The following is a 56111-nucleotide window of genomic DNA, read 5'->3' as shown; positions in this document are numbered from 1 at the left end:
TATATCTTATGCCTATTATCCTGACCGATTTGATCCTTTTGAATGGCAGAATAACTCGACGATTAGCAAGGCTTTTAGGCCAGGCAGCCGAAGGAATAGTAGATTTGATTTTTAGGTTGATCGGCACTGCTTTCCGAAGCTTAGGCATTGGAATCTGGAGAGGACTCAGAGGAACTAGAAAAAATCAAAATCGGCGCAGACAATAAGTTAAATAACATCACAATTATCATCTTGCTGATGGATGATGTCAAATCAATACTAGTTAGAGGCGAAAAATCGCCTCTCTTTTTTTGCTAAACTTTATTTTTTATGTTAAAATTCTATTAACAAAAGGGGCTAAATTGCGCTTTAATTTTTAAATTATTATGGCTAAAAACAAAACAAAAGACAGTGAATTTAGAAGGTTTAAAAAAGGGGTTTTAAAGACTGAAATCCATCCTGAAACCAAAAGATGGGTGGTGATTATTTTTATGTTTGCCCTGGCCTTTATCAGCCTGCTCGGCTTATTTAATTTAGCTGGCCGGGCCGGAGTATTTATTGATTCAGCTTTATCCTTATTTTTAGGCTGGGGAAAATATATTTTTCCGATCGTTTTGATTATTTGGGCGTATGCTTTGTTAAATAAAAATTATAAGATTAAACCAATAAATTATTTCGGCTTATTTTTATTTATTTTAAGTTTTACCGGCCTCTTACATTTATTTGTTCCGGTTAGCGAAGCAATTTTAGCAGTTGATCAGGGTCGCGGCGGCGGTTATATCGGCTTATTCTTAAGTTATTTTGCTTTAAATATTATGGGATTTTGGGCCAGCTTAATTGCGATTCTGGCAATTTTTATAATTTCAATTTTATTAATTTTGAATACTTCAATTGAAGATTTAAAAGAATCACGCTCAATTTTGGGCAGGATAATTGTTAAACTGCAGATCTGGTATTATAATCTGAAACTTAGATCAGCAAAAAATGACGAAGATGTTTATGAGGAAGATATTACGCCTCAAGCAGAACTTTCTCAAGCTGAAGCTTCAGAACATGAAGACAAGGAAATAACTTTTGCCAGTAAAAAAATTGAATCTAAAGAAAATGGGAAAAATGAACAGGAGGAATATAAGCTGGATGAACCAAAAACAAGAAAGGTTTTTCATAAAATTGATATGCCCTTAGATTTATTGGATGGCAAGGTCGGCAAGCCAACTTCAGGCAATATTGCTCAAAATAAATTAATAATCCAAAAAACTTTAGAAAGTTTTGGCATTCCCGTTGAAATGGGTGAAGTTGCAGTCGGACCGACAGTAACTCAATATACCTTAAAGCCATCAGAGGGTATTAAACTTTCCCGAATAACAGCCTTAAATGATGATCTAGCTTTGTCTTTAGCTGCCCATCCTCTACGTATTGAAGCGCCTATCCCTGGTAAATCTTTGGTTGGGATTGAAGTGCCAAATCAGTCAGTGGCGATTGTGCGTTTGCGCGAGCTTTTAGAAAGCCAGGAATTTAAACAGCGCAAGACTAATTTAACCTTGGCTATTGGCCGTGATGTCTCAGGCAAAACCTGGGTGGCGGATTTAGGCAAAATGCCCCATTTATTAGTGGCTGGCCAAACAGGTTCAGGCAAATCAGTGGCTTTGCATTCTGTCATTGTCAGTTTGCTTTATCAAAATGGGCCAGATACTTTAAAACTAATCATGGTTGATCCTAAGCGCGTGGAAATGCCTGCGTACAATAATATTCCCCATCTTTTAACGCCCGTGATTACTGATGTTAAAAAAACAGTTAATGCCTTGAAATGGACAATCGCTGAAATGGATAAGCGTTACATGCTTTTAGAAAAGATGGGTAAGCGCAATATTGATGATTTTAATAAAATTTCACAAGAAAAATTGCCCTATATTATTTTTGTAGTTGATGAAATGGCTGATTTAATGTCCAGCATGGGCCATGAAGTTGAGGGCTTAATTATTAGATTAGCGCAGATGGCGCGCGCTGTTGGCATTCATTTAATTTTAGCGACCCAAAGGCCGTCTGTTGAAGTTATTACTGGTTTAATCAAAGCCAATGTGCCGGCGCGTATTGCTTTTGCCGTAGCTTCTATTACAGACTCCCGCACAATCTTGGATTATTCCGGCGCTGAAAAATTAATTGGACGAGGCGATATGCTTTATACTTGCGCTGAACTTTCCAAGCCAAAACGTTTGCAAGGCGCTTTTGTTTCTGAGGCTGAAGTCACTCGAGTTGTGGAACATTTAAAACAAAGCGGAGAAAAGCCTGATTATGATACTGCGGTAATTGAAAAACAAAGCAAGCTTAATGGCGATGGTGAAATTGATTTTTCAGATCCAGACCAGGGTGATGAACTATTTGATGAAGCTAAAGAAATAATTTTGCAGGCTGGCAAGGCTTCAACTTCATACTTGCAAAGACGCTTAAAAGTCGGTTATGCGCGAGCCGCGCGTTTAATGGATTTATTGGAAGAAGCTGGAATTGTCGGCCCAGGCGAAGGCGCAAAACCAAGAGAAATTTTAGTGACTGAAAAAGAAGTTGATGAACCATCTTTTGATTCTGATGAAGCCGAAGAAGACGAAGAAGTAGTAAAAAAGGAAGATATTCTTGAAGAAGATAAAGACGAAGTTGATGATGAAGAAGCAGCAGAAGAAATTGATAAAAATAATGAATTTTAATTAAGCCATTGGCCATTAGCTATTAGGCATCAGAAAAAGGAAATTAAAATTTATGAAAGAGGAAACATTGGGTCGGGTTTTTAAAAGATATAGAGAAGCTGAAAATATTAAAATTGAACAGATAGAGAAGGCAACAAAAATAAGCAGGCGCATGATTTTAGCGATTGAAGAAGATAATTATAAAAATTTGCCGGATGATTTGTATACGAGAAATATTATCAAAACTTATGCCAAATATTTAGCCTTGGATTTTAACAAATTATTAAATTTGTACGAGGCAGGCAGAAAAATTTTTTCAGGCCAAAAAATTGAACAGCAAAAAATTGAAAAAATGAAGATTTATTTAACACCCCAGAGAGCTAGAAATATTGTAATTGTCTTAATTATTTTAGCTCTAGTCGGTTATTTAGCCTTGCAGGTAAAACAAATTTACCAACCGCCGCAATTGGAAATTTTTCAGCCGACAAAAAATTTAATTACTTCACAGAAATTTATTGAAGTTACAGGTAAAACAGAAAAAGAAGCGCGGGTTTATATTAATGAAAAAGAAGTATTTTTAGATTCCCAGGGAGGCTTTAAAGCAACCTTGGATTTGCAAAAAGGACTAAATGTTATTAAAATAAGTGCAGTGAAAAAGCAGGGCAAAGCTAATACGGTTTATAGGCAGATACTGGTGCAGTGATTGGGAATAGGAAATATGTAATAGGTAATAAGGATTGGTATTTTTATTTATTTATAATTAATATTCCTTTCCGTATTACATATTACATGTTACTTATTACTTATTACAAAATTTTATGGTAAAACAACAAGACCAGGGGGAAAGTCAAGAAAAACAAAAAGCAGCAGACATTGCCATCGCTCAGATAAAAGAAAGGTTTGGCGAAGGTGCGATCATGAAATTTGGCGAAGCCAAAACAATGCAAGTAGAGGCAATTACAACCGGCTGTTTGTCTTTAGATATTGCCCTGGGCGTTGGCGGAGTGCCGCGCGGCAGGATAATTGAGATTTTCGGGCCAGAAGCTTCGGGCAAAACAACATTGGCTCAGCACATTGTATCCGAAGTGCAAAAAGCCGGAGGAATCGCGGCTTTTGTTGATGCTGAGCATGCCTTAGATCCTGATTATGCGCGAAAAATCGGGGTTAATGTTGATAGTCTTTTAATTTCCCAGCCAGATACTGGGGAACAGGCTCTTGATATTGTGGAAACATTGGTGCGTTCTAATGCTGTTGATGTGATTGTGGTTGATTCTGTGGCAGCGTTAACACCAAAAGCAGAAATTGAAGGTGAAATGGGAGACCATCACATGGCTTTGCAGGCGCGTTTGATGAGCCAAGCTTTGAGAAAGTTAGCTGGTATAATTTCTAAATCTAGAACAATTTTAATTTTTATAAACCAGACTCGTCAAAAAATTGGCGTCTTTTTTGGCAATCCAGAAACAACAACAGGCGGTATGGCCTTAAAATTTTATGCTTCCATTAGAATTGAAGTGCGCCGCGCCGCTCAGATTAAGCAGGGTGATAAATTTATTGGCAACCGGGTTAAAGCCAAAATTGTGAAAAATAAAGTGGCGGCTCCGTTTCGTTCTTGCGAATTTGATATTATGTACAACGAAGGTATTTCAGTCAGTGGTGATACCTTGGATCTTGGCGTGGAAAAGGGTGTAGTTAAAAAATCCGGCAATTCTTATGTTTATGAAGACAAAAAAGACGGCGATATCAAATTAGGCGTAGGTCGGGAAAATGCTAAGGAATTTTTAAAAGATAACCCCAAAATTTTAAAAGCTATAAAAAAAGAGATTTGGGATAAGGTGGAAGAAGGTGAAGCTTTGGAAGAATAAGATTGGAAATAAGAAATATGTCCGGCTTCGGCTCTGTAACTTTTAGATAAATTAACACGGAAGGAAAACTTAGCCGAGACGAGAAATAAGTATTAGGGATAGGAAAAATAATATAAAAAAATCTCCGTTTTCGCGGGGATTTTTTTTGTGTGCTATCGCCGATTTTGGCTTGACATAATTAAAATTTTATGATAATCTATTTAATACTTTGAAAACAATTTGCACTTTGCAAATTCAAGAATAAAACCCTAAAAATAATGGCATATGGTGCCGAGGCACAAAGTGCCAAAGGAGGGAAAAATGTTATTGGCTTTTACCTTAATTTTGTGTGGTTACTTTGGGATTGCCGCAATACGAAGTCTTATCGTAGCAACAAGGGGTGATGAATGTGATGATTCAGAATTAATAGCCTGGGCAAAGAAACATCCTTACCATTTCCTTTTTAAAGGATGGGCGATAAGATATGACAAGGAGGCTGCTTTGTGGGCGCTTTTCGGCATTCCTCTTGCGCTTGCCTCATGGATTGCTCCATTTGGTATATTGTTACAAGGCAATCTTAGATATTTTGCCTTATGGCCTTTTTGTATCGGAGGTATGGGGCTGTATTTTTCGGTGGCAATGGGATATTGGCTTTATCCAAGAGGAACTTTTAGTAGGATTTGGCAAAAGGCAAAAAATTGGTGGCAGTCGCGTGTACCGGCAGAACTGGCTGAAGCGCAGAAATACCAAAAAGCGCTCAAAGCTATCATTAAAGACAAAAAGCGACAGAAGCAGCTTCAGCCAATCTTGAAAAAGATTGACAAGCTGGTCAAGGCAGAACTGCCAAGACTGCTAAATTTAAACATTGAGCTTGGCGTTGAGGTCATTGACGCACAAAAAACCATTAATCGACAAAAAGATAATGGGATTTGCGACGGCGAAGAAGCTCTAATGGCTGAATCTGAAAAAGGGCTGGAAATTCTGCTGCAACGTCAGGAAAATGTTAAAAAGCGAATAGCTTATATTCTATCTTCACTTGACCATATGAGTGTTCGTTTTGACCTAATAATGAGTGCAGAATCAACTGATCAAGGCCAGAAAGAGATCAGCGAAGTCCTTGAAGACTTGGACATTATGCTCAAGGCCAAACAGGACGTGGATGGCCTTTTCCATGAGCTTGCCATGAATGGCGTGCCAGAGCTTGAACCTCTCTCTCAATCAGTGACTGCATCAAAGCAAAAAAATTTAGTTATATCATAAAAAAAAACAACCAAGGCGTCGGAAATCCGGCGCCTTTCAAATTTGGTAAATAAAAAATCGGTTTTGATGGTTCGACTATGCTCACCATGACAAAACCGATTTTTTACGCTCGGCCGACGTATTCTTCGGTATCAGTATTTACCAAAATCATTTCCCCTTCTTTGACAAATAATGGGGCATTAATAACAGCGCCGGTTTCCAGAGTGATTTGCTTGGAAACATTTGAGGAGCTGTCGCCTTTAACGCCTGGAGGAGAGGAAGTCACTTTTAAAGTCATTTTAATTGGCACGTTTACATTAATTGGTTTACTGTCAAAATATGAGACTTCGCAATCAGTCCCGTCTTTTAAAAATTTGATCTTGTTGCCGATTTGGTCAAGCGGAATGGAAAATTGTTCAAAGGATTTATTATCCATAAAATAAGCAGCTGTATCGTCTTTATAAAGATAATTAGCTTTGCCTTTTTCCATATCAGCCTCCTCAACTCTTTCACCTGGCTTAAATGAGTATTCTAAAATTTTGCCAGTAATTAAATTTTTAAGCTTTGTTTGCATTACAGGTTTTCTTTGCTGCATGCGCACAAATTTGGCCTCCATTACAATGTAAGGATCGCCATTATAGATAATATTGAGTCCCTTTTTAATGTCGTTTAAGGTAGAAATTGTTGCCATATTTTTTATAGGTTTAAAAGGTTTTAGAGGTTATAAAGGCTTTTAGGTATAAATGTGAAAAAGATCATGAGATAAAAGGATTTTTTAAAAAACATTTTTACCTATTTTCTTATAAAACCTATAAAACCATTTTTAAATTTTATTTTGGAAGATAAGGAAGAATCGCCATATATCTGGCTCGTTTGATGGCATTTGATAATTTGCGTTGATGTTTGGTGCAGACGCCGCTTCTTCTGCGTGGAACAATTTTGGAATATGAAGAAATAAAACGACGTAAAAGCTGTCCATCTTTATAGTCAATATCTCTAATGCTATTAACACAAAAATAGCAATATCTTGGTTTTTCTAAGGGGTTGGTTTCTTTAGGCATAGTGTGGAATTATGAATTATGAGTGATGTCAGCCAGAGGCTGATCCGCCTTTGGCAGAAATTATGAAATATAAAATTTGAAAGCCATTAGGCCATAGTGCCATTTGGCATTAGTGCTAAGAATTTTTTAATACCTATAGCAAATACCTCATGGCTAGTGGCTTTTTGGCTTTAAAAAGGAATATCTTCCAGCTTAATTTCATCGCTGTCAGATTCTGATTCAATTTTTGGGGCCGGAGCCGGTTCTTCAATGGTTGGTAAATCAGAATGCGCGCTGGATGCCTGGAAGCTAGAGCCAGAGCCAGCGCCTTTGCTGTCCAACATAATCATATTATCAGCAATAATTTCAGTCCTGTATCTTTTTATTCCATCCTGGCCGGTCCAGTCGCGTGTCTGCATTCTGCCCTCAATATAGACCTTGCTCCCCTTTTTTAAATACTGGCCGATAATATCAGCTAATTTTCGCCAGGCAACAATGTTATGGAATTCTGCTTTTTCTTGTTTCTGGCCATTAGCGTCTTTCCAGACAAAATTTGTGGCCACGCCAAAGCTGGCGACTGAAACTCCGCTGGGAGTTGTTCTGACTTCCGGATCTCTGGTTAAATTGCCAATGATCATGGCTTTGTTTAGGTTCATAGTTGTAAAATTATGAATTATGAAATATGAATTATGAAATTATTTAGGAATGTTGTTAAGTTGTAAGGTTGTTAAGTTGTAAAGTCGTTTAGTTTTATAGTTTATTTGTGTCAAGGATCTCATCAAGCTTTTTATCCAGGTCTTCAAGGCTGATTTTTTCTTTGCCGGTTTCTTTCTTTGGTTTTTCTTTAACCTCTTCTTTGGCAGCTTTCATTTTTTCTATTTCTTTTTCTTTTCTCTTAGCTAATCTTTCCTGAGATTCTTTTTCTTTGATAATTTCCGCTTCTGTTTTGATTTTTTTCTTAACAATAATAAATCTCAAAACTTCGTTGCTCAGACTAAGCGCGCGGTTAAGTTTTTGTAAGTTTGCTTTAGGCAAATCAAATTCATAAAGCAGATAATAAGCATGGCTATTGTGTTTTATGGTGTAAGATAATTTTTGCTTGCCTAAATCGTCATCTTTGGTAATGGTGCCTTCATTTTCTTTGATCAAGGAGGCGACTTTTTCTACAATCGGCTTTAATTCCTCAGCCGTGTAAGACATGGGGAGAATGTAAAGCAATTCATAATGATCTAGTCTTGGTGAAAGTTTTTCGTCTTGTTGTTCGTCGGTCATAAGTTGGTTTGTTAGGTTATGTTAAGTTATATTAAGTTTTATGAGGTTGTATAAGGTTGCAGTGAGTCAGTTCCAATTTATCCGTGTAATCCGTGAGCAAAAATCCGTGGTTAAAAAAAATCCCGACGGCGGGACTTCATAAATAATAGCAAGAGCTACTAGAAATCGCACCGTTGAAACCTCGGAATCGGGTTTCATTACCCTTTAACAAATAAAGTCAAGGGCATGGCCCTCCTCCGCATAAAGCTACGGAGGGCGTAGGAAGGGTGTTTTAAATTGTAAATACATCTTAGCAAAGACTTTAAAATGCGTCAAGTTCTTCTTGACAAAACTATATAAAAGTGCAAAGATTATAGCAAATCTGAATTTATAAGGAGGTAAATAATGAAAACGCTTATAATTGTAAGACATGGAGACTATTATGGTCCTCATCTCAGCGATTGTGGTCGTAATCAAATGAAAGCGCTCGGTGAGAAATTACAGGCAATTATAAATGGATCGTCCGTGCTTCTTTTCACCTCAATCGCTGGGCGCGCCAAAGAGAGCGCAGAAGTTCTTGGTACAGTTCTCGGCATTGGTTTTGAAGAGCACGAGATTCTGTGGTCTGAATGCGACCATCGGGAAGACTTGCCTGGCACGCTCAAGCTTGTTCGTTCTCGCAAAGACGAGGCTGATGTGCTTATTCTAGTTACTCACTACGAATATGTTGACGAGTTCCCATCATATTTTGCCATTCAGGAATTGGGAGTTCAACTGCGTTCTAAACTGATCGGCAAAGGCGAGGCGTGCGTACTTGACTGTCAACAAAAAACGCTGGAACATGTCTGCTAAACACAATCTTATTTACGCAGTTTTGGCATTTTTCTTCCCAAAAATCTCAAGTTGCTTATTGATATATTAGTAAAGGCAGATAATCGAAATCAGAAAGGAGTGAGAGCAATGGATGAAACAGACCCAAAAAAAAGAAAAAGTGAAGAGTTCAAGAAAAGGCAAGAATTTCGAATCAAAGCAAAGGATGCCCTTTGGAAATCCAGAAGCGGCACCAGTGCCGACTATGATGTTTTCAAAAAAATCGTCACCGAGAATCTTGATGACGAGGGGAAGGGCCAGTTGATAGGCATAATGGCTTTTCATCTTGGAGGTTTCAACTTCATCATGGAGCAAGCCAAGGACAAGAAATTTACGGCGTTTGTCGCATACCACTGGACAATGGATTGCGACAGGGACTTCATGAAACTCGTTCGTCTCGGTCAGGTTCTGACGGATTCGTCAGAAGAAAAGGAAAAGTTTCAAGAGATCAAAGAGTTTTTCGAAAAGTTTGAGAGGGAAAATGTTAAATAACACAACTGCTGGGAAAAGTATAAATGAAACAGTCCTACGTTCACGATCCAAGACCGCTAATTGCGTCTCCATGAGGAGACGCTTTTTCTTTCCAAAAATCTCAAAAGAGCACTAATTAAAAGATAAAAAAGTTTGTATTTTTAAAATGAAGTTGTTATGTGATTTAGAAAATATTTTAATTTTGCGGAGGAATAAACTAACAAGTTTTTTCCAATTCTGCTATAACTTTATCAATTATCTGATCTGCTGCTTTAATGTCTTCTTTCGTAGTGAGCCCTTCAGCGTTTCCAATTTTTCTTTTGTCAAAAATGGATATTTCATTTTGTAGGTCATCTGGCAGCCAGATACGCCGTGTTAGCTGATGTAAATTAATTCACGAGCGATAGCAAGTATTATTCGGGCAATTTTATTTTAATTTTCCCTCAACCCCTTTAAATTCATTGGCCTGCTCTGGTTTCCTGTCTACACTATAACCAAACACACCTTCGCTTTTTAGATAATCAAACATTTCTGTTTCAAATTCTCTAACTTCTTTTGCTGAAACATTGCTATGGCTATCAATCCAGCTATTTGTCATTTCTCTTTGCTCATCTCGTGATAAGTATCCACTTTCATCAAATTTCACAAATAATCCAGGACAAAGTCCAGCTTCTCGCATTTTTTCAAAATCTTTCGAGCCTGGTAGCATTTCAATTGGAAAAATTCCAACTGCTTTTATTATATCCCTATAGTTTTCTGTCATCCATCTTACTCCATTTCGTACAGATTCTAAAGTTTCCAAGCTTTCTTCGGCAGAGCCTAAAACAATTCCTGCTCTAAAACTTATTCCATTTGATTTGAGCGCATTTAGACATTTTTCCAAAGTCTCTCTTTTGCGAAATGACTTATTTTCTTGCTTTAATGCCTCTTCGCTAAAATGGTCGATTCCCAAATACACTTCTGAAATTCCAGCTTCTTTTAATAATTCAGCAACTTCAGCATCGACCGATGGAACTGTTAGATAAGCATATTTTTCAGCTTTTATGCCTTTGGCTTTTCTTATTTCAATATATTTTTTGAGCCATTCAACTTTTTCATGTGGACTTACAGATGGTATAAATTGATTGGCAACATCATAAAAACGGTCGGGATGAAATTGTTGCTCAAGAACTCTCTCGTTTTCCAAATATTCCTCAATTGTCATTTCGCTTTTCACCTCAACATTTTGCAAAGAGCAAAATGAGCATGGCCCTTTCATGCTAGAAATTGCCCAAGCGCATCCTGGACCACCAGGCCCCTGAATAGTAAGCTGAGAAAATCCAACTTCCTTTTTTTGCGTCTCCATTCGTTCTTTTATTTGCCAAAAATGATCAAATGAAACGCCAGAAAACTTTTTCTCTTTTTCATTCATAACCCAGCCCGCATATTCTCCTTTTAAATTTCCAACTTCTAAATCTCTTAATAATTCTGGCAGGATTTTCTCGGCGTCGCCCACACAAACCGCATCAATATTTTTATTTTTCAAATATGCTTCGCGCGCCAATGGGACGAGCTGCCCGCCGATTATAATTTTTATCTTTTCGCCGAATACATGTTTTAATTCTTCAATATATTTTAGCGTGCGTTCAGAATTGTAAAGTAATAAAGTGAAAAGTAGAGCGGTAATTTTCCCTTCACTTATATCGTTTTCGATTAATCTTCTGATTTTATTTTTTGTTTCAGCTTCGCCAGGAAATGCTTCATCAATTCCAATGATGTCATTTCGCCCTAATTCCTTTTCAATATTAAGCAAAGTCGCCACGGTGCTTGATGGCGAAATAAGGGTATCGAACTTTTCTTCTTGGTCTTTTATTTCAGCTACTTTGGGATTTAAATGTATGTTAATTAGCATATTAAAATTTAGATTAAAAGGGTAAAATTAAAATAAAATTAAGGGCAAATAAAATTTCCGATAACGTTTCGGGATATCTGATGTTGTTCGTTTTGAATTAGTTATTTATAGTATATCTTGATTATCTTAAGACGAACAATATGGGCGGACCCTGAGCGGAACGAAGCGGAGTCGAAGGGGTAGCCAGCTATACTTTTCTTTTTCCGTTCCTGCCTGCCGGCAGGCAGGTTGGACGCTGTGTCCGCCTCTGGCGGGAAGGGCGGAGGGGAATTAAATGGGCAAATGCAAACTGTAGCCATATCGCTTTTAATTGGCAATATAAGCAGTATTTTTTCCTTTACCTGTTGCCTTAATCATCTTGATCTTTTTCAATTTTTGTAATTGCAATTGTGCCGATCTGCGCGGGCAGGATAAAACATCCTCTACATCCTTGACGGCAATACGGCCGACTTGATCCAAAAAATCAATAATTTTTAGTTGTTCAGGGGTAAGGTAAATTTGCGACTTGATTTTTCCATCAATATGACGGTTGGATAATGGCAAAATCCTATTTTTCACCTCATCAATTTCCTTTTTAAATCCTTTGATAAAATATTCGAGCCACGAAGTAATATCCGTGCGCCGCTCGTCATACGTTTTTCCCACGTTAATGGCTTTATAATACGCTTGTCTATTGGTATTATAATAATCTTCCAAAGCAAATAAGCGACGGAAGTCATATCCTCTTTGATAAAGCATTAGCGTGGCCAAGGCGCGAGCGGTACGGCCATTGCCATCATTAAACGGATGAATAGCAGCCAGTTCCAAATGGGCAATCCCGGCCACAATCACCGGATTTATTTCTTTTGCTTCGCTATCTTTAAGCCAAGCAGTAAAATCAGCCATGAGTTTTGGCACCTGTTTGGCTTCCGGCCCGGTATATAGGGTTTCTTGCGGTACGCCGAACTGCCGTCGCACCACATAAATTGGCCCTGGTCGGTAGCGGCCGGAAAATTGCGGAGCCAAGGTTTTATCCGTTACTAATTTATGAATTTTTAAAATCACTTTTTCAGATATCGGTTTTTTATCAGCTGCAATTTTTTCTATGTATTTTAGAGCGTTTAAATAATTTTTAACTTCATAAACATCCCGATCCGGCGCATCTACTTTTTTTTTAGCATAAAGCGCTTCTACCTGCCCCATGTTTAATTGATTGCCCTCAATCTCGGTAGAGTGGTGGGTCATGCGGATAATGGCTTGCCGGCGCAATTTTATTTCTTTTTGGGGTAAAATTTTGGCACGTTCAATAATACCTTTGGCCTCGGCAATGGCAGTAATATTCGTTAAAATTTTATTTGTTAGCTTGTACTGCGGATTGAACATATTATGAAGTATGGATTTTTTAGACTACGCTGGCATTATATCACAAAATAGCGGTTCGCGCAAGATTCGCGCAAGATTCGCGCAAAGAAAATTGTTAGGCGCCTGCCTGCCTGCCGGCAGGTTAGCCGTAAAAAGAAAAGCATGTTTCATATAACGTTTCGGGCTATCTGAAGTTTCACTGAATGAAATGAAGTGAAATTTGGGCGTTGACAGAAAAAAATCATTTACTATTTATCGCTTCCTTAAATAATTTTGCGGATTCTGCATTTTTGAAATCTATCTGATTAACCATTGATTTTGCTTTGTCGTTCAATCTATCGTACATAAATTTGATTTTGTCTGTCGTCTCTTCTTGAGTATGTGTCTGGCGATAATGTGGCAAATCGTTAAAAAACGTGATACTGTCAGCTTCCATTAATATTTCAACATCGCCCTCGCCGCCAATTTCGTGATTTTCAATCAAGTGCCTAACCTTGTCTATCGTGGTTTCGTCAAAATTATGTTTTTTTAGTATATCACACATTATTTTGGCGGATAATAAGGCGTGCTCTTTTTTATATTCATCATAAGTCGAAAATTTTGCCTTCATTTTTCGGTAGTCTTCAAAACTTCTATCGATATCATGGCCTAGGGCGGCGATTTGAAGTGCAATGTCCGCATCTGGTTTAAGTTTTAGAACCCACTGCCAAACCGACTGCGAATGATCGTACTCAGTTTTGTCCGTTGCATTTTTAGTAAGCGTTTTAATTTCCTCTAAGACAAAATCAAATTTATTCATAAAAGAGAGAAAAGATAAATAGTAAATGAAATTTTTCCTCTGGCGGAGCCAGATAGCCCGTGTTGTGCGATGTGCTGACACCTTTTTTCCTTCAGCATTTCTTACAACTCGTTTCTATGCGCACACACTTCATCTTTAATGCTTGATTTAGTATCAGAAACGAGTTATATGTTATAAGTGAATTACTTTAATCTTATTATAAAAAATGCAACTTGGGAAGCTTTTTTACTCATAATTAGTTATGTTTAAAAATGCGTCAAGTTCTTGACTTTTTTAGGCAGATAATTTAACCTGTAAATATCAACGGAAGAGCTGTATTAAGGAATGCTGGCGCTCGTTTCTTCGGAAATGGGGTTGGCGGGACGCTTTTTAAAAACAAAACTATCTTTGCGGAAATTGCCTAGGCAATGGCCATGACAAATGGGGTACGACCCACAATCCTTTATGGATATGTGATAACGCAAGAAGATACTTAAATTCTGGGCGTTATATAACACTTAAGGCTCCCCTTGCCTGGTGTTTACATGGGCTTGAATTAAGCAATTTCCAATAATCAAAGTTAGTGGCGTTTTTTAAAAGCTAGCGCTGTTTTTCCTAAAGGTTCATTCCATACCTGGGAAATATGCGGGTCGCTCCGTTGATACAAAAGACTGTCCCATACAATTCAGGCGGTCTTTTTTCTTTATATGGTATAATAATTTATATGCAATACTATTTTATCCTAGGCAAAAATCCAATCCTCTCCAAGGCGGAAATTGAAGCTGTTTTGGAATTTGAAGAATTTAGAATTAAGAATATAGAATTTGGAGAAAAAGTCTTGATTATTGAAACAGAAAAGGAATTAGATGTCAACTGGCTTAATAACCGTTTGGGAGGAACAGTTAAGATTGGGAAAATTTTAGACACGATTTCTTCTTTAGAAAAATTTGAAGAAAAGTTTTTTGATTTAATTAAATTTGGCGAAGGCAAAGTATTTTTCGGCTTTAGCCTATACTTGCTAGACAAAAAAGTGTCTTTGCAAAAGCTACAAAAGAAATTAATTCCGGTAGCAATGGAAATAAAAAGAATTTTACGCGAAGAGAAAAATGTTAATTCTAGATATGTTGTTTCTAAAGAAATGGAATTATCATCGGTTATAGTCAAAAAAAATAAATTACTTCAGAATGGAGCGGAAATTTGTTTTTTAATTAAGGATACTGAAATTTTGGTTGGGCAAACTTTGGCTGTCCAGGCGTTTGAAGAATTCGGGGCCAGGGATTTTACCAGGCCTGGCCGCGATCAGGTCTCTGGCATGTTGCCTCCTAAGCTAGCGAGGATAATGATTAATCTGGCGCAAATAAAAGAAGATGCGCAAATTTTAGATCCTTTTTGCGGCTCTGGCACTATTTTGCAGGAGGCCTTAATTTTGGGGTATAAAAATCTGATAGGCAGTGATAAAAGTGAAAAAGCGATTAAGGATACGAAAGAAAATCTTAACTGGCTTAAAGAAAAATATCAGCTGAACACCAATAATGTTCAGGTTTTTAGCCTGCCAGTTGAGAAATTAACTCAAAAAATAAAACCAAATTCCATAGATGCAATTATTACCGAGCCATTTTTAGGGCCGCCAATTAAAGGCAATGAAAGCTTAAGCCAAATTGAAACAATTATAAAGGTGTTAGATTCGCTGTATTTAAAGGCTTTTAAGGAACTTAAAGAAATCCTTAGAAAACAAGGCAAAATAGTGATTATTTTCCCAGTATTTCATCTTAGAAATGTAAATACAAAGCTTGATATTATAAATAAAATAGAACAAATAGGATTTAAAAAATTAAATAAGGAAGAATTAATGTACTTTAGAGCCAACCAATTAATTTGGCGGGATATAATTATTCTAGAAAAAATTTAAAATAATATATTCAAAATTAAAACCGCTCCGAATAAATCCGGAGCGGTGTTTTTTCTGCAAAGGTAGAGGCAATCCTCCTTTCTTGTGGACATCAGGTTTATTTGAAACCAGCTAAACCTGATGAGGGGTGTTTCCCCTTAGATATAAGATCACCTCCTTTCAGCGATTCAGCATAATAAGTTTCAGTTCTTCGTGTCTTTGATGGCGGATGTGGTACATCTTTTTGCTACCTCCTCCATTTTTTTATTTTGGTGAATTTCGCCAGAAACTTACGTCTTTGATACATTAGCGCCCTAGACTTAAAATGTTCTCTCAAAGACATGCCTCCTTTCTCTTAATTAAATTCTAGCATTTTCAATAAAAAATATAAATTTGGTTATCCACAGCTATTTAGAAAAATGAAAAATAACAGTATCCCCATCTTTAATCACATAGTCTTTACCCTCCATCCTGATAAGACCTTTTTCTTTAGCTTTTATCCAGTTGCCGATATTTAGCAGATCTTGCCAATAAATAACTTCCACTCTAGCAAAGCCTTTTTCAAAATCAGTATGAATTTTACCAGCAGCCTGTGGCGCTTTTGTGCCTTGAGTCAATGTCCAGGCTCTTGTTTCTTTTGGTCCCGTGGTTAACATAGAAATTAGATCCAATAGTTTATAACCGGCAATTATCATTTTTTCCAAGCCGGTTTGTTTTATCTGTAAGTTATTTAAATATTCCTTGACCTCACTTTCACTAAGAGTTGATAATTCTGCTTCCATTTTACCACAAACTAAAATAACTTCATCAGGATTTAAATCTAAATTTATTTCTTTTAAAATTTCAGGCGCTTCTTTTTTTAAATCCGTTTCAGCAATGTTAATTATATACAGACATGGTTTTGCAGTTAAAAAATTATATTCTTTAATACTAATTTTTTCTTCATCTGAAAATATAATATCTTTAATTAAGATATTATTATTCAAATTTTCTTGCAGCTTTTTAAGGAGAATAGTTAAATCTTTAAAAGCAAGGTCATTTTTAATTGAATCTAATTTTTTCTGGATTTGGGCTAAATCAGCCATGGCCAACTCAAGGTTTATAATCTCTAAATCTAATTTTGGGTCAATTTTTTGTTCAACATGCACAACGTTTTCATCTTTGAAGTGTCGTAAAATATGACAGATTACATTACATTCCCTAATGTTAGATAAAAATTGGTTGCCCAATCCTTCTCCTTTATGTGCGCCTCTAACCAATCCAGCAATATCTGTAAATTCAATGGTAGAATAAATAATCTTTTCTGAATTTGACATGACAGCAAGTTGATCAAGCCGGTCATCAGGTACCTTAACACACCCAATATTAGGATTAATGGTGCAAAATGGATAGTTTTGAGCATCAACCTTTTGGCGAGTTAAGGCATTAAATATGGTTGATTTGCCTACATTGGGTAGGCCAACAATAGCAATGGATAATGACATGTAAATTAGTAATAAGTAATTAGTAATAAGTAATAATGTTGTTTTGTGGGCTGTGCTTAACGACATTCGTCGGCTCAGTAGCCGACTTCCGTCTGTAAAGGCCGAAGACCGACCGTCTAAAGCTTCGTAGGACAAAGGTGGGCAATACTGGGTTTGAACCAGTGACCTTACGAACCTGCCTTCGTATGGCCATTGCAGGGCTTGAATCTGCGACCTCTTCAATCCGCCTTCATAAGTATTGGGATTAAGAGGACTTGAACCTCTGACCTTACGGATGTGAACCGTACGCTCTGACCAACTGAGCTATAATCCCATAATTTCGGCGGACAGGTGTGAATGAAGCGCTCTAGCCAACTGCCTGCCCGCCGAAGCGTATGCGTAGGTGTGAGCTAAATGGCCATATTTGCTAATAATTTTTAGAATTTATATACTACGGCAGGCAGGTGTGAATCGTACGCTCTAACCAGCCCCAAAGGGGCCCTTTTAGGCTGGAGCTAATTGCCCTTAGTAAAAATAGGATAAACATCCACAAATGGTGTCATTTTAGGGTTGCCTGCCAGCCGGAGCTCCAAAGGTGCATAGGTGGGAGCTAAATAGCCATATTATTGTAATTTTTACCGAAGGTGGCTCTATTACTGGCGTATTTATTCAATAATTGGATAATCTGGATGAGAATTTAGCCATTTTTGAACAGGTTCTTTTTTAGCTGGATATAATGAAATTCCATTAGAAATACCCTTTTCCAGAGCCCTTTTTGCCGGAGTACTATCATTTCTTACCCTAAATATAATGCTTTGCTTATCATTGATTTTTGCTTCCCAAAAACTAAAAATTCCATCAGCAAATGTATAAAATTGTAAATTTTGTTGTTCCAAGGACTCTTTATTTGGCATATTTTAGCATATTCATTTTAAAGCAAAATTTTATATTTTGACCATAAGGACTTGAGCCCTTTAGCTCTCCCACTCTGAATGTACTCCGGCTGGCAGAGCTATAAGGCCAAAATATGTCCCCGAGAGGAATCGAACCTCTATCTAGAGCTTAGGAGTCTCTCGTTCTATCCGTTGAACTACGGGGACTTATTTAATTGTCAGTGTATCCGTTGTCAGCCAGAGGCCTGGCCTTGGCCAAGACAGGCTGATCCGCCTTGGGCGGAAACTACAGGGACTTATTTATTTATAGTAAATTAACACTTTTATTGCTAATATTAGCCTATATTTTAAAAATGTTTCACGTGAAACATTTTTAATGTAAAATTGAGCTTATTAGCAAAATTTAAGTAATTTTAGGAAAAAACAAGTGTCGTAATAAGTAATAATTTTGGTAATTTTGTCATTACAATAATATATTTACTATCTAATGAATAAAAGCATGTACAAAAAATATTTAAGAAATTCACAAAAGAGATTTTTGAATATTTCTTTGTTAGCCAATAAATGATAAAATTAAGATATACTAATCATATAATTTATTATTAACTTAGACAAGTCTATGATGTCACAAATTCCTATTAATTTAGACAAATCTAATAAAATTGAAATTGATCAGGAAATTTTAAGAGCAGGTATTATTGCCGAATTAGATGCAATTAATCTTTATGAACAGATGGCTGCCATGACCAACAATTCTGAAATCAAAGCCATCTTACAAGATATTGCTAAAGAGGAAAAAACACATGTTGGCGAATTTCAGGCCATGCTTTTAAAATTAGATTCTGAACAAGTTGATGAACTGACAGCTGGGAAAAACGAAGTTGAAGAATTAATTAAATAATTAGTAATAGGCTTGATAGCTGATATTTATGTATATCCCAATAATTTTAGGAACCGCACAACAAGGTCGCGAATCTATAAAAACCGCCAAATTCAAACTGAAACAAGTGCAAGCCTTTTGGTTTTGAAAAAAAATGATTAAAGTTAAAAATTTTAGAATTGCAGCGACTAATCGTGAAGGGAAAATTGTCCAAGCCAAAAATTTGCCAAAATAATTAAATGCGATGATGGCTTAATTATTGTTTCACCAGAATATAATCATGGTTATCATGGCGAAATAAAAATAATGCTTGATCTGCAATACACAGAATACTTTCATAAGCCTTAGGAATTTGCGGCGTATCAAGCAGCTGTCTTGGCGGGCTTAGGATGGTTGAACAATTACTCTTAGTTTCAATTGAATTACACATGATGCCAATTCGTGAAGATTTATATTTTTCAAATGTTAAAACTTGTTTTGACTCAAAAGGAAATTTAATTGATAAAAGTTATTTGGCACGTTGCAAAATATTTTTCACAGAATTAAAGTGGTGCGCCGAAACTTTAAAATCAGGCAGGGAAAAATATTTTATTTAAATTTGCGAAGTTATCAACAACTGGCAGACCCTGGTTGTTGTTTTTTTATATTTTATATTTTATAATTTTAGTTAGAGCCTTGAAAAAGCTTTTAATTTAAATTTAAAAAATTAAAAAAAATGGTACCAAGTAAAATGTTTTTTACAAAAGGCGTTGGAGTGCACAAAGAACGATTAGCATCCTTTGAATTAGCTTTACGCGATGCGGGTATTGAAAAATGTAATTTAGTTTATGTTTCCAGCATTTTCCCTCCAAATTGCCAAACTATAACTAAAGATAAAGGTAAAGAGTTATTAAATCCGGGACAAATTACATATTGTGTTATGGCAAAAAGTGAAACCAATGAACCAAATCGTTTGATTTCAGCTTCAATAGGCTTGGCAATTCCAAAAGATCGGACACATTATGGTTATTTATCAGAGCATCATTCACATGGAGAAACATGCCAAAAGTGCGGATATTATGCTGAAGATTTAGCCGCCACCATGTTAGCCACAACTTTAGGCATTCAATTTGATCCTGATAAAGCCTATGATGAAAGAAAAGAAGAGTATTTAGCCAGTGGTTATATTTTTAGAACATCAAGCATAACACAATCAGCTGAAGGCAATAAAGACGGGCTTTGGACAACAGTTATTTCTTCTGCAGTATTTTTGGAATAATGACCATTTATCATAAAAAGAGGCTATTATAACCTCTTTTTTTAATTGAAAAGGAGCGCAATTTAATGCGCTCCTAGCTCGAAGCCATTGCAGTGTCCGGCTGCTAGCCACTCGCACCCAAACGAGTTACACTACAACTGGGTTTAACACTGGTGTAGAGCCCAACTCTACAGAATTTTAAGTTTACGAGGCACAAACCAACCGGAGGGAATTTGACCAGAATTTTTGGATAAATTACTCTGATCAGATTCATAATTGATTCAGACCCGGTTTGCTTAAAATCCCAGTACGCCGGTGTTTTCCGAGCATTGTCTAGATTATCAAAAAATTTTTGGTTTGTCAAGATCTAAGGGGTGATTGCTCTTTTGGACATTTGCTGATAAAATAGGAATAATTATATAAATTTATGGATTTATTCTCAATCATAATTTTACTAGTCATTATAGCTGGTTTTGCAGCCATTCTTTTTATGCTGAACAAAACAAGTCAAGGGAAAAAAGATGACCAGTCTTTGGTTTTGCTGCAAAATCAGATAAATGAACTTAATAAAGTCTTGGGAGACGGGTTAAATAATACACACAAAACAATTCAGGAACAGCACGCGCAAAGTTCCAGAATAATTCAGGGTGTGACAGAGCAATTAACAAAGATTACGGAAACCAATAAACAGGTGATGGGTTTTGCCGAGCAATTGCAGAGTTTGGAAAATATTTTGACCAATCCCAAACAGCGCGGTATTTTAGGCGAATATTTTCTGGAAACATTGCTAAAAAATGTTTTGCCGCCGGCTTCTTACCAAATGCAATATAAATTTAAAAATGGGGAGATTGTTGATGCGGTAATTTTTGTTAAAGACAAGGTTATTCCCATTGACTCTAAATTTTCATTGGAAAATTATAATAAGATTGTGGAAGAAAAAAATCCAGCAGAACGCGAAAAATTAGAAAAACTTTTTAAGCAGGATTTGAAAAACAGGATTGACGAAACTTCCAAATATATCAGGCCAAGTGAGAAAACAATGGATTTTGCTTTTATGTTCATTCCATCCGAAGGAATTTACTACGATCTTTTGATTAACCAGGTCGGGGCGATTAAAGTTAATACGCGCGATTTAATTGAATATGCTTTTAAAGAAAAACACGTGATAATAACTTCACCAACTTCATTTTTTGCTTATCTGCAGACTGTTTTGCAAGGTTTAAAAGCTTTACAAATTGAAAAATCAGCCCAGGAAATCAGGGAAAAAGTTGAAGACTTGCAAAAGCATTTACTGGCTTATGATGAATATCTGAAAAAATTAGGCAACAATCTGGGCACAACAGTCAATATGTACAATTCTGCCTCCAAAGAGTTTAAAAAAATAGATAAGGATGTAACTAAAATTACAGGCAAGGAAACAAAAATTGAACTTTTAGAAATTGATAAACCGCAGACTTAAATCCTTGACTTCATAATAATAATCTGATACCATTTCTTTAATACTACAGATTACAGATATATACAGATTTACAAATCACTAAATCAGCATATCTGTAACTATCTGTAATCTGTATTTCATTTCATAGTTCATAATTCATAATTCAGAATTCATCTATGCCAATTAAACAACAGTCAAAGAAATCCTTGCGCCAAAGTATAAAAAGATCAGCTCATAATTTGGCAATTCGCGAGGATATTAAAACCCTGCTCAAAAAAATCCATAAGGCCATTGATAAAAATGAAGCCAAAGACAAGGTTGAGGCCATGATTAAAGAGGCGCAGAAAAAGCTGGATAAAGCAGCGCAAAAAAAGATTTTTAAGAAAAACATGGTAGCTAGAAAATTATCCCGTTTGGTTAAATATCATCAGAAAGGCGGAAGCGCTGCAAAAAAAGAAGAGAAAAAATCAGAATAAAATAAACAAAAATAGAGCTCGTAAGGCTCTTTTTTGTTTAGTGCTAGGTCAATCACGCTGCTTGCTAGCGACGTGGTTGACAAAATCGCCTAGATATGCTAAACTAGTAGATAATTTTACAAAGGAGGCAGTATGAAAATATTGCTTGTAGATGATTTAGAGCGTATGCGCAACGCAATCAAGTGGCTTTTACGGCCTAAGAAAGATTTTGAAATTGTTGAGGCTGAAAATGGTCAGCAAGCCTTAGAGAAATTAGAGCAGGAAAAATTTGATTTGCTGATCACGGATTATCAGATGCCCGTTATGGACGGGCTCAACTTAATTAAACATGTGCTGGCAGATCCGCAATTTGCAGGAATGCGCATCATTCTGATGTCAACTCATCCACGCGAAATTTTTAAACTTCAGGAGGGAGTTGACTATTGCGATAAAAACGAATTGGATAAACTCAAAGACATGGTTAAAAAAGAGGCTCAATGAGCCTCTTTCTTTTTTCTTATAATGTGGTAATATTATATTTACACAATCAACTAAGGAGGAAATGGTGAAAATTCTATTTGTTGATGATGATGAAGGGGTGAGGATTTCTATCCCAGATTTTTTAAAAGATTTGGGTCACGATGTTTTTGCAACAGAAGACATTGAGCTGGCTATGTTTATGGCCGGACGATTCCCATTTGACGCTCTGATCATAGATTTTAACATGCCTGTGATGAACGGCATTGACTTGATTAATGCGCTTAGAAATCATGAGTCTTGTTCAAAATGCCCGGCTAAAGTCGTATTAATTTCCGATGAGCGTCCTAATAATTTGCCGGTAAACGTGAAGTTTTTTAAAAAGCCGTTTGAGATCGTGGATCTGGAGAAAATTTTGACAGAGGCTGGATAAAATTCAGCCTCTTTTTTTTTATTTAAATTTGGGCGATAAAGAGGTCAAAAAGAACCTTGGGTTTTGATTGGGAGGTTTTGAGTTTAAAGTCAAGGTCTAAAAGGAGCTGGTAAATTTGTTTAAGCTTAGCAAAAGTGAAATTTTTAACCTGCCATAATGCTTTTTGAGCTACAAAAGGATGAATGCTTAAATCTTTAGCAATTAAATCTTTGGTAATTTTAGGATGCTCATTTATTAAATCTTTAATTTCCAGTAAAATTCTAAACTGGCGAATTAGCATGGAAAGCAAATACATTTCGTCAGCTTCCAAATTAAATTGGTCTGACATTAATTTAAAAGCCAGTTTTTTATTATTATTGCCTAAGGCATCAACCAAATTAAAAATATTGTCATCAAATTTGGCTTTGACCAGATTTTCAATGTCAGCAGCGGTAATCGGCTTGGTTTGGCAATAATTTGTGAGCTTAGTAATCTCATTGGCCATTTGCCAGAGGTCATTGCCGACAGTGGCGGCTAATAAAGCAATGGTCTGGTTATCAATTTTGCCTCCTTGCGTTTCAATTTCTTTTTTGACCCAGGCATTAAGTTGGGCCGGTCTTAAGGGCTCAAATTCTTCAGCCAGTTTTTCTTTGGCTAGTCGTGTCCAAAGCGCGTCTTTGCCCTTGGTTTTGGAATGGCTGGCGCTTTCCCAGAAAACCAGGATATTTTCGTCTTTAGCGTTTTGGTCAGTTGAATTTAAAAGTTCCACCACTTCTTTCTGGATTTCCTTGGATTTATTTTCAGAAATTAAATTTTTTATAATAATCATTCTTTTGCGCGCTAAAAACGGGCTGGCTTTGACCTGCTGGTTAAATTCTTCAAATTTAAGCTTGGCACCGTCTAAGGTGGTTAAGTTCATAGAAGTACTATCAACTTCTTTGAGGAACTTGGCTTTGATTTGGGTGAGTTTCTGATTTGATCTATACGTATCTTCACCGTATAAAAATATTATCATAGGTTTGTATATGAAAATGCAGTAATACGTAATAGGTAATAAGAAATACGGATGGGAAGATTATTTAAATATAATTTATATTCCTTTCCGTATTACATATTACTTATTTCTTATTTCAGCGGTAGCTTTATTTTAGCACAATCAGCAATTTCCGTAAGTCTTGACAAAACCTCCAAAATATGCTAAGATTAGAGTTATTGAAATCTGGAGGTTTCAATAGTGTGCGGGAGGGCGCAAAGGTGCCTTTCCCGCGCATAAAGTTTTTTTGAAAACAATTTAAGGAGGTAGTAAAATGTTCATTTTAGATTTCTTCGCGAAAATAATCTTGTTATCTGTTTTTGTGGTGGTAGGGTTTGGAATCCTTTTTTCGTTCCTGGGACTTATCTCGTGCTTCAGTAGCCGTCACGTAACAGATTCACCCTTCTTCCTTAATATCTGTATTATGGTAATTTCAATTTTTGCCTTGATTACAGATATTCGTTTTATGCACCTCTTGCGGTAACTCAAATAAAAATTTTAGGTGAGCCATATTCTCATGGGAACTGACTCACCTTTCGTCTTTAGCCCAGGAAATTTTTTCATGAGCTGAAAAACGGATTGAACTTTTAAATAAATAGAAGCGATGCCTTACGAGGTATCAGAGAATGAGCTTTAATATCCGCTTAAAGCGGAAGAAAGGAATGAGGTACAGCTATCATGTTTAGCGGAATCAGACGGGTCGTTTCCGTTGATTATACGCGTACACCTGAAGAAGTAATTAATGCTACTGGTCGGGTTATATCCAAGGAAAGCATTGTGATAGTGACCATACCCGAATGCGAGATCAAAAATAGGGATAAGGCCGAAATAGCATTCACTCACCGGAAAGAATATGTGGAAACCGATGCATTAAGAACTATGCCTGCATGCGAGACCCAAAAAAAAGATAATGTTGAAGTCGTATTTTTCACTCTTTTCAATGGGAAAGTGGATTATATCCCCTTTATAGATTTGGATAGAGAGTTTAAAAATCGGGGGATGATCTATGACCCTTATGCGGTTGCAGCAGTCAATGAGAATGAACTCGAATTTGCGGATGAGTTCCCTAACATGGCTCTTTGGAAAATCCAAGACCAAGATTGGGGCTACGCCATTTTTTATAGAGATGAAGATGGTTGCGGTCGCATTGTTAGTGTCAGAAGAAGTTATGCTGGCAGCAATAGTGCATTTGAAAATGTAGTTTGGTTCGGCGGTGTGCGTAAGTAGGCTCTATCTTTCATAAACACAACAACCCATTTGGACTCCTATGAGCTACGGTGGGTAAGCATAAGCTGGCATTAAATTGTCGGCTTTTTAAATTTATGCGAATATTTTGAATGCGAATGACGCGAATGGGATTGACAAGGTTGAGAAAATATGATAAATAGTAATCTATGCACTGGTGGCGGAATTGAGACGCGCTAGGTTCCAAACCTAGTGGACTAACTTGCCTATAGGGTAAGAGTCCGTGAGGGTCAGACTCCCTCCCAGTGCGCTCAAATCAAAAATACAGCTTAAGTGTACAAAGTAATTTTTAAAAAAGGAGGATCGAATGTCTAAAAGAGTAAAACTCGTCAGTGGTGAATTCGTAGAAATGGATATCGAATCAGTTTCCAATCAGGATCAAACATTAATCCGCATCGGCGAAAAATTGGTTGCTGGAATTGTGAATTCAGAAGCATGGCATGGTATTTACATCTGGTGCAATGTTAATGGCACCTATAAATATCTTGGTGATATCGTTTTTAAGACGAATGAAGATGGTTCAACAACCTGGCATGTTCTGCCCATGGCGTCGAAAAAAATTCTGGATAAAGCTGCTGAATTATTTGCAAAGCAAGTCAAAAGTTTTGATCCCAAGACAGATTCGCCTGGAGTTTACTTCCTTTCCCATCCTATATAATATGGAAATTAAGTACAATCCTTTCCCTAGTAAATAATATTTACTAGGGATTTTTTTGCGCCAAATGGGGAGGAGTAGAGGTTCGGCCTCCAAATTGGAGGCCGAACCTCTAGCAATTTTATTTGAGTTCACCCCAATTATCGCCGACTTCCACATCTACTTTGATTGGGCATTTGAATTTATAAACATCTTCCATCTCTTTTTTAACAAAGTCAGCGACTTTGGCTGTTTCTTTGTCTGGAACTTCAAAGACTAGTTCGTCGTGGACTTGAAGAATCATTCTTGATTTAGGGGATATTTGAGAGAGTTTAGAGTGAATTTTAATCATGGCCATTTTAATTAAATCAGCGGCAGTGCCTTGGATAGGCATGTTTATGGCCATTCTTTCCGCCGCAGCGGCAATGTTGGGAACACCTGAATGGATGTCAGGCAAGTACCTGCGGCGGCCAAAGAGTGTTTCCACATAACCTTTATCTCTGGCAAAATCTTTAGTTTCTTCAATATATTTTTTTATATTAGGAAATGCCTCAAAATATTTATCAATAAATTCATGGGCTTCTTCACGGGAAATTCCAGTTCTGGCTGCCACGCCATTAGCGCCCATGCCATACATAACCCCAAAATTAATTTCTTTGGCACTGCGCCTGATTTCCTTGGTCACTTCTTCTGGTTTTAAGCCATGAATTTTAGCAGCTGTAATAGTATGAATATCTTCGCCTTCTTTAAATGCTTTTATCATGTTCTGGTCATTTGATAAGGAAGCCACAATTCTTAATTCAATCTGGGAATAATCAGCAGCAACTAACTTATAACCCTTTTCAGCAATAAAGGCTTTGCGTACTTCGCGGCCCAAGGCGGTTTTAATAGGTATATTTTGTAAATTAGGTTCTGAAGAAGACAAGCGGCCTGTGGCAGTGATTGTTTGGTTAAAGCTGGTGTGCACTCTGCCAGTAGATTTTTCAATCAATTGGGGCAAAGCATCAATATAAGTATTTTTTAATTTGCTTAATTCACGGTAATCTGAAATTAAATCAATAATTTTATGCCTGCCTTTGAGTTTTTCCAAAGAAGCAGCATCAGTAGAAAAGCCGGTTTTAATTCTACCAATGCCAGCAGTTGAGATTTGTAATTTATCAAAAAGAATTTCTTTGAGTTGCATTGGTGAAGAAATATTAAATTCCTGGCCTGCTAATTTAAAGATATTTTTAGAAACAGCATCGATGGATTTTTGAATCTTTTTGGAAAAGATTTTTAAGTATTGAGGATCTATTTTAATTCCATCCTGTTCCATACTAATTAAAACCGGGATTAAAGGCATTTCAATTTCAGAAAATAACTTGATAAACTTTTCACTTTCTAACTTTTTACTTAATAAAATATACAGACGCCAGGTAAAATCAGCATCTTCACAAGAATATTCAGAGAGTTTGGCTAAGGGGACTTGGGTAATGGGTGTTTTTTTATTATTGGTAAGATCAGCAAAGGAAATCATCTGGTGTCCCAGTTCTGTAAAAGCAAGATTATCCAAACTATGAGCGCGTGAACCAGGATTTAAAACATAAGAAGCAATCATGGTATCAAAGGCCAGATTATTAACTTCCAGCCCTTGATTAATTAACATTTCAGAATCAAATTTGAGATTATGTCCGATCTTGGCAATTTTTTTATCAGCAAAAATGGGTGATAATTTTTTTAACCAGGCCTGATTTATTTTTATTTCTTCAAATAAACCTTCGCCTTTAACTTCAGCAATTGGTAAGTAATAAGCTAAGCCTACTTGCCAGCAAAAGCTAATGCCCATAAGCTTGGAATTAAAAGGATCCAGGCCGGTTGTCTCTGTATCAAAGCAGAATTCTTTTTGTTTTTTTAGTGATGTAAGGAAAACTTCTAAATCTTTGTCTGTTTGAATTGTCTGATAATTAACCCCAGCTGTCATGGTGAGCCCTTCGGCTTTGCTCAGGGCAAGCCTAGTCGAACCATCAGCTGGGGCTGGCGCTGATTCTCCAGGCAGTTTATTTAACAAACTGGTAAATTGATAATTTTGAAAAAGATTGATCAGGCCCTGTTTGTCGTAAGGTTTTATTTTAGCATCGGCTAATTTAAATTCTATCGGGGCATTAAGTACAATAGTGGCGAGTTTCTGGCTTAAATATGCTTCTTCTTTATGATCAATTAATTTTTGGCGCACAGAATCAGAGAATTTTTTGCTTTGGATATTTTTGTAAAGATTGTCCAAAGTTTTAAATTGGGTTAAAAGTTGGATAGCTGTTTTTTCGCCAATGCCTTTAACTCCAGGGATATTATCAGAGGGATCGCCTTTAAGCGCTTTATAATCAATCATTTGATTTGGCTTTAAGCCATCGTATCTTTGCATGACATTTTTTTCATCATAAATAATTGTATCTGAAATGCCGCGTTTTAAAGAATAGACTTTAGTGTTGTCATCAATTAACTGCAAAGTATCAAGGTCGCCGGTCACAATAATGGTTTCAATTTCCGGCTTATTCACTTCTGCATGGTGAGCAATTGTGCCAATCACATCATCAGCCTCAAAGCCATCTAATTCATAAATTGGTACCTTAAATAATTTAAGCACTTCCTTAATTTTGGGTATCTGGTCATAAAGTTCTTGAGGCGCTTTGACACGTGTGGCCTTATATTCTTTATAAATTTCATCACGAAAAGTTTTTTTTGCTTTATCAAAAGTAACTGCCACGTATTCTGGTTTAATGTCTTTGAGCGCTTTTAAGAAAATGGTAATAAAACCATAGACAGCATTAACCAGCTCGCCAGTTTTTGTGGTGAGCGGCGGCAAGGCGTGAAAAGCGCGGTGGACCAGGGCATTGCCGTCGATGAGGATGAATTTTTGTTTTGCCTTCGGCATATGATACAAATATGCAAATATTATGACGAATATTTACAAATTAATATTTGAATAATTCTCTAACTTTATTAAGGTTTATTTCTGTTTCATTTTTACTAATTTTATTATTTTCATTTAAGATTCTAATAAACCTAACACCTTTAGGAGTAAAAATAGCCATGATTGCCAATTTTTTATTAGTGGATTTAAGATAGCCTTTTACCTGATTAAAACTTTGTTTAGTAAAATATTTTCCGATTTTTAATTCTAATACGATTTTATCTTCAATTAAAAAATCAAGTATTCCTTTACCAATTTTATTGTCTTTATATTTTACATCAAAAGGCACTTGCCGCTTAAATCTGATATGCTTCAAATCTAAGGCCTTTGCCACAGCACTGTCATAATATTTTTCTTGGTAACCATAACCCAGTTCATTATAAACATCAAATAAAACACCCACTATTTCATAAGATAATTCTGGATAAATCACTTTATTTGTCATAATACCCTTATTAATATTTGTAATAATTTGTATTTGATTTGTATATTTGTAACATCTTCATTCTATCACTTTTTTCTGCTTTTAAAAAGGCATATTTTTTGTTAAAATAAAGACATGTTAAATATAAAAACTTATCAAGATTTCTCCAGATTTTTAGAGAAAAAATTAAATCCCAAAGCGACTGTTTTTGGCGTGGGCGTGACTGCCTTTATGCGTTTTTTCCCTGGGCTTTTTTTAAAAAATTTTAAAGTCATTACTTTTAAAGATTCAAAGGATAATAAAGTTCTGGAAAAATATGCTGACATTTTTTGTTTAAAAAAAAGAAAGCCCAATATAAAATTAAAGTTTTCAAACGCCAATAATCTTTTACGCAATAAAACAGTGAGGAATTATATCGCTAACTTTGAAGGAAAGAAAATTTTATTTTTATACAGATCTAATAATAATATCCAAAATGCTGTCAGGCCGTTAGGCGTAGAAATAATCGCCAATAAGTCAAAGGTAAATAAAATTTTTGAAAACAAGGCGAGTTTTAGAAAAGTTATGGATAAGGTAGGAATAAAACCGATTGCGGGCAATATTTTTGAATTCTCAGAATTTTATAGTAAAGATTATAAATTTTTCAGAAAAAAATATGGCCCTAAATTTGTAATTCAACTTCCAGATTTTATGCTAGGCGGCGGCAAAGGGACTTTATTTATAAAAAATGAGAAAGAGTTTAAAAAATTTAAAGCCCAGATTAAAGAAGGGAAATTCCATGGCAAGGTTTTAACTCTAGTGAATGTTACAAGATTTATTACTGGTTTAAGCTGTAGCGTGGCTTGTTGCGCTACTAAGTACGGGACTTTGGTTTCTAAAATTCAAAGGCAGATTATTGATATACCTCAAGTGATTTCTCCCAAGAAAGGCAACGGGCTTTTTTGCGGCCATGTTTTTGGGTCAGAATTAAATGCCAAAATTGTTAAACAATCACAAGTGATTGCTCAAGGATTGGGCAAGCATATGTACAAGCAAGGCTATAAAGGAATTTTTGGCATTGACTTGATTGTTAATCAAAAAGCCAATAAAGTTTATCTGGTTGAATGTAATGCGCGTTATACTGGGGCGTTTCCCATTTTATCCATGATTCATTTGAAATATAAAATTATTCCCATGGATTTTTTTCATTTTTTAGAATTTTTGGATATTCCTTATAAGATTAATGTAAGCCAATTAAATAAAATGTATCAAAAGCCAATTTCTGGCAGTCACCTTGTTTTATCCAATACCAAAGATTACGATTTAATTGTAAAAAACGAACTGGAAGTCGGAGTTTATAATTTTAACCCTAAAAATAAAACGATTATTTTTAAAAAAGAGGCAATCTTTTACGATGATTTAAAAAGCGATAATGATTTTATTTTAGTTGATGGAGTGCCTAAAAAGAAAACTATAATAAAAAAATGGAGCCGTTTGGCTCGTATTACGCACGCTTTGTTTAAGAGAAATATTTTACAAAGTAATGGGCAATTAAAGCCTAAATATTTGCAGATAGTTAAGACGATTTATAAAAATTTATTTTAAAAATCATGAATATAATTATTGTCAGGACAAAAAGGGGTTTTAAATATGCGTTCAAGATTCAGGAGCATATAATAAGGCAGGGGTTTAATTGTTATATTGCCCGTCGCGGGGAATTAAAGCAAGTTATCAAAAAATACAATTTAATGCCAGGCAATACGTTAATTCATTCCCGCACAGCCGGTAGGATTACCAATAAAAAATTAGCTGAAATTGAAGCCATGGGTTTTAAAATTATTAATTCTGTTAAAACTTTAGAACTTACTAGTAATAAGTATAAAGCTAATGCCTGGGCGGCAAAAAATAATATTCCCGCAGCCAGAACGCGCAAGGTCAAAAGAGAAGATTTAGAAACAATAAAAAAGCTGTTAGCCAAATACAAAGTTTTAGTTTTAAAACCAATCCATAGCCAGGGACAAGGTGTTTTTTGTCAAAAAATTGATTCTAATATTACTGAAAAAGAATTGCTTGAAAAGGTTAATATTGTGCCTGGCGAGAATATCCAGGTTCAGGAATTTATTGAATACACAAAGTTAATCAGGGTTATTGTAATTGATTATAAGGCACTAGATAATGCTTATACTTATGATATGCCAAATCAGAGCTGGAAATGCAGTGTTTGCCTTAACCCTAAGATAAAAAAATACATTCCCGAAAGCGATAAATTAAAAAAACTGGCGGAAAAGACAGCCAGAGCATTTAAAGCCCAAGTTAACTTTATTGATTTTTTTGAGGATAAAAGGGGCAATTTTATTTTAAATGAAATTAATACGGCCTGCAGTTTATTTATACACGAAAGAGTTACGGGCGTGCCAATCCATAAATATATTGGGAATTTTTTAATGAAAGAGGTGAAAAAAATGAATTAAATTTTAAAAAACGCCTAGAAAAAAATCTAGGCGTTTTTTTATTTCTAAGAAATAAATTTTGGGCGCATGCTTATTGAACTAATTTAATATGTTTTTGGGGAATGTCAGCGGGAATTAAAATCTCAGGATGATAGATTGTTTCCGGCAAATTATCTGGCGCGCCTTTTAGTAAATGGTAATCTGAAGCAGAATAAATCTCTTCTTTAAAATCTTCGGCATTTTTAATATTATTGTTATCTTCAGCCCATTCAGGTTCTCTGTACCATTTTAAAAAATCTTTGAGCGTAATTAATTTCTGCCAGTAATATTTAGCCTGCTCTTCTCCTGCATCTTCTCTGGTCCAGCCGCGATCCATTAAGTCTTGTATTCTGACAATATACTCCAAGTCACCCACATAGCATTTTTCCGGGTCAACTTTTATTTCCAGGACTTCACCCGGATATTTATTCTTTAGATAAACAGGATCGTTAACTTTTGCTTTGTATTCTGCCAGTGTTTTTACGCCCATTTCTTTTAATATATATCGCGCACCTTCTGAAAAAGCTGTAAATTCCTGTCCAATAGCAAAGTCACCTTTTTTTATAAATCTTCTATCTGCGCCAAGCAGGCCATGGCCACGCTCCAAAAAGGGATAGGCGTAGATATTATTGCGGCTTAGGCCTAGTTTTTTTAAATTTTCCGGGAGATACTGGTCTATCAATTTATTCCTTTTCTTCATTTCTTCATTCCTGCCCTTGCCTTTTGATTCAATCCTGGCTTTTAAGCCGGTTTGATTAATCGGTGGCAGAAATTCGATTTTTGTCTCATGAAAAACACTGACAAAATTAGGCGGGGCTTCAATTTTATCTCTGGTAATAATGCTTTCTTGAGGTTGTTCTTTGAGAACAAATTTTTCCGTCATAATAACTTTATAAAAGTTATCTTAGCCCAGATGAGCTACCAAAAATATTTAACGCTTTAGGCCTGAGTGGGAGTTGCCCTCCTTCGTTAAAACTATGGAGGGCAGGCACTCTGCATAGAGGTTTTGTCCGCCTTCGCTCCTACGGAGCTTCGGAGGATCTAAATAGATATTGACTGGCCGAAGCAAATTTACATGGAGGCCTGAGTGGGAGTTGCACCCACGCATAAGGGTTTTGTCCTCCTACGCTCTAAGAGCTACGGAGGACCTTAGATTTTGACCTGCCGTAGCAAACAACGTCTTTAGGTCTGGATGGGAATTGCACCCATGTATAGAGGTTTTGCAGACCTCTGCCTTACTGCTTGGCTACCAGACCATAATTTGCGAAGGCAGGCAGACCCTTGCCTTACTACTTGGCTATCAGGCCATAATTTTAATTTGCGGAGGCCGGCAGACCTCTGCCTTACCCGGCTTCGGCTCGGATGTAATTTTATAATAACAGAAAAGCTTGTCTGCCCAGCCGAGACGAGCTATCTGGCCGAGATTATAAAAACTTACCCTGGGTAAGTTTTCTTTAGCTTAACATTTTTAAAGAGTTTTTTCAAGTCTGAGAAGATGAAAAGTCGGGCTTAAAAGTGGCATTCAAAGCCAGATAAAAAGAAAAAACGCGGATAATATTTAAATCGCGATCTTCCAACGGCTGATTTTTTTTAAATAATAATAACATAATGCCAATATCCCGCTTGTGCATATAAACCGGCTTAATGACAAAATCATATTTTTTCAGCAGATTTTCGGTTAAGCCGAGTTCCTTAAAAAATAATTCGTTGGCTGCCCCCTGGCTATGTCTAAATTCTTTAGCACCAGTGCGGGCTAAAATTTCCAAAGCGTTTTTTACCTCAGAATTTTTTTGTTGATCTATATATATTTTAAATTCCAGCGGCGGATTAAGATGTAAAAAACCTGCTTTAGCTCCAAGCAGGGTGATTAATTGTTTAAAAATGCCAGAAGCAGTTTCATGAATGGGCCGGTGGGCTGATTGATCCAAAGAAGCAATGTCCAGTTCTAACAAGGCATCAATTTTTCTATTAATTTGCCCAATATACTGGTAGGCTTCGGTTAGCTGTTCAATTTGGGCTGTTTGCTGTTTTTCTTTTTTGTCTATAATGTAAAAAACTAACGCCATCAGAAAGCTGGTCAAAATTAAACTTGCCAAAACATCAAAAATCGCATTGCTGATTGATTTGTGAAAATAAAATACTGTAAAGATATCAATTATAATTATAAAAAAAATAACGATTCCAAGAACCATTATTTTTAACGAGTTATATCTTTTAGTAAGGAGGCGGTCAATTAAGGTCATGAATTTAATCTTTATAAATCTCAACTGTTAATTTTTTTAAGCCGAATTTTTTAGCTTTTTCAATTGAGTTCATCCAAATATCCAGGCGGCTATTATAGCGTTCATGCATCCGATCAACAACAGTATATACTTTGTCAGGATCCAGGTCTGGAAATTTTACTTTTGCGCCAAATGGCAAGAAATTAGCAGCTACAACATTTTCCACATTATGTTTGCATAAATCATACCCGCTGGCAGAGATGCAGGGCGTGTTATCAGTCAGTTCAGACACACTCGCATAGGCAGTAACATAAAGCCTTAATATTTCAGGCTTATCTTTTGTGTCAAAACTAACAACTTTTTGGATTTGCCGGAAATAGTCATTGGTATTTAAATCAAAATATGCCCAGGATGAAATTTTAGGCAAACAAAAAATTGCAACAAAAATTGCAAAAATTAAAACCAAGAGACTTTTTCCTTTAAAAGCTTTGGTTAACAAATAAACCTTAAAGCTAATCAATTTCATAATTTGTTAATCATTTATTAAGTTAATTATAACACGAAAACAAAAAATCAGCTGTTAATAAGTCAAAACTGGGGAAACATTCATTTAGCTTCAACAAAAAAACCCGCTCATTTAATGACGCGGAGTTTTTTTGTTAAGAGCAGAGACAGAGTTATTTGTAAATTTCCATCTTTAAGGTTTTTATACCAAATTGTCTTGCGAGTGCTATGTCTTTCATCCAGATATCAGCGCGATATGAATAGCGCGCATTCATTCTGTCTTGGACAGTATAAATAGTATTAGGATCATAATCAGGGAATCTAACTTTTGTGCCAAATGGCAAGAAATTAGCAGCAATCACATTTTGTTGGTTATTTGCGCATAAATCAAAGTCATTAGCTGTTAAACAGGGAGTTGAGTCAGTTTGACCTGGTAAACTATTATAAGCTGTGACTGGCACATTTACTGTTCTGACTAGTTGGCCTAATTTTTGCTGAAATTCAGCTTGTTTAACCTCAGCAAGTGATTTTGCATCTAAGGTTTGAGCCTCAGAAGTTAGCCTTGGGAAGGCAAATTGCCAGATTATTGCTAAAATTAGCAAGAATACGATTGATTTTTCTAATAGATTATGGGAAATCTTAAGAAATTTTAGATTAAATTGTCTAAAAATCATAGGAATTGGGGGTAAATTTTGAATTAGGATTATATAGTTTTGCATAGTCTATATAATAGCATAAATAAATGAATTTGTCAATACGAAAAGCCGATCTGATTTGACCGGCCGGCGCTGACAAATAAATAGATTTCTTATTTGAATTATAGCAAATATCCTAAAATTAGCAAGTAAAAAGCCGATCTCATTGGATTTAAAGATCGGCTTAGTCGCATAGTTTTATTTCTCCTGCTCTGGCAGTAGCGTGCCCAAAAACAATGCGGTTATCGGAATTTACCTTATGATTATTTATTGTTTCATTACCCCTAATCGTGTATAGGACCGAATGCGGTTCTCTATTAAGATTACCAGGTTTTGCATAGTTGATATTAGAGATTACACCTACAAAACCCTTATCTTTGCCTCCTATTACTTCTACTTTGTCATTGAGCTTAAAAGCTTCTTTAGGATAGCCATGAATTTCAGGGCACTGTAATGCCTCGAGTGAGGAACTAAATTTATCATGGCAAACCTGGCACTCAAACACTACGGGCTTATCATCTTTGGGCAAAAGCAAGATTATCACCTCCTTTTTTAAGTTTGAATAATTAAGATTAGCAGATATTTTTAAAAATGTCAAGATTCTTTGGATCTTAATTAAAAAAACAACCTAAAATTTGGTTGTTCTTTAAACTAATACCGCCAAGGGGAATCGGACCCCTGTTACCAGGATGAAAACCTGGTGTCCTAACCACTAGACGATGGCGGCGTAAATTGGGTAATAAGAAATAAGTAATATGTAATATGGATAGGAATATTAATTTATAAATTTATCCAATCCTTATTACCTATTTCATATTACGTATTTCTCTAAACTAAAAATCCCTAACAAGTGGGATTATATAGCTATTATAGGGTAAATTTGAGAGAATGTCAATGATTAATTTGTCTTGATAATTTGAAAAAAATAGCAGTAAATAGGTGCCTAAATATTTCAAAATAAATATAACTATTTTTGATCGTACCATTTACCGGATAATAGTATTTTTAAAGATTTAATTGTGTTGTCCAGCTCTTCTTCATCAGGGTTGGTTTCTAAAAAATAAACCACATGCTTTAAAATTTGTTTAAGAGAATATAATATCAATTCGGTTTCTTCTTCTCCATTTTTGCCATAAATTTTATTAATTTTTTCTTCAAGATTATCTAAATTTATATCTTCATCTCTCAAAAGATTTGGCCTTACTCTCGCAACACAATTTTTAGCCGCAAGAATAAAAGGCATTAAAGGGGCTTCTTTTACTTGTTGTATTGCATCAAAAAATTCATTGGGATCAATAACTTCAAGGCTATCTTTTTGAAGATTTTCTTTTAGTATTTCTGCCACTTTTTTAACATCTGCTTTTTTCCTTGCTTCTTCAAATCGGGAACCGGCATCAATAATTTTTCCATTCTCTTTTTTCATATTTAGATAGAAATTAAGTAGTTTTCAAATGTTTTTTGTTGCTCCATAATTCGTCTAATAGTTAATCTTTAATTTCTATAACCGCTATTTCAAAAAAATCTTCTAGTGCTTTTTGTGGCCCTTTTTCTTTTACTTCTTTTAGAAATTCAGCTTGGGCTGCTTTATTTGTTAATTGGATTGATTGAACTATGGTTTCAATTTGGCTGGCGGCTATTTGCATTCCTTCAAGCGTAACTGGGTCAATAATTTTGATCTTATCAATTTTTGTTTCGGAAAAATCAATTTGATTTAAATCACAGCACGATATTTCTGCTTCGCTTAAATCCGCCATTGGGAATAGTGCTTCACAACCTGAGCCGCCGCCAAAATCAGCATTTAGCCATTTGGTTTTTTTAAAATTACCAGCAGTGCCGACAAAATTAAAAAAACCACTAAAGTCCTCTGGTTGTGGTATTTTACCGGCTTCACGTTGGCGTTTTCTTTTGACATCTAAATTTTCCGTAAAACCAAAAGTTGCTCCCTCGGCATTAACGCGGGCAAAAATAGTGTCTAGGGAATAATCAGAAATAACAGTGTCTGTAAAATCAGCGTTTTTGATGTTGGCGCCTTCTTTTTTCGTTTGATCATATAAATTTACGCCTCGAATATCAGACCCACGAAAATTTTTGCCTTCAAAATTTAAACCTGATAAATCAAGTCCCAGCAAATTACAATTTTCTAAGTTTTCATTCTTTTTGATCCTGCCAATGACATCTTCTCTGGTTAATTTCTCGGATTTTTTAACTTCTGGCATGGGAGATTGAAAATTATTTTCAAAGTTTTCCATAAATTTTTATATTCTATTTTTAGCTAGCCACTCATTAAAACCTTTGTAGAATTTACCATTAATTTTTAAATCTTTATTGATGACTTCTTTACTTTGATTATTTACAATTTCTAAACTTTTCTGTGGCGTGAAAATTTTAGTGGGTTTTACCGCAATTTCTGTATCGGACTTTCCGTCCCATTCATTAATATGGAATAAGTTTTTTAAACCCTTATCCCAAGTGGCATCTAAGATTTTCCAGTTTCCATCTATTTTTATTTCTAAGTAAGAATGGGTACAGTCATCGTCGTGAGGAATCTTTTTTAATTCAGCAGGAAGATTCAGTTCGCTCCATAAAAAAACGCAAACACGATATCTGGCTTCGTAGCTATTTTCTGTCAGTAAGTTAAGTAATTTTTCGTGTTTGCCACTGCAACAATTATTTTCCTCGTTCCATTGCAAAGGGATTTTATAAGGGATATCACGAATTGAAGTAAATAATGAAATTAAATCCATATTGAAAAAATTAATTCTTGGCAATAATTTTAAGTTTTTCAGCCCTGGTCAGATTTTTTAGTTTTGCTTCTGCCCGAGAAGCAGTGGAGCGACTGCGGAATTTTTTTGAATAGACCAGCTCAACTGGCCTGCGAGCGCGAGTATATTTAGCGCCGAGTTTAGAGAAATTATGTTCTTTTATTCTGCGCGCTAAATCAAGAGTAATGCCAGTGTACAAAGTTTTGTCAGCGCATTTAAGAATATAAAGATAGTACATTTTATAAATGAATAGTTTTAGTTATTGCGATATCTTCCTGGTCTGCGTCTATTTCCTTGTCGCTGTTGGCCAAACGGACGTCGGCGGCGACCAAAATTTGAGCCTTGGGGTTTTTGCCATCTGGCTGAACCATGCTCTTCTTCTGGATGAAATTTTGGTTGGCGGGCTGGTGGAAGCACTGGTACTGGAGAAATTGGCAGATTTTTTTTAATCAAGCGTTCAATAGATCTTAATTCTCGGCGCTGATCTGGTGTAGCTAAAGATATTGCATGGCCACTCGCACCGGCTCGGGCAGTACGTCCGATTCTGTGCACATAATCTTCAGTCTGAGTTGGTAAATCAAAATTAATCACCAGTTCAATGCCAGTCACATCAATGCCTCTGGACGCTATATCAGTGGCGACTAAAACACGATATTTACCTGTTTTAAAGCCCTGTAAGGCATCGCGACGTTGACCTAAAGAGCGGTTAGAATGAATCTCGGCAGCTGTATGCCCCATATCACGAATTGAACGAGTGAGTTTTTTTGCTCCGTGTTTTGTCCTGGTGAAAATAAGAGTGGGACCTAAATATTGTTCTAAAAGTTTATCTACCAAACGGGTTTTCGCATCTTTAGGAATAATAAAAATTTCCTGACTCACATTTTCAGCGGTTGTACCAGTAGGCGCAACTTCTATTCTGATTGGCAGCTTAAGGTAGGTTGTAGCCATTTTCATGATTTCTTGTGGTATTGTTGCTGAAAAAAGCATTGTCTGCCTATTCGCTGGCAGTTCCTGAAAGATTTTTTTAATTTGCGGGGCAAAGCCCATATCCAGCATGCGATCAGCTTCATCAAGCACTACAATCTTAACGTTTTTAAAATTTAATGTTCTTTGCTGTAAATGATCATTGAGTCGGCCTGGTGTGGCAATAATAATATGCGGGCTACGTTTGATGGCTTGGATTTGCGCATAAATTGGAGTACCGCCAATAAGGACAGCTGTGCGCAAGCCAGATTTTGTGCCAACTTTGCGCAAGGCTTCATCAACCTGGACTGCCAGCTCGCGTGTAGGTAAAACAACTAGTCCTTGGCCGTTAACTTGATTGAGGCGCTGGATCATGGGCAGGCCAAAAGCCAGAGTCTTGCCTGTGCCTGTTTGGGCCACGCCAACCAGATCTTTACCTTGCAAGGCAATAGGAATGGCTTGGCGCTGGATAGGAGTGGGAATTTTATAATTTAATCTGGCCAGTGTTTCCATAAGAGTAGGCGCAATGCCTAAGCCAGAAAAGTTTTGAATGGGAGATTTTGAATTTTGGTTCATAAAATAATAAAGCAATTTAATTTTTAACTTTTTGGTTTAACTGATGAATGGTGGTGAATTATTTTCCATTCTCCACTTTTGTCTTTTTGCCAAACAAAAGTAAATCTGGCTTCCACTGTTTCTCTTTTGCCTTCTGGGCCAACTTCAAAATTATACATACCCGAGTGGATATAATTGTCAGGTGAAATAGTCTGGACTTCATCTTTAATGATTTCTCCGGAAGGATTTTTTTCCAGAAAATGTTTAAAATATTCTTCCGTGCCTTTTTGCCCAATTTTAAATTCTTCTGAAAGCGTTGGCAGGAAAGTAGTATCTTCATAATATAGGGCCGCCACTTTCTTGGGATCGCCAGTCAAAAGAGCTTCATTCCAATTATTAAAATTCTCCTGGGCTAATTTTTTTTCTTGGTCCTCTGGAGATTGACTAATGTCTTTAAATTTTTCGCGCATAGGTGTTTTTAGTGGTTTTATTTAGTAAGTTTAACAAATACTTTTAGGAAAAGGGGAGATAAGGTCATCTCCCCATTTTTTAATTTTCCCCTCTTTTTTCTAAACGTGGATCATCTCTATAGAAGTTCTTGGCATCTACTTCTGGCTCATTTACTTTTGTCCCATTAAGATACAACACGATTTTGCCACATGGCCACTTGCCTATCCATGAGATAGTAAATGGGTCTTCACCTAGCCACTCTCTCAAGAGCATGAAATCATCCTTAGCTCTGTATATGTCGCATCTGCCCTCTCGTCTTTCAAAAAGAGTGGGAAGAAGTGCTACCCTGTCTCCTGGTTGAACTAATATTAGACCATTGTTTCCATCGCTTATACATGCATTCTGCACTATTTCAGGCATCATCGTCAGACACCTCCTTAGTTAAATTTTCCTGGTTTAAACTGTAAGCTAAGGGTCTCCTTCATGAGCGATTTGTCGACGCCTATCCAATTCATTGAGGTAGTCGTCTCGCTGTTTTTGACTCATGCCAATCATAGCATCGGTATCAATGCTGAGAGAGTGGTGAAACTCACTCTTTCTTACCCAGAGGCAGTACCACCAAAGCAATAGCCCCCTATTCCAAATCAACCTTTTGGTTTTTGCAATCCATTCCTTTAGCTTGTGCCATTGGAAGTAAAGGGCAAACCTGATTTTTTTCAGCTTTTTCATGATAAGTTCCTCCTTTTAGACAGGGGTGGGAGTAATTTTTTTGCGTCCCGTAAAGTCAAAAATCAAAGCGGAATTCTGTTCCTTGGTCGTGAAAACCCAATTTGATATAGAGTTTGTGGACTTTTGATCGTGAATGTCGGCTGGTAGCAATTAGCTTATAGCAACCTTTTTCTTTTGCTAGTTCAATTACTTGTTTCACAAGCGCTTTTCCATGGCCATGGCCGCGCATTTTTTTGACAATGAACACATCTTCAATAAGACCAAATGGCTGAAGGTGTAAATCATTGTACATCACATACAAAAAGGCTCTGCCTATTTCCTTGCCCTGCTTGTTCTGGATTTTGAGTTTTATGCCAGAACATTTTGAACTTTCTTGAATAATATTCATGGCGGCTCTCCTTTGTTTTGTTTCTCTCTTAAAAATATTTGTTTTAAGGTGCAATTTAAAGGATAATTACTTTCATTCTATAATAAGATGGGCTTTTAATCAAGCTTGAAAAAAGGGGAATTTTAAAGTAAGATTAAGATAATAATTTTAAGTTACATGGGGCATAAATCGCAAAAAAGAATATATTTTGAAGGAGCAGAGTATTTTGTGACTAATCATACTAAAAATTGGATTAAGTTTTTCAAAGAGCCGATTTTTTGTGAGGTATTCATTGCTAATATAAGATTATGCAAAATAATGCACGAGTTAGAGTTATACGCTTTCGTTGTGCTTTTACATCATTTTCATCTCTTGTTTATGCCCGAAAACGCTAAGGATTTACCTAAGATAATGCAGTTTTTGAAACGGCACATTACCCGGCACATAAATTTTATCCTCGGCTACGAAACCGAAGAAGCGATTTGCAAATCGCTTCTTCGGTTGAACGGAGGATCAGATTCATTTGAGAAAAAAAGAAAAACATTAGGCGTTAAAAGTTTAAATAAAGATTCAAATAAAAAAGATAATAAATATCAAATTTATAAAGAGTTAATTGCAGAACATTACAAATATTTAAAACAATTGAGGCAACAATTTGTAGAAAAATATGGAGATGGTCTGGAGTTCCCCAGATTCCGTTGGGAAAAATCTTACCGCGACCATTACATCCGGGGAAAAAAAGATTTTGATGAACATGTAAAATACATTTACAATAATCCTTTAAAACACAAAATCCCGGATGCAGAACATTACAAATACATTTTTACTAATTATCCCGAATTAATTACTGATTTTAATTAAAATATGAAAATATTAGCGATAGAAACATCTTGCGACGAAACCTCAGTTGCGATTTTAGAAATCAAGAGCCAGAACTTTAAAGTCCAGGCTAACTTGGTGTCTTCGCAGATAAATATTCATAAAAAATACGGAGGGGTTGTGCCTGAAGTAGCTGCGCGCAAACATCTGGAAAACATTTTGCCGCTTTTGGAAAAAGCATTGGCCCAAGCTAAGGTTACATCAAACGATATTGAGGCCATTGGCGTGGTTTATGGGCCAGGTTTAATAACTTCTTTAATTGTAGGAATAGAAACCGCAAAAACTTTAAGTTTGGTTTGGCAAAAGCCTTTGATTCCAGTCAATCATATTAAAGCCCATATTTTGGCAAATTTAATTGAAGGCAAGCAAGGAAAATTTAGAAAAATTTTATTTCCAGCTTTATGTTTGGTTGTTTCCGGCGGGCATACTTCCTTGGTTTTGCTAAAAGATTTAAATAATTTTAAAACTGTTGGACAAACTAGAGATGATGCAGTGGGCGAGGCTTTTGATAAAGTAGCCAAGATTTTAGGGCTTGGTTATCCGGGCGGGCCAATCATTGCGGAGAAAGCTGAGAATGCAGATAAAGAATATTTTAAATTACCAAGGCCAATGATTAATTCTAAGGATTTTGATTTTTCCTTTTCAGGACTTAAAACAGCAGTTAGGGAGGCCTGGGGCAAAGAGAGGTTCAGAGACAAAGAGGCAATTCGGGGAATGTGCGCGGCTTTCCAGCAAGCTTGCCTGGATGTTCTGATAGCTAAGACACTCAAAGCCGCGCGGGAATTTAAGGTTAAGACAATTCTTTTGGGTGGCGGGGTTTCTGCAAATAAGGAATTGCGCAAACAAATGGCCTTGGCAGTTAAAAATTTGGGAAAAGTAGAATTTTTTCAGCCCGATTTACACTTAACAACTGATAATGCTTTAATGGTTGCAATTGCGGCCTATTTTGGGTATAAAGAAGGTAAGGGCGGGTTTAAAAACGGCTGGGAAAAGATAACGGTTGATCCGAATCTGGAATTATGAATGCCGAATTATGAATTTTGGAATTCTGATTTCCCTTCTTACCCCTTTTACCCTTCTTACTCTTTTTACTCTTCAAAACAATGGAATTCATTTCTAAAACTGAAAAAGACACAAATCAACTCGCTGCTAAGATAGCCAGGAAATTAAAAGGTGGCGAAATTATTGCTTTGGAGGGTGATTTGGGAGCGGGCAAAACCACTTTTGTTAAAGGCTTGGCCAAGGCTTTTGGAATTAAACAGCACGTGACTAGTCCGACTTTTGTGCTAATGAAGGTTTATGAATGCCGAATCCCGAAATCTGAAATCAGCAATCTGGTACACGTTGATTGTTATCGTCTGGATGAGCCGCAGGAATTGTTTTATTTAGGCATTGAAGAATATTTAAATAAACCCGATACGGTTGTGGTTATTGAATGGGCGGATAAGATCAGTAATTATTTAAAAAAATTCAAAAAATTAATTAAAATCAATATACGAGTGAAAAATAACCTGCGATTTTTTACAATTATTTTTTAATCTATGCAAATGCAAACAAGCGAATTCCCGCTTAAACAAGTGAAAAAAACCAATTTAATTTCCAAAGAATTTATTGAAAAGAATTTCCCTGATTTAAATCTGCAAGATGAGAAAGGGACAATACGGAAATTACAAAATCTTTTGAAAAATTTGGCCGGTAGCCAGAAATATGTTGAAGATTTGGCTGGTGACGAAACCGAGGGAAGTGAGGAATTAAGCAATGCCTATGAGTCATATAAAGAAGCAATAGAAAAAATTTTGCCCCCGGGTTATGAGATGGAGGAAGAAAAGACTATTCGGTATTCTGATTTATGGAGGGGCGCTGATCCACTCGCAATTTTCAGTTTGCTGTCGGATAAAAATAATACAATAAAAATAAGTTCAAGTTTCCCCAATGTCGCCCACAAATGGTCAACTTCATTGGGTTATGGCTATGGCAGGGAGACCGTCAATCTCCCCTTTGTCTTGGCCTTTGGCTTTAAACGCCCAAAAAATTTTATTACCAGTGCGCGTAAAAATGAAGACGCGTTCAAAGATGTGATAGAGTCGGCTACTGGTAAAATAAATTTTAATGATGTAAAAGAAATTGCCATAAGGTTAAAAGGCAAAGAGCCGGGCAAAGTCTTTCCGCCAAAATTTTATCGTTTAAATAAGGTTGAAAAAGAAGCATTGGCCGCTTAAGGGGAAAAAATTTAAAAAAGAAAAAGGCAAATTATTTTTTGCCTTTTTTAAAATGGTTCAGAAGCATCTGTGACCAGAAAATCTGGATTTGAAACTGAGGATGATTATTTTTAATAAAGATTACTTTTTCCTCAGCCGATAGTTTTTTGAATTCTTCACAAGATTTTTGGTCGATATTTGCATCATTGATGATGAGATCTTCCCAGACAGGGAAAATTCTATTGATCATTGAATAATTATCTTTATAGGGTATTTTTTCCTTTCCGATAATTTCAACGGCTTTGTCGATCCTTTTTTGCCATTTAGTGCTCACTGCAGCGGCCATTTCTTTTGCCACTTTGTTCCTCCTTTTTTTGACAATCCAGACAGAGCGTGGCTTCTGGCAGTGAAACTAATCTTTTTAAGGGAATCGGTTCAGCACAATTTTCACAGAGGCCATATTCTTCTGGCTGATTATTTATTTTCTGCATGGCCTTTATTATTCGTGAAAAGACCTCGCTTTTCATTTGGGAAAGCTTATCTAATAAGGTTATATCGCCGAGTGCGGCTTTTTTTATTCCGTATTTTCTTGTCAAATGTGCCAATCTGTCAGTCAGTATTTCCTGTGAAAGCATTTTGTCCTCCTTCCTGATGTTATTGCGGGGATTTTAATTTAGCACAAGAAAAACCGTTTGTCAAGATAAATGGATAAAAAAAATAACCCGGAAGCGGGTTATTTTTTGCTTATTAAAAACTATTCAACTACTCGGAAAACTTCGTCTACGGTTGTAATTTGATCCAGAGCCTTTAAAAGTCCGTCCTGAACCATGGAAATCATCCCGCCATCATGAGCTAATTGAGCAATCTTGTATTCAGATGTTTTGCCTGACAAGATTTCTTTTTCAATTTCAGGATTTAAAGTGAAAATTTCGTAAATGCCGATTCTGCCTTTTAGGCCAATATGATTGCATTCGTCACAGCCCTGGCCGCGATAGAATTTTAATTTATTTAAATCAACTTTATAGCCTGAATTAGGCGGCAGAGCGTTTAAAAGTTGTTTAATACGCTCCATTACCGCAGGTTCAGGCTGGACTTCAATTTTGCATTTTTCGTGGATTTTTCTGACTAAGCGCTGTCCAATAACAGCATTTAAAGCAGGAGCCAGCAAAAACGGTTTGGCGCCCATAGATAAAAAGCGGGGAATGGCGCCAGAGGCGTCATTGGTGTGCAGGGTGGAAAGAACTTGGTGCCCTGTTAAAGCAGCCTGGATAGCAGTCTCTACAGTTTCAGTGTCTCTTAATTCCCCCACCATGATAATATCAGGATCTTGCCTTAAGATAGAACGCAGGCCATCAGCAAAAGAATATCCGGCTGATTGATCAATCTGGCTTTGGGAAATGCCTTCTAGCTTATACTCAATCGGATCTTCCAGAGTAATTATTTTTGTTTCAGGATCATTGAGTTTGTTTAATATAGCGTATAAAGTCGTAGTTTTACCAGATCCAGTCGGCCCTGTCGTAATAATCATGCCAGTCGGACGATCAACCTGGCGTTTTAAATCTTCATAAGCCTTGCCCCTGATGCCCAAATTCTCAAATTGCAAGCCGCTAATTTTAGAAGCTAAAAGCCGCATTACAATACTTTCGCCATAAGCAGTTGGCAAAGTTGAAACACGTATGTCCATTTTATTTTCGCCTTTCAGATAAACAGTGATGCGGCCATCTTGGGGCGAATCGCTAATATTTATTTTTAAGCCTGCAATATTCTTGACGCGGGAATCTAAGCGAGGCCAAATTTTTTTGGGCAAAGTGGCGACAATATGCAAGACGCCGTCAATTCTGTATCTGACTGTAATTTTGTTTTCTTCAGCCTCAATATGAATATCAGAGGCATCGGCTTGCATGGCGCCGGCAATAAGCATTTTAAAAAGCATGGTCAGATTCTTTTCCGAGTTTAGTTTCGCATTGAGAATGCCGAAATTTTTTAGTTCTTTTTGCAGCTGAGCCAGTTCTGTACCGGTAATTCTTATGCCCAAAACAATTTCACGCGGCGGCGGAAATTTATCGTATAATTTGTAGGCCGTGTTAAAGCTGTGTTCTGAAATTAAAAAAATTTCACCCTGGCCGGAATATGTTTCAGTCGCCAACTGCTTTAAAATTTCCTGTAATTTTGGATTGCGCGGATCTGGCGAGCCAATTTTAACTTTTCTGTCGGTTTTTGAAAAACAAATAACTTTTTCATCCTGGGCAGTCTGGCGGGGAATGCTATTTAGAGTATCACTATTAATAGGATAGCCAATTAGGTTAATATAAGAAAAACCAAGAGCTTTGGCTTGGTCTTCAGTCACTTTTTCCAATTCTTTAATGCGAATTGAACTCATTTTTTCTGCAAATTTTTCCAAAACTTTTTTTTCAGCCAAAACAGGAGCAGTCGCCTTTTCTTGGTCTTGCCGGCTCTCTGCAATCAAATCGTCTAGGCCTTTAGTTTGAGTCCCATTGTTTTTTTTTGACATAGCGGGGCGGATACGTTACTTTTTAGGAGCTTTTTTCTTTTTGGAAGATTTTTTTTGCGCAGTTTTTTTTGTTTGGCTGGCAATTTTATTTTTCCGTTTTTGTTGTAAAATGATTTTTTTTATTTCTTCGGCCACGCGTGGCTTATATTTTATGTAAGCAGCCTTAATTTTTTTGGCCATAACTTTTGACTGTTTTTTTACCTCAGGCTTGAGTTCAATGTATTTAGAGGCTATTTGTTGCGCGATGACCTTTGACTCGGCCTGGGTTTTTTTGGCAATAATCATGGCATGTTTTTGCAAATCTTCTTTCTTAATATCCACGTTATATTTTTTGGCTGTTTTTCTAAAAAGTCCGGGGAGTTTAGCAAGCAGATGGGTTAATTTTGCCAATAACGGTTCTTCGCTCAAACGCGTAAAGGCAATTGCCCAGCTAGACAGATAAAAAACCGTGAAAATCGCAGCGCTTAGAAAATAGATGATTAAAAGCGCCAGAATTATTAAAGTAAGCGACATGACCAAGCCAATTACAGAGCCGCTTGCAACGGCAATCAGATAGATTATAAAAAGAGGGATTAGAACCAGTACAAAGATGCAAAGCGCGATAATAAAACTGGCAATTTTTAAAAGAAATAAAACAGCGGCAATTTCAAAACTAATTATGATGTTGCTGGCAAATAAATCCCAGGCAGCGCTAATTGCCTGGAAAATATGCAAATCGCGCAAAATAATAAAATTTACAGCATAAGCAGTCAAAAAGCTGATAATAATGGCCGAAATAATATAAAGCAGCAAAAATAAGATGTCAGCAATTATCAGGCTGGTAATTTGCTGGTTTATAATCAGATAAAGCAAAGGCAGGCTTAAAATAACAAATCCAGCATAAATAAGTAATTTGGATAAGATATTAATGCCGAAAACCTTCCAAAAATATGCTTGGCTTTGTCTAAAAATGGCAGCTGGTTTTACTTTTTTATTTTTATAAACAAGGACCGCGTATTTAATAATATAAATTTGGGCGCTAAATACTAACCAGAGAAAAAATATGATTAAAAGCAAAGCTAAAGTAAAAATAAAATACGCAGAAGGATCCTGAGAAATTTTGTCGAGAAAAAAGATGTTTTGATTCAGAGCCTGCATTTGCTGGGCAAAGGTATTGGTAATTGTTTGCCAGAAATTGTTTAGATTTTGCGTCTGTTGAATTTGATTGCCAATTATTTCAAAAATAGATTCAAATGAAAGGAACGAGGCAAAAAGCCCAAAAAACCATAAAATTTTGTGCCTTAAAGTTATGCGCCAGGCATTTTTAAAAATATCGCCATAAAAAATTTGCATATTATTACCCCCTGCGCTTTTTCGCCTAAGCCAAAAAGCGTTTACTTAAACCGCAGGCTATTTGAAGATTTTTATTAGTTAAACGTATCTAAATTATACAATACTTAACAATTTTGTTCAATTAAAAATCCCCACGCACCGCGCAGGGATTTTTAACTTATTTTAAGCTATTTTTTCTTTGGCTGATTTTTTCGGGCCAAGCAGTTTTTCAAAATCTTCTTTTTCCAAGGTTTCTTTGACCATTAATTCTGCTACGATTTTTTCCAATAAATTCTTCTTTTTAGTAATGATCTCATAAGCAGTGTTTCGGGCAGTATTAATCAGGCTAGAGATTTGCTGATCAATCAATTCTGCTGTTTTTTCACTATAATCCCGCTGTTCATGGATTTCTTTGCCTAAAAAGATTAATTCTTCTTTTTCACCAAAGGTGCGAGGTCCAAGACTGTCATCCATGCCATATTCTGTAATTAATTCTTTGGCTAAACTAGTGGCAGTGCGTAAATCGCTTGACGCGCCTGTAGTCACTTCGCCAAAGATTTCTTTTTCCGCAGTGTGGCCTGCCAAAAGAACGGCTAATTCATCAATAAATTCTGATTTTGGATGAAGATGCCGGTCTTCATTAGGCAGTTTTAAAGTATAACCGGCTGCCTGGCCGCGGGAAATAATGGAAACTTTATGAACCGGATCAACATTCGGCAGTTGGTGCGCAACTAAAGCATGGCCAGCTTCATGGTATGCAGTAATTTTTTTCTCTTTGGCTGTTAACATATGGCTTTTTCTTTCCGGACCCAATAAAACTTTTTCCACGCTGGCAAGAATTTCTCCTTGATTTATATCTTTTTTATCATGGCGGGCGGCTAAGATGGCAGCTTCATTTAAAAGATTGGCCAAATCAGCGCCTGAAAATCCTGGTGTGCGTTCAGCAACCTGGCGCAAATGAACTTCTTTGGCTAAAGGCTTGTTTTTAGCATGGACTTTCAAAATCGCCTCACGGTCATTAATATCCGGCAGGTCTAAAATTACCCGGCGGTCAAAACGGCCTGGCCTTAATAAAGCAGGATCTAAAATATCTGGCCTATTTGTTGCGGCCATAACAATAACATTAACTTTAGTTTCCATGCCATCCATTTCCACTAAAATTTGGTTTAAGGTTTGTTCGCGTTCATCATGTGAGCCACCGAGTCCGGCGCCTCTTTGGCGGCCGACAGCATCTATTTCATCAATAAATATAATGCAGGGAGAAGCTTTTTTAGCGCGTTTAAATAAATCACGGACGCGAGAAGCGCCAACACCCACAAACATTTCCACAAATTCAGAGCCGGAAATGGAAAAAAATGGCACATTAGCTTCACCAGCGACTGCTTTGGCCAGTAAAGTTTTCCCAGTGCCTGGCGCGCCCATTAAAAGAACGCCTTTGGGAATTTTTGCGCCCAGCTGGGTGAATTTTTTTGGATTTTTTAAAAAGTCTACAATTTCATTCAGTTCTTCTTTAGCTTCTTTACAGCCGGCTACTGATTTAAAAGTAATTTTTTCTTTGCCTTTTTGGTTAACTTCACGAGCCTGGCTTTGGCCAAAGGACATGGCCTTGGTATTTGCGCCCTGGACCTGGCGCATCATGATGTAAATGAAAGCTGCGATCAAAAGAAAAGGGATTAAAAATGGCAAGATTGCCGATAGCCAATAGCCCCAGCCCTGGCCTTCAGTAATTTGGATATTAATTTTTTGAATTTTGGCCGGATCAACATTATAATTTTTCAAAAGAGTGCTTAATGATTCCGTTGATTCTTTTTGAGAAACTTCCTTTTTGCCGTCTTTTAAAGTGATCTGTAAATCAGTATTGTTAACATTTATTTGCTGAATTTCTTCAGCATTAATCTGGTTTATTACGGTTTCAATGCCAACTTGTTCCGGCTTGGTTGTTGAAGCATTGTACGTATTGAAGAGGGCGGCAATTACTAAAAAAATAATTAGAAAAATGAGAAAATTTTTGAGTATTACTTTTGCCATAATATTTAAATAAATTTAGGATTTTAATTAGCCTATAAAATACATATTATAATAAATTTTGGTAAATGTCAATCCGCTTTCGCCAAGGCTTCGGCGGACGCGTGGCGAGCTTGTCGGTAGACAAGAGTAAGAGGGGTAAAAGGGGTAAGAAGGGTAAGATGGGAAATGGAAAGTTAATTTTTGTATAATTTGTAGAAGATTTGTAGATTTGTAGGAATAAAAAAACCAGCTCTTGAATTTATCGCAGGCTGGTAATATTATCTTCGTCTCCGAAGAAGCGATTCATGAATCGCTTCTTCGGGGAGCGAAGACGGTTTGATTTTAAGATTTCACAGGCACGAGCTTGAGCAGGATCTTAGAAACGACTTCGTAGTTTAGCACTCCGAGTATGCCTCCAGCTATGGCGCCGATTAAAGCGTGTCCTGCAAAGTAGCCGATGCCCGCGCCAATTCCGGCGTCAAAGAAACAAAGCAGCCGTTCGTCGGAATGGATTTGCAGAAAAAGAGTTTTGCAAAAAGGAAAAATTATTCCATACATACATAGGGCAGTAAACCATAGGAACGCAGGTAGACTGAAAATAATGATATAGAGAGGATTGAAAAAAATAAATGTATATTTCAATCCCAGTTCTTCATTACCTTGGGCTAAATGCGAGCCTAGAATAACGCTCCATATAATAGATGGAATGGGAAGAATGAGGCATGTTGCATGAGGGTAAGTAGCTACCAGGGGAAAATGGGCGCACGTTTTTAAAAGCGGTACTGCAAATGCTACTGCAAATCCGTATGCTGCCACATCACCTAGAAGTAATGCAATCCAAAAGGCTTTCTTTAAATATTTACTGATTTTTTGCCTGTCTATCTTGTAGGCTATGGTTTTTCTCCAGGCGAGGCCAGGCGCTGAAATCACTGCTTTGAACTCAAAGGAAATGTAGCCGACCATGGCGCCGACAATCGTGCCGATCCACCACAGGTATCCGCCGATTTGTAAGGCGATCATTGCACCGATGCCAGCGCCGAAAGCGCAAGCAAAAACGACTTTCAATGTACGGTTCATTTTACTTTACCTCCTTAGATTTTTGGAAATGAGAAACTTATTCACTACTTAATATTTAGCAAAATTCTTTAAAGTTGTCAATGAAGAGAATTTAATTTATAATAAGGTCAGGGACTTTGTCCGCTTTATTTTTTTAAGAGTAAAATGGGTAAGAAGGGTAAGAGGGGTAAAAGGGGGATTTGTATATCTGTATTAATTCGTAATCTGTAGAGCATGTATCTAGAGAAATTAGAAATCCAGGGTTTCAAATCTTTTGCAAAAAAGACTGTTTTGGAATTTCCAGCCAAAGTTAATAGTTCCAAAGGCATTACAGGCATTGTGGGGCCTAATGGCTCTGGCAAATCCAATGTGGCTGATGCCATTCGCTGGGTTTTGGGCGAACAGAGCATAAAAACTCTGCGCGGTAAAAAAAGCCAGGATGTAATTTTTTCAGGTTCTGATACAAAAGCGCGCTTGGGTTTTGCCGAAGCCTCTTTGTATTTGAATAACCATGACAAGCAGGCTGATATTGATTATACGGAATTAATTATCACTCGCCGTGTTTATCAGTCTGGCGAAGGCGAATATTTTATTAATAATAATAAAGCGCGCTTAACTGACATCCAATTGCTCTTGGCTAAAGCAAATTTTGGACAGAGAACCTATAGCATTATTGGCCAGGGCATGGCTGATTCTGTTTTGTCAGCTTCTTTGGCCGAAAGAAAAGAACTTTTTGACGAGGCAGTTGGCGTTAAGCAGTTTCAAATTAAACGCGAGCAGGCTTTAAATAAATTTAAAGCGACTCGCGAAAATCTGGCCCAAACCCAATTAACCTTGAATGAACTGGAACCGCGCTTAAAATCTTTAAGCCGCCAGGTGAAACGCTTGGAAAAGCGCGAAGAAATTGAAAAAGAGCTGAAAGATTTGGAATTAAATTATTTTAGCCAGCTGTGGCAGGACTTAAATAAAAAGGAAGTGGAAATTCAGAAGGAAAAGGGCAATTTAGAAAAATTTTATCTTAATCTTGATAAAGATATCAGCCGGATCCAGTCTAAAATCAATGAATTCTCTACTGAAAGTTCGCGCCAGGTTATTTATGAAAAAATTCAAAATGAATATAATAATTTGGTCGGCCAAAAAAATAGCTTGCTTACCGAACAAACCGTTTTGAAGGCCAAACTAAATTTAGAGCTGGAAAAACAGGGTCAGACTAATATAATCTGGCTGAGCAAAAGAAGCGAGGAACTGCAGATGAAAATTGAAAATTTTAAACAGCAAATAGCAGAAACTGAGGATTTATATAATAAGGAACAGGCCAATCTTAAGGGCAAAGAAATTAACTTGCAATCGCTTGATTTGAGGCTGGAGAGTGTCAGAACCGAACTAAATAAAATCCAGAAGACAGTACAATTGCCTTTTGAAGCAGAACAAGAATTGGAATTAATTTTTAAAGAACAGCAAGATTTAGTCAGCCAATTAGCCAAAGTTGAAAAGATGGAAGATCTCCAGGGGATTAAAAATAGCGCGCGTGAGATTTCCCAAAAACTGGCGGTTTATCTGGAAAAATTAAAAAGCGCTAAAAAACAAGGCACTGAGAATTTACAAAACCTGCAGAGCCAGCTGGAAAATCTGACTAACCAAAAAAATAATTTAAGTCTGGAACTGACTGAAGCAAGTCTAAACCAAAATTCAAAACAAGAAAAAATCACTGGTTTGAACCAGGAGATTGCCAGGGCAAAGGCCGAACAGGAAAGCATCAGCAAGGAAATATCATTAAGCCAGATTAAGCCAGAAAATAAAAAAGAGATTAATCTAAGAATTGAAAAAGAATTAGATGAATTATCCAGTAAGATCGCTGATTTAGAGACAAAAATTAAAGAACAAGGAGAGAAAGTCAATCAGTTTAATCTGGAAGAACAGAATAAAAAGGAAAATCTGATCTCATTGCAGAAAGAATTTCAGGAAAAACAAGGCCAGATAAATCAATATAGCCAGCAAATCAACCAGCTTAATATTGAATTAGCCAAATATTCAACCAAAAAAGAAGATTTGGAAAGTGAAATTAGGCTGGAAGAATTGGATTTGGAAATTATTGCCAGACATAGCGCCCAATTAGCCGAAAGCGAGGATTTGGCTTATCAAAAAATTCAGCAATTGAAGCGCCAGATGGAAATAATCGGCGGAATTGACGAAGAGACAATGAAAGAATACACAGAAATAAAGGAGCGCTTTGATTTTCTCAAAACCCAGTCAGATGATCTGGAGCAGGCCATTACCTCTTTGGAAAAAATTATTGAAGATCTGGATGAGACGATCAAAGAGCAGTTTGATAAAGCCTTTAAAGAGATTAATAAAGAATTTCAAAAATATTTTAAGATCTTATTTAATGGCGGCCAGGCAGAATTATTAAAAATAAGCGCAGAAGAAATAAAAAAAGAAGAAAAAATTGAAGCCGAAGGTCAAGAAGGAAAAGAAGCGACAGAGGAAGAAGGCGGGGTTTTAATTCAAGCTGATAAGTTTGAAAAAAGAATTAAGGAAAGAGAAAGAGAAAGTTATTCTGGGATTGAAATCAAAGCCACGCCGCCAGGCAAAAAAATTAAGGCTATCAATATGCTTTCTGGCGGTGAAAGAGCCTTAACTTCAATTGCTTTAATCTGCGCGATTATTTCCAATAATCCCTCACCGTTTATCGTGCTTGATGAAGTTGATGCGGCTTTAGATGAAGCCAATGCTGAAAGATTTGACCATATTTTAACTGAACTGGCGAATAAGACCCAATTTATTGTAATTACCCATAATCGCGTGACAATGCACTATGCCCATGTTTTATATGGAGTAACAATGGGCGATGATGGTATTTCTAAATTACTTTCAATTAAATTAGCAGATGCTGAAGAAATGGTCGGCAATGCCAGGGGGTAGAGAATTATTGAGTTAGCTTTTTTTAACATTGCCGAACCAGGATCGGCAGCGCCAGAGGTTAAATTTTTAAAAAGTAAAAGCGGATCATCTTTATTGCAGATCCGCTTTTTTATTTTTTTGCATTAAACCATCTGGTGATTTGAGGCCTTAAAAATGCTGGCCATAATAAGGTACAAAGCAAGATCGTCCATCTGCCGCGGCGGCGCATATAATCCTCAATATCTTTTTCTTTGTAGAGAGGATAATCTTCAGTAGCCCGGGTTTGAGAGCCTGCTTGCAAGGCACATCGCCATTCTGCAATTTTTCCAGAAAAAAACTGCTTGATTAAAAGAAAAGTTATTATTTCGCCGCTTAGATTAATAATTACTAGGGCGAATATAATCTTTAGCATTATTAACCTCCTGTTCTAAGTAATGTTTAAATCTTACATTTTTTAGCATAAAAGTCAAGATGTGTGATATTTGTAAACGCCAATCTAAGCGCGCGCCCGCTTGAGAGCTTATCCTGAGTGAGCGTAGAGAATTGAAGGGCGCGGGCGCGCAATAGAAAAACCCGCCAACTTTAAGTCAGCGGGTATTAAGCGTTTTTTTTCGGTTTATTACGGCGGCGCACTTTGCGGCGGATTTTTGGGTCAATGATTACTTGTTCGCCAAAAAGTTTTTCCACAATGCGCATGTATTTGCCGAACAAAGGATGCAGCATGTCGTAGGGCACATTGGCAAAAATTGCTTTGCAGGATTCTTGATGGTACCATTTTTGCATTTTGTAATCCTGCTTGAAGTTTGCCCAAACTTTACCCTTGGCAAATTCTTCAGGCGTTGATAATCCCTCACGATATAATGCTTCCAGAATGCTCAGCAAATTATCGCAATGATCAGCGGCACCCAACAATTTTAAATCCATATCGCCATTGCGCAAAACTCTAATTTTGTATTTTTTGCGCCTGAGCCAGGATTTGTACTTAGGTTCGGTCATGGCCTTCACTAATCTTAAGACATTTGGGCCGAATAATTTAAGAATTTCTTTCCCGGTTAAATCAGTATCTTCCAGCGTATCATGCAAATGTCCGGCAATGATTAAGTATTCAGGCAGCCCCACGGCCATAAGAGTTCCACTGTCCCTTGAGTATGGATGAGTACAGGCAGTGGATTAGCACTTAAGCGTTCTTTGCGAAATTGGCCGGCATGCTTATCAGCAGTCACCATTCGAGCTCTTCTGATGTTGGCGAAATTATAATAATGGACTTTAAAAGGACATATTTCTCCCATTCTTATCACCATCTTTTGTGATTTGTGTGCTTTAGTTTAGCGCAAAAAATGATTTTTGTCAACCCGTCGTGCGTAAATAAAAATTTAAGATTTGAATAAGAGGAATGGCATAAATGCATCTAGATTGATTAAAAAACCCTGGACCGTTGTCCAGGGCTGATTGCTTGTTTTAGAAAAAAGATACGTTGTGTTTGTTGGAGCCATATTCGCATTGCCAACGGATTTTAAAGCCTTTTTTGGTGTAAGTGAATTTGCCGAGATCTGACGTTCCATCCTCATATCCCATTTTGACCCAGAGGATTTTTAAGCTTTTTTTATCAAAGCAAATCACTCTTTTTTGATAATGCGGCCCGTTGTAATTTTTTGGAATTTTAAAGGCAGTGTTCACCAAATAGATATTCTTGTGATTATCAGTTCTTTTTAGCGACTCTGCTTCTAAATTAATTTCATTTGAGCTGCCCATGCTCCACCAATTATTAGTATCGCTATCCATTATTATTGAGGCTGGAAAGGCTGTTAAATTATGAATAGCCGACAAAAAAGTGGCATAATTCTCAAAAGCAATTGTTCCTGATTTATTTGAAATGCGAATTGCACCTTGTGCCCCTGGTTTTGTTGATCTTTTCAAAATAAAGCACCCTTTTTGGACCTCTTCCCAAAATTCAACTATTCTCATTCGTTTCGTTTTTCTCATTTTAACCTCCTCATTGAGAATTTAGTCAGTGTACGCTTTAATTATTTTTAGCAAATTATTATGTTCTTGTCAATTCAAAAAGGCGCGAAATCTAGTCCGCGCCTTCCTGTACATATGAAAAATTTTATTGCACCTGATGACCAAACTCTTCATCCTCCTTATCTTTATCAGCTGCTTTTTTGGTTTTGTGGATGCGGCCGTCAATGTGGTTTGGCGGGCAGTAAATTGTGTAGACTTTTAAACTCCCTTTGCCAGTATTAATAAAATTGTGTTTGGTGCCTGGAGTAACAACGACCACGTCACCTTTGGTAATTGGCGATTCCACGCCATCTAAAACTGCCTTGCCTTCGCCTTTGGAAAAAAATAAAATTTGTTCCACATTAGGATGTGTTTCTTCGCCAGTATCACCGCCTTTTTTAATGCTCATAACCACAAGCTGGCTTTTTTTGCCAGTAAAAAGCACCTGACGGAAAAATTTATTTTCCTTGGTGGCTTTCAGAATGTTGATTTGAAATGACATTTTTTTAGAATTAAGAATTAAGAATTAAGAATTAAGTAGATTAAGATCATTTCTTAAGTTATTTTAGCATTTTTAGGGGATATTTAAAAGTAAAGTATGCTGAATTCAACCTTCTAGCGCAAAATTAATGAATAAGTAATTTTGAGAAAATTTCATCAGGTTTGTAAAAACCAAGTGTTTTTCTTGGGCGATCATTCAGAAGATCCTGCACATGTTGAATTTCT

General features: G+C 36.6%; 63 protein-coding genes and 5 tRNA genes (1 of these 68 running past the window's edge). 26 read left to right on the top strand and 42 right to left on the bottom strand.

Annotation, left to right across the window (positions count from 1 at the left end; all coding sequences use genetic code 11):
- From WC460_02270 to WC460_02250, 5 genes are all read left to right on the top strand, one after another.
- Positions 1 to 206, top strand: the 3' portion of a protein-coding gene (locus WC460_02270) for a hypothetical protein (GenBank protein MFA5188166.1). It extends 61 nt beyond the left edge of the window; only the last 206 of its 267 coding nucleotides appear in the window; its start codon lies beyond the left edge, outside the window; its stop codon occupies positions 204 to 206.
- A 159-nt stretch (positions 207 to 365) separates the two neighbouring features.
- Positions 366 to 2678 (top strand): DNA translocase FtsK 4TM domain-containing protein, encoded by a 2313-nt coding sequence (locus tag WC460_02265; protein ID MFA5188165.1) that lies wholly within the window; start codon positions 366 to 368, stop codon positions 2676 to 2678.
- A 52-nt stretch (positions 2679 to 2730) separates the two neighbouring features.
- A complete protein-coding gene (locus tag WC460_02260) occupies positions 2731 to 3360 on the top strand; it encodes a helix-turn-helix domain-containing protein (protein MFA5188164.1) in 630 nt (209 codons plus the stop codon).
- Between the two features lie 115 nt (positions 3361 to 3475).
- Entirely contained in the window at positions 3476 to 4519 is a 1044-nt protein-coding gene (gene recA, locus WC460_02255) for a recombinase RecA (protein MFA5188163.1), read from the top strand.
- Between the two features lie 300 nt (positions 4520 to 4819).
- Positions 4820 to 5758, top strand: coding sequence for a hypothetical protein (locus tag WC460_02250; protein MFA5188162.1), 939 nt, complete (start codon positions 4820 to 4822; stop codon positions 5756 to 5758).
- A gap of 103 nt (positions 5759 to 5861) precedes the next feature.
- Here the strand turns inward: WC460_02250 and efp are convergent, their stop codons facing one another.
- The 4 genes from efp to rpsF all read right to left on the bottom strand — a co-directional run bounded on the left by efp (position 5862) and on the right by rpsF (position 8049).
- Complete coding sequence (efp, locus tag WC460_02245) at positions 5862 to 6428, bottom strand: elongation factor P (protein ID MFA5188161.1); 567 nt, start codon at positions 6426 to 6428, stop codon at positions 5862 to 5864.
- A 139-nt stretch (positions 6429 to 6567) separates the two neighbouring features.
- The gene (rpsR, locus tag WC460_02240; protein MFA5188160.1) at positions 6568 to 6798 is read right to left on the bottom strand and encodes a 30S ribosomal protein S18; all 231 of its coding nucleotides are present in this window, start codon (positions 6796 to 6798) and stop codon (positions 6568 to 6570) included.
- A 170-nt stretch (positions 6799 to 6968) separates the two neighbouring features.
- Positions 6969 to 7433 carry a single-stranded DNA-binding protein gene (locus tag WC460_02235; GenBank protein MFA5188159.1) on the bottom strand — a complete coding sequence of 155 codons (465 nt, stop codon included), beginning with the start codon at positions 7431 to 7433 and terminating at the stop codon, positions 6969 to 6971.
- A gap of 94 nt (positions 7434 to 7527) precedes the next feature.
- The gene (rpsF, locus tag WC460_02230; GenBank protein MFA5188158.1) at positions 7528 to 8049 is read right to left on the bottom strand and encodes a 30S ribosomal protein S6; all 522 of its coding nucleotides are present in this window, start codon (positions 8047 to 8049) and stop codon (positions 7528 to 7530) included.
- 384 nt (positions 8050 to 8433) lie between these two features.
- Here rpsF and WC460_02225 point away from each other — a divergent pair, with 384 nt between their 5' ends.
- The gene (locus tag WC460_02225) at positions 8434 to 8880 is read left to right on the top strand and encodes a histidine phosphatase family protein (protein ID MFA5188157.1); all 447 of its coding nucleotides are present in this window, start codon (positions 8434 to 8436) and stop codon (positions 8878 to 8880) included.
- Positions 8881 to 8988: 108 nt separating this feature from the next.
- Positions 8989 to 9390, top strand: a complete 402-nt coding sequence (locus WC460_02220; GenBank protein MFA5188156.1) for a hypothetical protein — start codon at positions 8989 to 8991, stop codon at positions 9388 to 9390.
- A 406-nt stretch (positions 9391 to 9796) separates the two neighbouring features.
- On the opposite strand, the gene WC460_02215 is transcribed toward WC460_02220, so the two are convergent.
- Positions 9797 to 11161 carry a radical SAM protein gene (locus tag WC460_02215; protein MFA5188155.1) on the bottom strand — a complete coding sequence of 455 codons (1365 nt, stop codon included), beginning with the start codon at positions 11159 to 11161 and terminating at the stop codon, positions 9797 to 9799.
- 405 nt (positions 11162 to 11566) lie between these two features.
- The gene (locus WC460_02210; GenBank protein ID MFA5188154.1) at positions 11567 to 12622 is read right to left on the bottom strand and encodes a Fic family protein; all 1056 of its coding nucleotides are present in this window, start codon (positions 12620 to 12622) and stop codon (positions 11567 to 11569) included.
- A gap of 10 nt (positions 12623 to 12632) precedes the next feature.
- Between WC460_02210 and WC460_02205 the strand changes: the two genes are divergently transcribed.
- A complete protein-coding gene (locus tag WC460_02205) occupies positions 12633 to 12776 on the top strand; it encodes a hypothetical protein (protein MFA5188153.1) in 144 nt (47 codons plus the stop codon).
- A gap of 66 nt (positions 12777 to 12842) precedes the next feature.
- Here WC460_02205 and WC460_02200 read toward each other — a convergent pair whose 3' ends face one another.
- Complete coding sequence (locus WC460_02200; protein MFA5188152.1) at positions 12843 to 13400, bottom strand: DUF4202 family protein; 558 nt, start codon at positions 13398 to 13400, stop codon at positions 12843 to 12845.
- A gap of 703 nt (positions 13401 to 14103) precedes the next feature.
- Between WC460_02200 and WC460_02195 the strand changes: the two genes are divergently transcribed.
- Positions 14104 to 15288 (top strand): methyltransferase domain-containing protein, encoded by a 1185-nt coding sequence (locus tag WC460_02195; GenBank protein MFA5188151.1) that lies wholly within the window; start codon positions 14104 to 14106, stop codon positions 15286 to 15288.
- Positions 15289 to 15674: 386 nt separating this feature from the next.
- Here the strand turns inward: WC460_02195 and ychF are convergent, their stop codons facing one another.
- The 4 genes from ychF to WC460_02175 form a co-directional block, all read right to left on the bottom strand.
- Positions 15675 to 16751 carry a redox-regulated ATPase YchF gene (ychF, locus tag WC460_02190; GenBank protein ID MFA5188150.1) on the bottom strand — a complete coding sequence of 359 codons (1077 nt, stop codon included), beginning with the start codon at positions 16749 to 16751 and terminating at the stop codon, positions 15675 to 15677.
- A gap of 239 nt (positions 16752 to 16990) precedes the next feature.
- Positions 16991 to 17064: transfer RNA gene (locus WC460_02185), tRNA-Val, on the bottom strand.
- 331 nt (positions 17065 to 17395) lie between these two features.
- Positions 17396 to 17644, bottom strand: a complete 249-nt coding sequence (locus WC460_02180; protein ID MFA5188149.1) for a hypothetical protein — start codon at positions 17642 to 17644, stop codon at positions 17396 to 17398.
- Positions 17645 to 17758: 114 nt separating this feature from the next.
- Positions 17759 to 17830 (bottom strand) — tRNA-Arg (locus tag WC460_02175).
- Positions 17831 to 18242: 412 nt separating this feature from the next.
- Between WC460_02175 and WC460_02170 the strand changes: the two genes are divergently transcribed.
- Positions 18243 to 18524: a demethoxyubiquinone hydroxylase family protein gene (locus WC460_02170; GenBank protein MFA5188148.1), complete on the top strand. Its 282-nt coding sequence runs from the start codon at positions 18243 to 18245 to the stop codon at positions 18522 to 18524.
- A 235-nt stretch (positions 18525 to 18759) separates the two neighbouring features.
- Here the strand turns inward: WC460_02170 and WC460_02165 are convergent, their stop codons facing one another.
- Positions 18760 to 18933 carry a hypothetical protein gene (locus WC460_02165; GenBank protein MFA5188147.1) on the bottom strand — a complete coding sequence of 58 codons (174 nt, stop codon included), beginning with the start codon at positions 18931 to 18933 and terminating at the stop codon, positions 18760 to 18762.
- Here WC460_02165 and WC460_02160 point away from each other — a divergent pair.
- The 6 genes from WC460_02160 (at position 18932) to WC460_02135 (ending at position 22543) form a co-directional block, all read left to right on the top strand.
- Complete coding sequence (locus WC460_02160; protein MFA5188146.1) at positions 18932 to 19099, top strand: hypothetical protein; 168 nt, start codon at positions 18932 to 18934, stop codon at positions 19097 to 19099. The two genes, WC460_02165 and WC460_02160, sit on opposite strands and share 2 nt — an antisense overlap.
- A 119-nt stretch (positions 19100 to 19218) precedes the next feature.
- On the top strand, positions 19219 to 19761 hold the full coding sequence (locus WC460_02155; GenBank protein MFA5188145.1) for an arginine decarboxylase, pyruvoyl-dependent: 543 nt from the start codon (positions 19219 to 19221) through the stop codon (positions 19759 to 19761).
- 406 nt (positions 19762 to 20167) lie between these two features.
- The gene (locus WC460_02150) at positions 20168 to 21199 is read left to right on the top strand and encodes a DNA recombination protein RmuC (GenBank protein MFA5188144.1); all 1032 of its coding nucleotides are present in this window, start codon (positions 20168 to 20170) and stop codon (positions 21197 to 21199) included.
- Positions 21200 to 21354: 155 nt separating this feature from the next.
- Positions 21355 to 21654 (top strand): 30S ribosomal protein S20, encoded by a 300-nt coding sequence (rpsT, locus tag WC460_02145; GenBank protein ID MFA5188143.1) that lies wholly within the window; start codon positions 21355 to 21357, stop codon positions 21652 to 21654.
- Positions 21655 to 21786: 132 nt separating this feature from the next.
- Entirely contained in the window at positions 21787 to 22134 is a 348-nt protein-coding gene (locus WC460_02140; GenBank protein ID MFA5188142.1) for a response regulator, read from the top strand.
- A gap of 64 nt (positions 22135 to 22198) precedes the next feature.
- Positions 22199 to 22543 (top strand): response regulator, encoded by a 345-nt coding sequence (locus WC460_02135; GenBank protein MFA5188141.1) that lies wholly within the window; start codon positions 22199 to 22201, stop codon positions 22541 to 22543.
- A gap of 22 nt (positions 22544 to 22565) precedes the next feature.
- Here the strand turns inward: WC460_02135 and holA are convergent, their stop codons facing one another.
- The gene (holA, locus tag WC460_02130; GenBank protein ID MFA5188140.1) at positions 22566 to 23537 is read right to left on the bottom strand and encodes a DNA polymerase III subunit delta; all 972 of its coding nucleotides are present in this window, start codon (positions 23535 to 23537) and stop codon (positions 22566 to 22568) included.
- Positions 23538 to 24233: 696 nt separating this feature from the next.
- Between holA and WC460_02125 the strand changes: the two genes are divergently transcribed.
- The 3 genes from WC460_02125 (at position 24234) to WC460_02115 (ending at position 25458) form a co-directional block, all read left to right on the top strand.
- A complete protein-coding gene (locus WC460_02125; protein ID MFA5188139.1) occupies positions 24234 to 24782 on the top strand; it encodes a hypothetical protein in 549 nt (182 codons plus the stop codon).
- Positions 24783 to 24951: 169 nt separating this feature from the next.
- Positions 24952 to 25050: transfer RNA gene (locus WC460_02120), tRNA-Trp, on the top strand.
- Positions 25051 to 25149: 99 nt separating this feature from the next.
- Positions 25150 to 25458 carry a hypothetical protein gene (locus WC460_02115; protein ID MFA5188138.1) on the top strand — a complete coding sequence of 103 codons (309 nt, stop codon included), beginning with the start codon at positions 25150 to 25152 and terminating at the stop codon, positions 25456 to 25458.
- Positions 25459 to 25576: 118 nt separating this feature from the next.
- Here WC460_02115 and polA read toward each other — a convergent pair whose 3' ends face one another.
- Positions 25577 to 28342, bottom strand: coding sequence for a DNA polymerase I (gene polA, locus WC460_02110; GenBank protein ID MFA5188137.1), 2766 nt, complete (start codon positions 28340 to 28342; stop codon positions 25577 to 25579).
- 40 nt (positions 28343 to 28382) lie between these two features.
- Positions 28383 to 28826 carry a GxxExxY protein gene (locus WC460_02105; GenBank protein ID MFA5188136.1) on the bottom strand — a complete coding sequence of 148 codons (444 nt, stop codon included), beginning with the start codon at positions 28824 to 28826 and terminating at the stop codon, positions 28383 to 28385.
- Positions 28827 to 28940: 114 nt separating this feature from the next.
- Between WC460_02105 and WC460_02100 the strand changes: the two genes are divergently transcribed.
- Together WC460_02100 and WC460_02095 are read left to right on the top strand one after the other, a co-directional pair.
- Positions 28941 to 30389 (top strand): ATP-grasp domain-containing protein, encoded by a 1449-nt coding sequence (locus WC460_02100; GenBank protein MFA5188135.1) that lies wholly within the window; start codon positions 28941 to 28943, stop codon positions 30387 to 30389.
- A gap of 5 nt (positions 30390 to 30394) precedes the next feature.
- A complete protein-coding gene (locus WC460_02095; protein MFA5188134.1) occupies positions 30395 to 31255 on the top strand; it encodes a hypothetical protein in 861 nt (286 codons plus the stop codon).
- A 70-nt stretch (positions 31256 to 31325) separates the two neighbouring features.
- Here WC460_02095 and WC460_02090 read toward each other — a convergent pair whose 3' ends face one another.
- From WC460_02090 to WC460_02015, 16 genes are all read right to left on the bottom strand, one after another.
- Entirely contained in the window at positions 31326 to 32156 is an 831-nt protein-coding gene (locus tag WC460_02090) for a hypothetical protein (protein MFA5188133.1), read from the bottom strand.
- Between the two features lie 301 nt (positions 32157 to 32457).
- Positions 32458 to 32529 (bottom strand) — tRNA-Cys (locus WC460_02085).
- 225 nt (positions 32530 to 32754) lie between these two features.
- On the bottom strand, positions 32755 to 33465 hold the full coding sequence (locus tag WC460_02080) for a hypothetical protein (GenBank protein ID MFA5188132.1): 711 nt from the start codon (positions 33463 to 33465) through the stop codon (positions 32755 to 32757).
- A gap of 55 nt (positions 33466 to 33520) precedes the next feature.
- A complete protein-coding gene (locus WC460_02075) occupies positions 33521 to 34021 on the bottom strand; it encodes a hypothetical protein (protein ID MFA5188131.1) in 501 nt (166 codons plus the stop codon).
- Positions 34022 to 34172: 151 nt separating this feature from the next.
- Positions 34173 to 34673, bottom strand: a complete 501-nt coding sequence (locus WC460_02070; GenBank protein MFA5188130.1) for a hypothetical protein — start codon at positions 34671 to 34673, stop codon at positions 34173 to 34175.
- A 205-nt stretch (positions 34674 to 34878) separates the two neighbouring features.
- Positions 34879 to 35292 carry a KOW motif-containing protein gene (locus WC460_02065; protein ID MFA5188129.1) on the bottom strand — a complete coding sequence of 138 codons (414 nt, stop codon included), beginning with the start codon at positions 35290 to 35292 and terminating at the stop codon, positions 34879 to 34881.
- Between the two features lie 57 nt (positions 35293 to 35349).
- Positions 35350 to 35421: transfer RNA gene (locus tag WC460_02060), tRNA-Glu, on the bottom strand.
- A gap of 240 nt (positions 35422 to 35661) precedes the next feature.
- A complete protein-coding gene (locus tag WC460_02055; GenBank protein ID MFA5188128.1) occupies positions 35662 to 36117 on the bottom strand; it encodes a hypothetical protein in 456 nt (151 codons plus the stop codon).
- Positions 36118 to 36178: 61 nt separating this feature from the next.
- Positions 36179 to 36943 (bottom strand): pentapeptide repeat-containing protein, encoded by a 765-nt coding sequence (locus WC460_02050; protein ID MFA5188127.1) that lies wholly within the window; start codon positions 36941 to 36943, stop codon positions 36179 to 36181.
- Positions 36944 to 36949: 6 nt separating this feature from the next.
- The gene (locus WC460_02045) at positions 36950 to 37438 is read right to left on the bottom strand and encodes a hypothetical protein (protein ID MFA5188126.1); all 489 of its coding nucleotides are present in this window, start codon (positions 37436 to 37438) and stop codon (positions 36950 to 36952) included.
- Between the two features lie 10 nt (positions 37439 to 37448).
- Positions 37449 to 37694 (bottom strand): GIY-YIG nuclease family protein, encoded by a 246-nt coding sequence (locus WC460_02040; protein MFA5188125.1) that lies wholly within the window; start codon positions 37692 to 37694, stop codon positions 37449 to 37451.
- Between the two features lie 17 nt (positions 37695 to 37711).
- Positions 37712 to 38995 (bottom strand): DEAD/DEAH box helicase, encoded by a 1284-nt coding sequence (locus tag WC460_02035; GenBank protein ID MFA5188124.1) that lies wholly within the window; start codon positions 38993 to 38995, stop codon positions 37712 to 37714.
- Between the two features lie 23 nt (positions 38996 to 39018).
- Positions 39019 to 39444 carry an SgcJ/EcaC family oxidoreductase gene (locus WC460_02030; GenBank protein ID MFA5188123.1) on the bottom strand — a complete coding sequence of 142 codons (426 nt, stop codon included), beginning with the start codon at positions 39442 to 39444 and terminating at the stop codon, positions 39019 to 39021.
- Between the two features lie 79 nt (positions 39445 to 39523).
- Complete coding sequence (locus WC460_02025; protein MFA5188122.1) at positions 39524 to 39847, bottom strand: hypothetical protein; 324 nt, start codon at positions 39845 to 39847, stop codon at positions 39524 to 39526.
- Positions 39848 to 39892: 45 nt separating this feature from the next.
- A complete protein-coding gene (locus tag WC460_02020; GenBank protein ID MFA5188121.1) occupies positions 39893 to 40153 on the bottom strand; it encodes a hypothetical protein in 261 nt (86 codons plus the stop codon).
- Positions 40154 to 40208: 55 nt separating this feature from the next.
- Positions 40209 to 40541: a GNAT family N-acetyltransferase gene (locus WC460_02015; protein ID MFA5188120.1), complete on the bottom strand. Its 333-nt coding sequence runs from the start codon at positions 40539 to 40541 to the stop codon at positions 40209 to 40211.
- A gap of 357 nt (positions 40542 to 40898) precedes the next feature.
- Here WC460_02015 and WC460_02010 point away from each other — a divergent pair, with 357 nt between their 5' ends.
- From WC460_02010 to WC460_01995, 4 genes are all read left to right on the top strand, one after another.
- A complete protein-coding gene (locus WC460_02010; protein MFA5188119.1) occupies positions 40899 to 41381 on the top strand; it encodes a hypothetical protein in 483 nt (160 codons plus the stop codon).
- Between the two features lie 3 nt (positions 41382 to 41384).
- A complete protein-coding gene (tsaD, locus tag WC460_02005; GenBank protein MFA5188118.1) occupies positions 41385 to 42422 on the top strand; it encodes a tRNA (adenosine(37)-N6)-threonylcarbamoyltransferase complex transferase subunit TsaD in 1038 nt (345 codons plus the stop codon).
- A gap of 80 nt (positions 42423 to 42502) precedes the next feature.
- Positions 42503 to 42937 carry a tRNA (adenosine(37)-N6)-threonylcarbamoyltransferase complex ATPase subunit type 1 TsaE gene (gene tsaE / locus WC460_02000; protein MFA5188117.1) on the top strand — a complete coding sequence of 145 codons (435 nt, stop codon included), beginning with the start codon at positions 42503 to 42505 and terminating at the stop codon, positions 42935 to 42937.
- A gap of 3 nt (positions 42938 to 42940) precedes the next feature.
- Entirely contained in the window at positions 42941 to 43618 is a 678-nt protein-coding gene (locus WC460_01995) for a hypothetical protein (GenBank protein ID MFA5188116.1), read from the top strand.
- A 31-nt stretch (positions 43619 to 43649) separates the two neighbouring features.
- Here the strand turns inward: WC460_01995 and WC460_01990 are convergent, their stop codons facing one another.
- From WC460_01990 to WC460_01965, 6 genes are all read right to left on the bottom strand, one after another.
- Positions 43650 to 43955, bottom strand: coding sequence for a hypothetical protein (locus WC460_01990; GenBank protein MFA5188115.1), 306 nt, complete (start codon positions 43953 to 43955; stop codon positions 43650 to 43652).
- Positions 43921 to 44232, bottom strand: coding sequence for a TraR/DksA C4-type zinc finger protein (locus WC460_01985; GenBank protein ID MFA5188114.1), 312 nt, complete (start codon positions 44230 to 44232; stop codon positions 43921 to 43923). The genes WC460_01990 and WC460_01985 overlap by 35 nt, the downstream gene beginning before the upstream one ends.
- A 119-nt stretch (positions 44233 to 44351) precedes the next feature.
- On the bottom strand, positions 44352 to 46109 hold the full coding sequence (locus WC460_01980; GenBank protein MFA5188113.1) for a GspE/PulE family protein: 1758 nt from the start codon (positions 46107 to 46109) through the stop codon (positions 44352 to 44354).
- A gap of 15 nt (positions 46110 to 46124) precedes the next feature.
- Positions 46125 to 47441, bottom strand: a complete 1317-nt coding sequence (locus tag WC460_01975; protein MFA5188112.1) for a hypothetical protein — start codon at positions 47439 to 47441, stop codon at positions 46125 to 46127.
- Positions 47442 to 47603: 162 nt separating this feature from the next.
- A complete protein-coding gene (gene ftsH / locus WC460_01970) occupies positions 47604 to 49448 on the bottom strand; it encodes an ATP-dependent zinc metalloprotease FtsH (GenBank protein MFA5188111.1) in 1845 nt (614 codons plus the stop codon).
- 321 nt (positions 49449 to 49769) lie between these two features.
- Positions 49770 to 50504 (bottom strand): hypothetical protein, encoded by a 735-nt coding sequence (locus WC460_01965; GenBank protein ID MFA5188110.1) that lies wholly within the window; start codon positions 50502 to 50504, stop codon positions 49770 to 49772.
- Positions 50505 to 50717: 213 nt separating this feature from the next.
- On the opposite strand from WC460_01965, the gene WC460_01960 reads away from it, so the two are divergent.
- Entirely contained in the window at positions 50718 to 53405 is a 2688-nt protein-coding gene (locus WC460_01960) for an AAA family ATPase (protein MFA5188109.1), read from the top strand.
- Between the two features lie 109 nt (positions 53406 to 53514).
- On the opposite strand, the gene WC460_01955 is transcribed toward WC460_01960, so the two are convergent.
- The 5 genes from WC460_01955 to WC460_01935 all read right to left on the bottom strand — a co-directional run bounded on the left by WC460_01955 (position 53515) and on the right by WC460_01935 (position 55887).
- Positions 53515 to 53796 carry a hypothetical protein gene (locus tag WC460_01955; GenBank protein ID MFA5188108.1) on the bottom strand — a complete coding sequence of 94 codons (282 nt, stop codon included), beginning with the start codon at positions 53794 to 53796 and terminating at the stop codon, positions 53515 to 53517.
- A 185-nt stretch (positions 53797 to 53981) separates the two neighbouring features.
- Positions 53982 to 54509 carry a bifunctional (p)ppGpp synthetase/guanosine-3',5'-bis(diphosphate) 3'-pyrophosphohydrolase gene (locus WC460_01950; GenBank protein ID MFA5188107.1) on the bottom strand — a complete coding sequence of 176 codons (528 nt, stop codon included), beginning with the start codon at positions 54507 to 54509 and terminating at the stop codon, positions 53982 to 53984.
- Positions 54482 to 54673 (bottom strand): hypothetical protein, encoded by a 192-nt coding sequence (locus tag WC460_01945; protein ID MFA5188106.1) that lies wholly within the window; start codon positions 54671 to 54673, stop codon positions 54482 to 54484. The genes WC460_01950 and WC460_01945 overlap by 28 nt, the downstream gene beginning before the upstream one ends.
- A 169-nt stretch (positions 54674 to 54842) precedes the next feature.
- The gene (locus WC460_01940) at positions 54843 to 55367 is read right to left on the bottom strand and encodes a hypothetical protein (GenBank protein ID MFA5188105.1); all 525 of its coding nucleotides are present in this window, start codon (positions 55365 to 55367) and stop codon (positions 54843 to 54845) included.
- Positions 55368 to 55491: 124 nt separating this feature from the next.
- Positions 55492 to 55887: a cupin domain-containing protein gene (locus WC460_01935; protein ID MFA5188104.1), complete on the bottom strand. Its 396-nt coding sequence runs from the start codon at positions 55885 to 55887 to the stop codon at positions 55492 to 55494.
- Positions 55888 to 56111: the final 224 nt, after the last annotated feature.

It is taken from the genome of Patescibacteria group bacterium (genome assembly GCA_041651155.1).
Taxonomy (GTDB): Bacteria; Patescibacteriota; Patescibacteriia; order CAIXNZ01; family CAIXNZ01; genus JAPLYF01.
This window is presented reverse-complemented; position numbering and strand designations above follow the sequence as displayed.

Coding starts and splice junctions, on each gene's coding strand:
- WC460_02265 (MFA5188165.1), top strand. CDS start 366: ATGGCTAAAAACAAAACAAAAGACAGTGAATTTAGAAGGTTTAAAAAA.
- WC460_02260 (MFA5188164.1), top strand. CDS start 2,731: ATGAAAGAGGAAACATTGGGTCGGGTTTTTAAAAGATATAGAGAAGCT.
- recA (MFA5188163.1), top strand. CDS start 3,476: ATGGTAAAACAACAAGACCAGGGGGAAAGTCAAGAAAAACAAAAAGCA.
- WC460_02250 (MFA5188162.1), top strand. CDS start 4,820: ATGTTATTGGCTTTTACCTTAATTTTGTGTGGTTACTTTGGGATTGCC.
- efp (MFA5188161.1), bottom strand. CDS start 6,428: ATGGCAACAATTTCTACCTTAAACGACATTAAAAAGGGACTCAATATT.
- rpsR (MFA5188160.1), bottom strand. CDS start 6,798: ATGCCTAAAGAAACCAACCCCTTAGAAAAACCAAGATATTGCTATTTT.
- WC460_02235 (MFA5188159.1), bottom strand. CDS start 7,433: ATGAACCTAAACAAAGCCATGATCATTGGCAATTTAACCAGAGATCCG.
- rpsF (MFA5188158.1), bottom strand. CDS start 8,049: ATGACCGACGAACAACAAGACGAAAAACTTTCACCAAGACTAGATCAT.
- WC460_02225 (MFA5188157.1), top strand. CDS start 8,434: ATGAAAACGCTTATAATTGTAAGACATGGAGACTATTATGGTCCTCAT.
- WC460_02220 (MFA5188156.1), top strand. CDS start 8,989: ATGGATGAAACAGACCCAAAAAAAAGAAAAAGTGAAGAGTTCAAGAAA.
- WC460_02210 (MFA5188154.1), bottom strand. CDS start 12,622: ATGTTCAATCCGCAGTACAAGCTAACAAATAAAATTTTAACGAATATT.
- WC460_02205 (MFA5188153.1), top strand. CDS start 12,633: ATGGATTTTTTAGACTACGCTGGCATTATATCACAAAATAGCGGTTCG.
- WC460_02200 (MFA5188152.1), bottom strand. CDS start 13,400: ATGAATAAATTTGATTTTGTCTTAGAGGAAATTAAAACGCTTACTAAA.
- WC460_02195 (MFA5188151.1), top strand. CDS start 14,104: ATGCAATACTATTTTATCCTAGGCAAAAATCCAATCCTCTCCAAGGCG.
- ychF (MFA5188150.1), bottom strand. CDS start 16,751: ATGTCATTATCCATTGCTATTGTTGGCCTACCCAATGTAGGCAAATCA.
- WC460_02180 (MFA5188149.1), bottom strand. CDS start 17,644: ATGCCAAATAAAGAGTCCTTGGAACAACAAAATTTACAATTTTATACA.
- WC460_02170 (MFA5188148.1), top strand. CDS start 18,243: ATGATGTCACAAATTCCTATTAATTTAGACAAATCTAATAAAATTGAA.
- WC460_02160 (MFA5188146.1), top strand. CDS start 18,932: ATGATGCCAATTCGTGAAGATTTATATTTTTCAAATGTTAAAACTTGT.
- WC460_02165 (MFA5188147.1), bottom strand. CDS start 18,933: ATGTGTAATTCAATTGAAACTAAGAGTAATTGTTCAACCATCCTAAGC.
- WC460_02155 (MFA5188145.1), top strand. CDS start 19,219: ATGGTACCAAGTAAAATGTTTTTTACAAAAGGCGTTGGAGTGCACAAA.
- WC460_02150 (MFA5188144.1), top strand. CDS start 20,168: ATGGATTTATTCTCAATCATAATTTTACTAGTCATTATAGCTGGTTTT.
- rpsT (MFA5188143.1), top strand. CDS start 21,355: ATGCCAATTAAACAACAGTCAAAGAAATCCTTGCGCCAAAGTATAAAA.
- WC460_02140 (MFA5188142.1), top strand. CDS start 21,787: ATGAAAATATTGCTTGTAGATGATTTAGAGCGTATGCGCAACGCAATC.
- holA (MFA5188140.1), bottom strand. CDS start 23,537: ATGATAATATTTTTATACGGTGAAGATACGTATAGATCAAATCAGAAA.
- WC460_02125 (MFA5188139.1), top strand. CDS start 24,234: ATGTTTAGCGGAATCAGACGGGTCGTTTCCGTTGATTATACGCGTACA.
- WC460_02115 (MFA5188138.1), top strand. CDS start 25,150: ATGGATATCGAATCAGTTTCCAATCAGGATCAAACATTAATCCGCATC.
- polA (MFA5188137.1), bottom strand. CDS start 28,342: ATGCCGAAGGCAAAACAAAAATTCATCCTCATCGACGGCAATGCCCTG.
- WC460_02105 (MFA5188136.1), bottom strand. CDS start 28,826: ATGACAAATAAAGTGATTTATCCAGAATTATCTTATGAAATAGTGGGT.
- WC460_02100 (MFA5188135.1), top strand. CDS start 28,941: ATGTTAAATATAAAAACTTATCAAGATTTCTCCAGATTTTTAGAGAAA.
- WC460_02095 (MFA5188134.1), top strand. CDS start 30,395: ATGAATATAATTATTGTCAGGACAAAAAGGGGTTTTAAATATGCGTTC.
- WC460_02090 (MFA5188133.1), bottom strand. CDS start 32,156: ATGACGGAAAAATTTGTTCTCAAAGAACAACCTCAAGAAAGCATTATT.
- WC460_02080 (MFA5188132.1), bottom strand. CDS start 33,465: ATGGTTCTTGGAATCGTTATTTTTTTTATAATTATAATTGATATCTTT.
- WC460_02075 (MFA5188131.1), bottom strand. CDS start 34,021: ATGAAATTGATTAGCTTTAAGGTTTATTTGTTAACCAAAGCTTTTAAA.
- WC460_02070 (MFA5188130.1), bottom strand. CDS start 34,673: ATGATTTTTAGACAATTTAATCTAAAATTTCTTAAGATTTCCCATAAT.
- WC460_02055 (MFA5188128.1), bottom strand. CDS start 36,117: ATGAAAAAAGAGAATGGAAAAATTATTGATGCCGGTTCCCGATTTGAA.
- WC460_02050 (MFA5188127.1), bottom strand. CDS start 36,943: ATGGAAAACTTTGAAAATAATTTTCAATCTCCCATGCCAGAAGTTAAA.
- WC460_02045 (MFA5188126.1), bottom strand. CDS start 37,438: ATGGATTTAATTTCATTATTTACTTCAATTCGTGATATCCCTTATAAA.
- WC460_02040 (MFA5188125.1), bottom strand. CDS start 37,694: ATGTACTATCTTTATATTCTTAAATGCGCTGACAAAACTTTGTACACT.
- WC460_02035 (MFA5188124.1), bottom strand. CDS start 38,995: ATGAACCAAAATTCAAAATCTCCCATTCAAAACTTTTCTGGCTTAGGC.
- WC460_02030 (MFA5188123.1), bottom strand. CDS start 39,444: ATGCGCGAAAAATTTAAAGACATTAGTCAATCTCCAGAGGACCAAGAA.
- WC460_02025 (MFA5188122.1), bottom strand. CDS start 39,847: ATGATGCCTGAAATAGTGCAGAATGCATGTATAAGCGATGGAAACAAT.
- WC460_02020 (MFA5188121.1), bottom strand. CDS start 40,153: ATGAAAAAGCTGAAAAAAATCAGGTTTGCCCTTTACTTCCAATGGCAC.
- WC460_02015 (MFA5188120.1), bottom strand. CDS start 40,541: ATGAATATTATTCAAGAAAGTTCAAAATGTTCTGGCATAAAACTCAAA.
- WC460_02010 (MFA5188119.1), top strand. CDS start 40,899: ATGCCCGAAAACGCTAAGGATTTACCTAAGATAATGCAGTTTTTGAAA.
- tsaD (MFA5188118.1), top strand. CDS start 41,385: ATGAAAATATTAGCGATAGAAACATCTTGCGACGAAACCTCAGTTGCG.
- tsaE (MFA5188117.1), top strand. CDS start 42,503: ATGGAATTCATTTCTAAAACTGAAAAAGACACAAATCAACTCGCTGCT.
- WC460_01995 (MFA5188116.1), top strand. CDS start 42,941: ATGCAAATGCAAACAAGCGAATTCCCGCTTAAACAAGTGAAAAAAACC.
- WC460_01985 (MFA5188114.1), bottom strand. CDS start 44,232: ATGCTTTCACAGGAAATACTGACTGACAGATTGGCACATTTGACAAGA.
- WC460_01980 (MFA5188113.1), bottom strand. CDS start 46,109: ATGTCAAAAAAAAACAATGGGACTCAAACTAAAGGCCTAGACGATTTG.
- WC460_01975 (MFA5188112.1), bottom strand. CDS start 47,441: ATGCAAATTTTTTATGGCGATATTTTTAAAAATGCCTGGCGCATAACT.
- ftsH (MFA5188111.1), bottom strand. CDS start 49,448: ATGGCAAAAGTAATACTCAAAAATTTTCTCATTTTTCTAATTATTTTT.
- WC460_01965 (MFA5188110.1), bottom strand. CDS start 50,504: ATGAACCGTACATTGAAAGTCGTTTTTGCTTGCGCTTTCGGCGCTGGC.
- WC460_01960 (MFA5188109.1), top strand. CDS start 50,718: ATGTATCTAGAGAAATTAGAAATCCAGGGTTTCAAATCTTTTGCAAAA.
- WC460_01955 (MFA5188108.1), bottom strand. CDS start 53,796: ATGCTAAAGATTATATTCGCCCTAGTAATTATTAATCTAAGCGGCGAA.
- WC460_01950 (MFA5188107.1), bottom strand. CDS start 54,509: ATGGCCGTGGGGCTGCCTGAATACTTAATCATTGCCGGACATTTGCAT.
- WC460_01945 (MFA5188106.1), bottom strand. CDS start 54,673: ATGGGAGAAATATGTCCTTTTAAAGTCCATTATTATAATTTCGCCAAC.
- WC460_01940 (MFA5188105.1), bottom strand. CDS start 55,367: ATGAGAAAAACGAAACGAATGAGAATAGTTGAATTTTGGGAAGAGGTC.
- WC460_01935 (MFA5188104.1), bottom strand. CDS start 55,887: ATGTCATTTCAAATCAACATTCTGAAAGCCACCAAGGAAAATAAATTT.